The following is a 57,671-nucleotide window of genomic DNA, read 5'->3' as shown; positions in this document are numbered from 1 at the left end:
CGCCATAATGCTTAATGCCAGTCAGTTAGGCGCAGACTCCTGTGTGGGCTTGCCCGCGATAGCGGCGCGTCAGTCACTGATTCTTCAACTGAACCACCGCTTTCGCAGGCAAGCCAGCTCCCACACTTGATCTTCGTTGCTCTGAGCAGTGCGTTCACTTAACTGACCGGCATTAGCCTTTTATATTTAGAAAGCCCAGCGAGCACCCAGTGTGAACTCGCTGGAGACCAGGTTAGCCTTCATCTTCTCATCCTGCAGGCCACGGGCATTCGGGAAGTTGTTCCAGCCGCTTTCGGTATCGCCCATATCGATGTAGCGATAGCCTAGGTCCAGAGCCAGGCGATCTGTAACGTCGTAGGCAACACCCGCACCGACCGACCAGGCCAGGTTGGTCTGGGTCGAGGCGCCATACTGGCGCGACTCATTGCCCTGCCAGCCCTTGGACTCAAGACGGGCAAGACCCAGCCCGGCAGAACCATAAATCGATACCTTCTCGGTAATACGGAAGTCGCGATAGGCATTGAGCATCACGCGTTGGGAGTCGATGTGGTGCTCATTGAGACTGGTCGGGAAGGTGGTCGAGCCACTGGTGAATGTATCGCTTTGCGGCAAGCTCAACTCGCCCTCCAGGCGCCAGCCATTGCCGAAGCGGTAACCCACGCCAATGGACCCTGTCATGTCTTTCTGGCTGTCGTCGCCAGACACGAACGAACCAATACCAGGGCGGGCGCTGGAATCCATATTGCGCGCTTTGCGTTCGGCACTGATCACCCGGGCGACGCCGTAGTAACCCTGCTCGTCGGCCGGGGCGGCAACTGCCTGGGACGGGTGGACGGCAGAACCGACCAGCAGCAGTACAGGAAGGGTCTTGAACATTTGCATTTTCTTTTTCTCTTACGGTTTAAATAAAAGCATCACGCTTGGGTTAAGTGGCGCATCCAACGCCTGTGTAATTGCCTCTCCATTATTGAAAAGATTTCCTGTCGGACGGCGCAGGCCCGAACGGGGCGCGCAACCACGGCAGCGCTTTCAGGCAAGCCCACTGGGATGGCGGATCGATGAGGCCCATCAACAGGCTCAGCGAGCCGGCGTCCGGCTGGAACGACGGCGCCGGGCTGTCATAGAACAGCACATGTCGGATATGCGGACGGGCGCTGCAGAACTGCTGGATATCTGTGCCATACGGCACCGCCAGGGCCTTGTTGACGATCAACAGGTCGAATGGCTGATGCGGGTCGCTGGTGAGCAACACCAGTTCATCGAAGCTGCTGATCGGCGCGATGCGGTAATAGCCAAGGCGGTTGAGCAACTTTTCGATGTGCAGCAAGGGCTCATGCCGAACATCGGCGATCAGGATGCGCAGGGCTTTGTTGGTCATACGCGTCGACTCCGCTGGTGCTCGCCGTCAAGCCAGCGCAACAGGTCGCCGCCGCTCATGGGCTTGGCATACCAATAACCCTGCCCTTGGGTGCAGCCCATGTTCAGCAAGGATTGGCGCTGCTCATCGGTTTCGATGCCTTCTGCCACCACCGTCATCCCCAGCGTTTCACCCAGCGCCAGGGTGCTGCTGATCACTGCATGGCTGCGCGGTTCTTGCGCCAATGCCCGGATAAATCCCGCGTCCAGCTTGATCTCGTTGAAGGGCAGTTGGGACAAGCGCTGAAGTGAAGAAAAGCCGGTGCCGAAATCGTCGATCGACAATCGGCAACCCATCATCTGCAGACGAAACAGACACTCCAGACTGGTTTCCGGTGCTTGCAGCAGGCCGCTCTCGGTCAACTCGAAGGTCAGGCTCGAACCGCGCGCGCCGTACTCACCGAGCAGGCTGGCGATCTGCGCAGCGAGGGTGCCATTGGCCAACTGCACGGCGTGAAGGTTGAAGGCAAAATTAAGGTCGTGCCCCTGCGCCCGCAATTGCTGTTGCAGTGCCAGCCCTTCGTGCAACTGCTGGCACAGCAATTCATCGAGTAAGCCGCACTGCTCCAGGACCGGCAAAAAACAAGGTGGAGGCAGTATTTTCCCCGACCGATGCCGCCAACGCGCCAGCACTTCGACGCCGTTGATTTCCCCGGTTTCCAGGATAAATTTCGGTTGAAAGAAAGCACACAGCTCATGAGCCGCCAGTGCCTGGCGTACCTCGGCCTCATCGGGCAGTACCTCCAGCGGCTCTGGCGGTGCTCCAGTACGCGGCAGACTGCAATGCTTTTTTAGCAAGCGCTCCAAGGCGTCTTCATCCAGCGGCTTGCCAATATCGCCAAGCAACTCCAGGTCCAACAAGGAGATGATCTGCCGCACCGTGCGACGCAGTTCCTCGGACAGCGAACTGCTGATGATCACCGAACCCACCAGCCCCGCATGGCCGACCGCCTGCAAAAACTCCAGGCCATCCATGCCGTCCATGCGCAGGTCGCACAGTGCGATATCGACCGGGCCGACCTTGTTCAGCACCGCCAGGGCCTCTACGCCGTCCGCCGCCTGAAACACCGCTGTACAGCCCAGCTGCTGCAACATGCTGACGGCAATGGTGCGCTGGAAAGAATGATCTTCAAGAACGATGACGCGCAACGAAGAAACAGGCATGTGGACTCTCCATGAGAAGTGCTGAGGCTCATCTTGCTTTAGCGGCTGGGCAAACAACCGAGATAACCGCCTCAGTTTTTGTATGAAATTTCCCAAGGATTGCCCCGTAAGGAAAAACGTGGAACTAAAAAAGCCGGGTAAAAAAAACCCAGCAAACGCTGGGCAAAGGGAGGGAACATCGGTATTACAACAAAGCGTTTATCCCGCTCAGTAGGTTCTTATCTGGAACGACAGGTTGGCTTCCAGCGTCTTGGCATCGCGAGTACGCAGTTCGGCGACCGGTACCACGGGCTGGATGTTCACCTGCAATGACAGCACCGACCCCGTGGCCGGCACGCCACCGCTGACCGGAATGACCATGTCCCCCGGCGCCGCGTTGACCACCGGGCTGGAGGCCGTCGGTGCCGCACCGGGCGACTTGACCAGGGCCAGGTCGACGCTGCGCCCATCGAGCAAGGCGTTGCTCAAGGCCACGTGGGTCTGGCCCTGCTTGGCGAACTTGAAGTCCGCACCCAATTGCTCGCCGCGCAGCACCAGCAGCAACTTCGACGGTTGCGGGCAACTGGCGTTGAGGCTGATGACGCGGCTGCCCAGATTGTGCTGGTTACCCGCATTCAGGGCGGCGTTGGAACTGGGCGGAATGACCTGCCCGAAATCCATCTGCGACTCGCTCAGGTTGATCTGGCACTCATCGGCCAGCGCCTGCCCGCTCATCGCGGCGACACCGATCAGCAGTACGCTGAGGGAGAGCGCTTTGAGGCTGAACATTGAAGTTTTCATAAGGGTTCCTCGCCCCACACGGGGATCGATCATCAACCGGCCGCGCACGTGGCGTTGGCGGTTTCGAAATAGACGTTCAGGTCCTGCTCTGGCGGGAGGCTGAAATGAATCACGCAGGAAGTGCTTTCGGTGGTGTGAATGTTCAGGCCTTCGCTCAACTGCCCGTTGGTCAAGAACACCTTGCCATCATCCACCACGGTGGTGACGAAGTTGTCCTTGGCGTCGAACACGGCCAGCCCCTTGCTCAGCGGCTTGCCATCCGCACCGGTTACCCTCAGCAAGGCACGGCGCGACTTGACCACCGAGAAGTCGAGTTTGTGCACCGAACCACGGCCGGCCGACACCGACTTGAAACCGTTCTGGATATCGACGTTGCGCGGCAGGCTCTTGGTCTCGATTTCTACCCGGGTGTTCTGGTAGGCATTGAGCTGCGGGATCACTGCATTGCCCCACGGATCGGTCCATACCGGGCCGCTCGGGGTGGTCAATTTGACGCCGCCGACGTCGCCGACCTTGGCCACGCCGAACGTATCGGTCAAGGCATAGGGCGACAGCGTCACGCCGTTTTCATGCACGGCCATGCCGCCACGCAACTGGCCGCTGTAGCTGGTGTTGTCGGTACCGTTACGCGCATAACCGAGGTTGACCTGAGCATAACGCGGCATCAGGTTGACGTTGCCGGAGAAGTCTTGTTCCTTGCGCTCGGTGTTGCGCTCGGCGCTCAAGCGATAGGTCGCGAAATCATTGCTGTTGTCGTCAAAAGTGGTGCCAAAACGCGTGCTGCCGTCACGTTTGTTGGCATAGGCCCGCACATTGCGTTTGCCGCCCAGGGGCACGCTGACCGTGAGGTACATCGCGTTGCCATCGTCGCTGGAGGAGCGCCGCCCACGATAAAACTCATCCTCCTTGCGATTGCCGCCCAGGGAGCGCTCGACGTTCAGGCTGACCGTTGCGTGCTTGAGGGTTTTCGTCCAGGAAGCATTCAGGTGTCGCGTGTTGCGCCCGTCGAAGCTGGTGCCGGTCGAGTAGCTGGTGGTCAAGGCACCCAGCACCTCATCGTTCCAGCCCAGAGAAAAACCGTACTGACTTTGGGTCAAGCCCTCGATATAGCCGGGAGTCCGCTCACGGGTGGTGTCGAGCAGTTCGCGATAGCCCTTGGTCTGCTGGGTGACGTTGACGCCGGCGCTGATCTTCGAGGTCAGGCTGGTGCTCAGCGAAACGCTCGCCTTGGTGCCGCTCTTACCCTCTTCGCCGGCATTGGAAAAGCTGTTCTGCACGCTCATTGAGGTGCTGGGGCTCAGGCTCGAATCCAGGGTCCAGGCCGCGGCCCGATAGTCGTTGTCGCTGAGCATCAGCCCCGTCGACACTTTGTTATTGGGGTTCAACAGCCAGCCACCCGAGCCAGTCACCACCATCGGCGACTGCATGTCACGGGTGTCGAAGGTACGCACCTTACCGGCAGCCACCGAGTAACCCGGCTCGCTGAGCGACACCTGGGCCAGGGAGGCGGCGGGAATGGTAAAGCTGCGCTGCGAACCATCCGATTCGATCACCCGTACATCTAGGTCTGTGCGCCCATTCAACAGCTGGACGTTTGCCAGGCTGAAAGGCCCGGCAGGCACCAGGCTGGTGTGGATCAGCGCACCGGCCTGGCGCACTTCCACCCGCGCCGCACTCTGGGCAATACCTTCCACCGTGGCGCCGCCTTGGCTGCGACCTTGCAACGCCGCTTCCGGGATAACCTGCACACCGGTGATCGCCGCACCCTGGAACACCGAGTTGCTGATATTGATCTGCCCCGCCTGCAGCGTCGATTTCAACGGCACGAAAGTCTTCTGTGCGTAGGTGTAGAGCGACTGGAAGTTACTCACCTCATTCTGCATCGAGTACGCCTGGCGGCTGCGGACAATCCAGTCACCGGCGTTGAAACCCAGCTCGGTATTGGCCCCGTAGTAGCTGCTCGTTCCGCCGGAGAACTGGTTGTTCTGCCCCAGCACTTCATAGTTGAACAGCCCGGCGCTGCCGCCGCCCTGGTAGATGCCCAGGTCTTCGCTGACCGGGCGCAGAGCGTCGCTGCTGACCAGCAAGGCCACTTCTTCGCGGTTCGGGCGCAGTTGCACTTCGGTTTGTGGGTAGGCCGCGGCGAAGTCGTAGCAGTCGTTGCCGGCCTGCGCTTCGCCCTTGCCCAGCCGGTACTTGTCCCCGGGAACCCGCAGGTTGGCCTGGTCCAGAAATGTCCGGTCGAAACACAACGAACCCTCGGTATCGAACCGCGCTTCAACGCTGCCGCGAGGACTGCCGTTGACGTGCAGGCCAACCCGACGGCGCCCCTCGGAGAACCGTGGCGCGTGGCTGAAGTATTCCGCCACTTTCGGGTCAAGGCCACGGCTTTTCAGCATGCCCATGTCGAACGACGCCAGGGCGGGTGCATCCTTGAGTGCCGCAGGCGATTGGGCCCTGGCTTCCTGTGTGCCGCAAGCGATCAGGCCGGCGATCACCGCCAGCAACGGCTTGACCCGCAAGGCTGGCATTGGCGCAGGGGTGTTACACGCACTCCCTGGACGGGAATGCGCCATCGTTGGTCGCAAAATCATGGGCATACCACTCAAGAGGTCGGGACGGGATTACTGGGTCTTCAGTGGTGCATCGAAAGGCTGGGTAGCGAAGCCATAGGTCGTCACCGGGTAGATCCGCACCTTGGCGTCAGCCCCCACGGAAGAGCCGGCGGGTAATTCAAACTGTTGAGTCTGCCCCGGTAGGATGTAGGTACCCGGCAGCGACAGCTTGAGATTGGCCGGCATCACACTGAAGCCCTGGTTGAGGCGCACCACGTAACGGCTGTCGTTCTTCACCGTCAGGTTGCGGCCATTGAGGCTCCACTCCAGCAAGGTCCAGGGATCGGTCTTGGCGGGTAAATCTGCCGGGCTGATCAGCACCGGCAGGTCCTGACGTACCGTCACACCGATTTTCGCCTTGGTTGTGGGGTCGGATTGCGGAATGCCCTCGAAAGCCACGCGCTTGAGGCGTTGCGTGGTGATCGGCTTCTCGGACTGAACAATAAATCGGACCAGCTGTTTCTCGCCCGCCTCAACCCGAGCCACCGGCGGCGTCACGACGATGAAGCTCTCCTGATCTTCCGGCAGGTTTTCCAATGAGGTGTACAGCAAGGCGGTCTTGCTATCGGTATTGGTGACATTGATGGTGCCCTCACCTTCGCCGACATTAATTAGAACCACAGACGTCTCAGGCACCATGCCGGCCGCGCGGCAAATATCACTGACTATAACTAACGAAATCACGACCAACGCGCACAGACCAAACTTATATGAACTTTTCACAGAAAAACCTCGCAAAGTTAAAATCACTCACTTGATAACGGCCAGCTCGCCTGACAAAAAAAACCGACCCACCGACACTTAAAGAGTTAAGAACACTAATTAAAACAGGTAAAACCTTAACAAAAACACAAGCCTTTAAATCATAACCACTAAAAACTATTGATCCACACAGACTTGATAAGAGGTTAAAGCACTGACAACCTCAGACACTTTTCCGCGCACTTACATTTAAAACTGCGCCTACCTACGCAGGCACAACACTACCCATGCGAGTTACAAATAACGAACCGTCATCGTCGCCAAACCATCCAGAGCAATAGACTTACTTAGGTCCAAGGTGCTCGTAGGGGCGATACTGGGCGCCACCTCAAAAGTGCCCGCATAGACTGTAAATTCCGCCGGATCCGGATTACCTGGCATAGCATATGCCTGAATACGGGCACTACTATTAGTCTGCAAGCCAACAGTGACAGCGACCCATGGTCCATTAGTATCCCGTTGGAGTAGATCCACCGCCGCTCCGTCACCGGTGGCACCGCTGCCGGGTCGTTGCGTAATGGTATAGCGCCCAATACTGGCGCTACCTTGCATACCCAGTCCAAAGGCACTAGGACCGCCACCCACCGCGCTGGAGGTTCGACTATCTTGCCAGGACGTACCAATCGCAATAGGGGCGTCACAAGTAATGGAATAATTTATGCTTCGAACGGGAAGCAAAGTTCTTGTTGCAGAATTTAACGCCGTAGTAGGAATAAGGCCATAATCGATGACGCCACCACCCGCAAACGTTGGAGTGCATGCAGTTGGGGCAATGGTAGCGATCACCTGCAAGTCAGCCGTATCCACAGCAAACACAGGGGTAGCGCTCAACACCAACAACGAACCCAATGCTAATTTTCTAGAAAAACCCATAAGTAACACCTGTAAAAACCAAATTCAAAGAACGGTTATTTAGGCCAAAACTGACTGAGCTGAACTTTCCATTCTTTACCTACAACAAGCTACAGAGTTTTTACATTTGCCCGGAGAGAACGCGACATCGCACCGCCCCAAAACACTAAAAAACAGTGCGAAGCGCGAAACATCCAATTCAAATGTAAAAATCAAACATCACGATCGCAAGGCGCGACCTTGATACACTCGATAAGTATTACGGGTAGCGCACCGTCATAGTAGAAAGACCATCGAGCGTGATCGTCTCACTCAAGTTTAGAGTATCGGTGGGGGCGATTGTTGCGGTGACGGCAAGGGTACCAGTAACAGTGGTATATGTCCCTGGTGTATCTGGAGACGCTGCGCTGCCGTATGAATAAGTGCGCAGACCATCGTGGTAGACATCTCCAGTAACAGTCGCAGCCCAAGGTCGGGTCGGGTTGTTTTGCTGGAGAATCACAACTGCGTTCCCGTCTCCTGTCGCTGACCCAACAACATGTGCAACAGTATATCGCCCAATGGTGGCAGCACCTTGCATGCCAAGACCGAAGCTTGCCGGGCCTGGTATAAAAGCAGTACCGGCCCGACTGTCAGTGAATGCAGTAGAAATGCTGATAGGTGCATCACATGTGATGTTATAGTCAATCGTCTTTTTCGCAAGAGGCGTAGCTGTTGCCGCATTCAGCGATGACGTGGAAATCAGGCCATAGTCGACAGTGCCACCACCAGCAAAAGTTGGCGTACACGCCGCTGGCGCAATAGTACCAATCACCCGCAAATCAGCCGAGTCAACAGCAAACACACTGGTAGTACACAATGCCAACAAAGAACCCAACAAGACTTTTTTAGAAAAGCTCATAAACCACCTCTAGTAGACCAAATCCAAAGAAAGGTTATTAGGACCAAGGTTGACGTTGTTTACCTTGTACCCGTTCACCTGTGACTAGGATAAGGAGGTGGTATGGCTCGAAACAGTTATCGCGGCCCAAGACCGTGTAGGGAATTTCCTACAGCTTCAGACCCGCCCATGCATGACCGCAGCACGGCACGTACGCTGGGCGAGTGAAGCCTCTGCCTTTCAAGCGTTTAGCACATACTCCTGCATAGAGGTCGCCAGCTTCGACATTTCCAGCCTCAACCCAGCGACCGCCTGTTCCACCACCTGGGCATCGTCCTTCGCCTCACACACCGCTTCCACTTGTTCGCACGCTGCGATCAGCTTTCTGGCTTTGACGATACGTGCGCCCCCCTTGACCTTGTGCGCCAGGTTCGAAATCTCTTGCCAGTCCAGGGTGGAGAAGTCTTCGGGCAAGCGCTCCATGTCTTCCTGGTTGCTGACGGCCAGGTCATTCAACAAATCGAGCAACGCGGCCTGATCACCGCGCACCAGTTTTTCCAGGGCGGCAAAGTCGATGCCATCGGTCTGCGCCGAAGGCCCCTCTTGCGCCGGAGACTCCGTGTCTGCGACCTCGCACCCATCCAGGCGCTGCTTGAGTGATTCCAGGCTGATGGGTTTGAACAGGCAGTCGTCCATGCCCGCGTCCAGGCAACGGGCCTTTTCATCCGGTTGGGCGTTAGCGGTAAAGCCGATGATCAGGCTGCGCGGCAATTCACGATCGGCCTCCTCGGCGCGGATGGCGCGGGCCAAGGCATAGCCGTTCATGACCGGCATGTTGCAGTCGGTGATGACCACATCGAAGCGCTGCTTGCGCCAGGCGCGCAGGCCATGGGCACCGTCATGCGCCTCGACCAGCGTGTGCCCCAGGTAGCCGAGCTGCTTGGACAACAGCAGACGGTTGGCCGGGTAGTCATCGACCACCAGTATTGTCAGCGACCGCGATGGGGACTCTTCAACGGTGGAAGGCGCTTGCTCAGGCAGCGGCTCAAGCACAGGGACCTGCAGCACCACTTCGACCTGAGTGCCCTGCCCCAGCACGCTGTTCAAGCGCAGTTGCCCACCCATCATTTCGCAGAGCGTACGACTGATGGCCAACCCCAGCCCAGAACCACTGCGGCCAGACTGGTTATTGTTGCTGGCCTGGGTGAAGGGGCTGAACAGGCGCTGCTGGTCTTCGGCGCTGATGCCCTGGCCGCTGTCTTCCACCACCAGGCGGATCGACATCGGCTCGCCGGGGGGAGCGGCCAATACCTCGAGGTGCACACGTACCTGGCCTTCGCTGGTGAACTTGATCGCGTTACTGACCAGGTTGGAGATGACCTGCTTGAAACGCAACGGGTCAATCGCCACATCGCAATCGGACTGGGCATCGAGCTCCAGCTCCAATTTAAGCTGTTTCTGCTCCGCCAAGCCTTCGAAGATCCGCGCCACCGACCTGACCAGCTCCATGAGGTTGGCGCGGCCGGGGGTGAGTGACAGCTTGCCGGATTCGATCCTGGCGATATCGAGGATGTCGCCAATCAGGTCCAGCAAGCCATGGGCGGCGCCCGATGCGACTTCAATCGCGAAGCGGTCGAGCACACCCTGGTCGGATTTTTTCAGGGCCAGTTCGAGCATGCCGATCACCGCGTTCAGCGGCGTGCGGATTTCATGGCTCATGGTCGCCAGGAAGGTGGTCTTGGCCCGGTTGGCTTCCTGGACCATGCCCAGCAACTGTTCGCGCTCACTGATATCGATCCAGCCGGCGATCATGCCGCTGATCACCCCTTCGCTGTCCCTGTACGGCAGCATCCAATGATAGATCGTCAACCGGCGCCCATCCGGCAGCACCATTACACGGTCCTGTGTCTTGGACACACCATCACGCACCACCTGCAGGTACTCGGCGTGAAAGCTGGCCGCTTCGGCGCTGTCGAAAAATACGTTGTCCGTGATGCGCTTGCCCTGCACGTCCTCATTGCTCAACTCCAGCACATCGAGATAACTGGTGTTGCAGATCACCATGCGCCCTTCGAGGTCGCGCACATAAATAGGATGGGGCGTGCCGTCGATCAACGCCCGCTTGAACTCCAGCTGGTTGTTGAGTGCCCGCTCGGCCACTTCGCGGCGATGGATCAAGCGGCGCAGGTAAGCGATCCAGGCAATCGCCACTAACAGCAAGACACCGGCGACCAAGAAGCCCTGGATGATCGTGCCCCGATTACGCAGCCAGAAAGTGTCATCGACCACCACTTCACTGCGCCAGCGACTGGTGATCTCGCCCATCTCCTCCGGCGAAATGCTCAGCAGCGCCTTATCCAGGATGGAATACAGCTCCAGGTCGCCACGGTTGGTGACGAACGCAAACCGGGCGGGCTCGACGCCCACGGTGCTGGTGACCTGCAGACGGTCCCGGTACTGACGCGAAATCATATAGCGGGCGCTGAGCAATGAATTGGCGCCGGCATCGACCTCACCGTTGGCAACCATCGCCATGACCTGGGCGGCGTTGTCGGCATACACAATCTGCACCCGCGCAAAGCGGCTGGTGATGTAGTCGGTGAGGAACATGCCGCGAATGATCGCCAGGCGCTTGCCGGCCATGTCGCCCAGGGTCGTCGGGCTGTTCGGCCCGACGCGGCTGATCAGCACATAAGGCGTGGAAAGATACGGCCTTGTGAAGCGCATCTGCCTTTCCCGTTCGGAGCTCGGGGTCAAGGCAGCCAGCAGGTCGACCTGCCCGGCATGCAGGGTGTCGATCTGCCGGGCCATGGAGGTGCCGCGCACTACGTCGAACTTCAGACCTGTACGCAGGCTGATCTTGGCCAGCACGTCGGCACTGACGCCGCGAAGCGCGCCTTTTTTATCGAAGAAAGACAGCGGCAGGAAGTTTTCCATCGCCGCCACGGTGACGCGAGGATGCTCCTCCAGCCAGCGTTGTTCCTTGGGCGTGAGGTGCAAGCTGCCCAGCCCCGGGATGTTCATCTCGGAGGCCCTCCAGCGTCGCAGGATCGCCATACGTTCTTCAATGGGAATCACCGCGATGGCGGCATTGGTAATGCCCAGCAGCCGGGTGTTGGCGGCGGAAAAGGCAAAGGCAAAACGACTGCCTTCGAGCCGTGAAAAGTCGGTGAGTTTGACGTTATTCAGGTAGTCCATGCTGATCAGGTAATTGGCACCGATCGCATCGCCCAGGTAAGCGTCCGCCTTGCCGAAGGCAACCGCACCAATGGCACTCAAGGTCGAAGGATAGAGCTGCAGTTCAGCATCGGGATAGGCGCGACTGACCGTCTGCGGCGGCAGGTAGTGATACAACATGGCGAGCTTTTTTCCCGCCATATCCGGGCTAAACGAAGCCCCGGCATCGCTGCGGGTGACGATCATCGGCTGATCTTCGGCATAAGCGCTCGACATCACCAGTTCCGGATCCGACGCTTCAAAACCGTTGGCGGTGCCCAACAGATCGATCTCGCCCTCTTTCAGCGCACGGATCACATCGGCTCTGGAGGCATATCGGCGCACGTGTATCTGAACATGCAGCAACTGAGCCAGCATCCCCGCATAGTCAGCGGTCAGGCCCTCGTAGTTACGGCCATTGCCGATCAGGTCAAAGGGCGGGTAATCCGGTGCCGACACCCCAAGGTATAAAGTGCCTTTTTTGCGCAACCAGCTCCAGTCCGCCTCCGCCAGTTCGACCTGATGCTCGCCCAGCGTAGAGCGCCCAAGCAATGGCAGGGATTCCACCTCGGGCTGCTCAACGGAAAGGGCCTGCTGCATCCCTCCGAAAACCAGCAACACCAGTGGAAACAGGCACAGGCACAACCGTAGAGAATATTTCATCAGGCCAGGTTATTTCGTTTAGCCAGATCCGACAGGTGCACCAAGGACCTCAAGTTGAGTTTCTCAACGATTCGAGCTTTATACGTACTGATGGTCTTGTTGCTGAGAAACATGTGTTCACCGATCTGCTTGTTACTCAAGCCCCTGGCAAGCAGTTGCAGGATTGAGAGTTCTCTATCGGAAAGGCTCTCTATCAGCTTGTGCTCCGAGGCATCGACGTCCTTTCTGCGCACCGAATTCATGGTCAGGTCGGGAAAGAAGGTATAGCCGGACTTGATGGCGTTGACGGCCTTCACTAACTCCTCCATGTCATCCTGCTTCGAAACGAAGCCGGCCGCCCCCGCTCGCATGCAACGCATGGCATAAAACTCTGCAGACAGCGACGTCAACACCAGGACCTTAACTGGCAGCTTGAGCTCCGAAATGCGATTCAGGGCACTCAGGCCATCCACCCCCGGCATGGTGATATCCAGCACCACGAGGTTCGGCTGATGCTCGCGAGTCAGCTGGATCGCATCGGCGCCGTTGCCGGCTTCCGCCACAATCTGGTAGAGCTCTTGCTTCAAAAGCATTCTTACGGCTGAACGAATGAACGGGTGATCGTCCACAATCATGGCTTTGAGCATAAGAGCCTCTAAGAAAAAATAACGACACCAAGGGCGGAAAAAATAACGGCGCTATACCAAAAACGCCCAGTAACAATCTATGTCATGCCCTCTAGCATATTCGAAGCTTTGCAAGCTTGCCTGCGATTTGTTTTTGCGGGTTCGAATGCTCGTTAAATGCCCTCCTGTCCAGCAACGACAGGTACTTGCAGCCACGTTAGAAGCTCATGGGATGACATTGGCTTGGCGTAGTAGAAACCCTGGCCCTGCTCACACCCCATCTTGATCAACGCATCGCATTCGCGCTGCCTGCTGACCCCTTCGATCACCAGCGCCATGTTCAGCGCGCGAGCCAACGCCACGGTGCTGGCGATCACCGCTTTGCTGCGCGGCTCATGGATGCTGCGGACAAACTCACCGTCCAGCTTGATTTCGGTGAAGGGCAACTGGCAAAGCAGTTTCAGCGAGGAAAAGCCGACGGCAAAGTCATCGACCGACAGCCCGCAGCCCATCACGCGCAAACGCAGCAAACCTTCCTGGATCCTGGGCTGAATCTCGAGCAGGCCATTCTCTGCAAGTTCGAAGGTGAGGTTCGACGCGCATATGCCATAACGCTTCATTGCCTGACGAATATGGTCGATCAGCCCCATCTCTCGTAACTGCGAAGCATGCAGGTTGAACGACATCTCCAGGACCCGGTCATCGCGCTGCAATACGCTCAGCAGGCTCAGGCCCTGTTCCAGTAACTGCGTGAACATCACGTCAATCAAGTCATACGCCAATACGGCCGCCAGGAAATCCTTGGGCAGCAGCAAGCCTTTAGTCGGGTGCTGCCAGCGCGCCAGGACTTCGACCCCGGTCACCTGACCGCTGGCCAGCATAAACTTGGGCTGGAAGAATGCGCGAAATTCCCCCAGGGCCAGGCCGCGGCGAATGTCGCCTTCGTTCGGCAGCGTCGTCGCAGGCGACGGTATCGCGGCGGTGGCCAGGCAGTCGCGCTGGTAACGCTGCAGGATCTTCTGCAACGCTTCGGCGCGGATCGGGGTACTGAGGGTACCGAGCAGTTCAAGACCGGAAAACGAGGCCATCTGTTCGATTGCGCGACGCAGCTGCGGTTGGAAATCGCAGTAGAGGATTACCGACCGGACCATCAGAAGCTGGCCGGCGCAGTTAAGGAAATCCAGGCAGTCCATGCCCTTGTGCGCCAGGTCGCACAAGGCCACATCCACCGCGCCCTGCCTTTGCATCAACGCCAGCGCCTGCTCGCCGGTGCTCGCTTGCACAATATTGAAAATACCCAATTGCTGTAGCGCGGCGACCACCGCGTTGCGCTGAACGGAGTGCTTTTCTAAAACCAGAATACGCAGTGAGATCATTTTTCGTTTGCTACTTCGGCGAGCCAGGAAAAGCATTTTGAAAGATGACGGCTCAATGATGATCAGGGTTGGGGAGCAGATACTTGTAGGAAATTTCCCAAGCACAGCCGCAGCCCCAATCTGTAGGAGCGAGCTTGCTCGCGAAAAACTCAAGAGCGCCGCGTGGTTCCAGGGGCCCCGCGTTATCGTTAACGATCTTCGCGAGCAAGCTCGCTCCTACAAAGGGCCATGGATGCGGCCGGCCCAGGAACTAAAACATATCTTTAAATTTGAATAACTGCACATCGGCGTTCAGACCCAGTTTGCGTAAGGCTGACTGTTTTTGCCCGCTGATCGTTTTACGGCTACGGTTATATTTAAGGGCAATGTCTGAAATACTCTGCCCGCCCAGGTAGCAGCGAATCACTTCCACTTCACGCGGTGATAACGCACGAAACAGCACTTCCGCCTCTGCGCCTTCAGGTCGAATGGGAATAAAAGGCCGCATGCTTTTTTCTGCAACGGAAAACTTGTCCAGCTCATGCTGCATGTCGGCGGTTAAAAACAGTTTGTCCGTGGCTACATAACGAATAGCCTCGATCAACTCTTCCAGCTCTTTGCTTTTCCCAATAAACCCTTTCGCCCCGGCCTTGATTACTAACTTGACCACCGCAGCGCTTTCAACGGAGGAATACACCAGGATTTTCACCTTGGGGTAGTTCAGGATGATGTGTTTGACCAGCTGCAGCCCATCCGAATTATTATCTTTGCCCTCGAGCAAGTAGTCGAGTACAAGAACATCAACTTTCCCACTGGCCAGGTGCGGAGTAATTTCATCACGGTCTTTACAGCTAGCGGTCAGCACCATATCCGGCTCGTGTGCCAGGCTGTACTGGATAGCTTTACGAATCAACGGATGATCGTCAACCACTGCCACGCGAAGTTTGGTGGGCACATTCGAAATCATAACGGTTTCCTCATTGACAACATCCATCTTTTCAGATCCGAACAGCTGTGTCAGTTTTCACTTGAGCGGTTATTCAACCAGCTAATCAATGTACCAGAACTCGCATAACTTCGAATGATAGCAGCGTAACCATCAAAGCGACTGCTGACCTCACTGACTCTATTGTTATAGTAGTCTGACTCCGAACTTAGCACGTCAAGTAAACTCCGTTTGCCAAGATGATACCACTGATCAAAAAAGTCCACCCGAATACGGTCTGTCTCCGCGGTCAAGCTGTGATAAAGGTCCGCGCGCTCGAGCAATGAACTGGCGTCTTGATTGGCAGCCCTGATCCGTTGTTCCAAATCGCGCTGCTGATCTTCCACCAAATAACGACTCGCCTCGGCTCGCGCCAGTGCGGCACGCTCCGCAGCCCGGGTGGAACCACCGCGGAACAACCCCCAACTGACCTGAATACCGGTTTCATAAGCCTGCCTGCGTCCCAACTCATCCTGACCGGTGTTCTTGCTGACGACCCAACTGAACGTCGGTAAACCCGACGCGCGGACAACGGCCGCCTCAGACTCTGCGGCCTGCGTATCGGCCCGCGCTTTCAGAACAGTCGGATGCGACTCCACCTTACTCAGCTGGCTCTGCGGGTCGGGGAGGCGCAAACGCCACTGGGTGGCGGGTGGCAACGTGATCGAAGACTCTCCCAATAAACGCTGAAGCACAATCTCCGTATCACGTGCTTTAGCCACGGCGGCATCAAGCTGGGACTCGGCGGACAGCAATCGTCCTTTTGCCTGAGTCAGCTCACTCTTGCGTCCCTGATCCACGGCCACGATGCCTTGCAGCATCTTCGTCAGTTCGTTCATACGCGCGACGTAATCCTGGCTGACGGCAATGACCAAGCGTTGTTTACTCAGTTCGGTGAGCGCACTGCTCACGTCCCATGCGGTGGATTCCGACTCCGCGCTGATCATCAGCGTAGCGGCTTCGGCCTGAGCCTCACGCGTCTTGATGGTGTGGCTGGTCTGGCCAAAATCATACAGCGTGGTGGCCAGGTTGAGGTTCAGGGAAACAGCATCCTCATTCTCCCGGCGACTGCCACTGCCGAAGTTGAGATTTTTACTGTTGCTGCTGACATTGAGCTGCGGCCAGCGCTGCCCTTTCGCTTCATCGATACTGCTTTGGGCGGCGTCCGCTTGCGACCGGCTGCTGTTGATTTTTGGATTGATCTGCAGGGCCTGCATGACCGCTTGGGAAAACAAGGTTCTGACCTCGCTTTCGGAAAGCGAATTTTCCAGTTCGGCACGCGACAGTTTCCTTTGCGCCGGCAAGGTAGTTTTCGAGCGCAAGCTCAGCGCAGAAACGCCCATGGGTTGTGGAACAGCACTGTCAGCGGCGGGCGTCACCAAAGGCGCTTGCACAACGGGAGTCGCAGGCTCAGGTAGAGCGGGTGGCTGAGGAGGCGGAGGCAACGGCTTTTCAGCGGGCCGAGCAACAGGCTGGCTCGCAATCACCGTCGGCGGCACCACCTCAACATCCTTGATGAACGACTTGCTCGGCAGAACGTCCGGCGCTGGGGCGACTGGCGCTTGAGCCACCGGACTCGAGGCGACCGGCGCTGGAGCCATCGGTGCCGGGACGACCGGTTCTGGAGCCACCGGAGCCGGGACGACCGGCGCTTGAGCCACCGGTGCCGGGGCGACCGGCGCTGGAGCCACCGGAGCTGGGGCCACCGCCACTGGAACGACCGGCGCAGGCTTCTCCACCGCACCATGTCGTAACGCGGTAAACATCAGTAGTTCATCATCTTCCGACGCAAGTGACGTGTTATTGCCCAAGCCATACAGCGCCAGCGCGACGGCCAAACTCAGCAAACGGACGGGAAACCGTGAGGTTTTTTCTCTAGACATTATCAACGCTCGCGAAAGGCTTCACGAGCCTTGAAAACGGGCTTGAGCAGGTAGTCAAGAATGGTCTTTTCACCTGTTTTGATTTCAACGTTCGCGACCATGCCAGGGATGATCGGCAGTGCCTTGCCGCCCGCCTCAAGGCTGCTTTTGTCGGTCAGGATCATCACGCGGTAATAGATAGCGTCGGGGCGACCGGCCGCGGCTTTCTGATCGTCTTTCAAGGTATCCGGACTGATCGTCTCGATCTGCCCGGTAAGGCCGCCGTAGATGGCATAGTCATACGCGGTGATTTTCACCGTCGCTTTTAATCCGGGGTGTAAAAAAGCCACGTCGGAGGGGCGGATCTGCGCTTCAACCAGCAGTTGATCCTCCAGCGGGATAATCTCCAGAATGCGCTCACCCGGCTGGATAACGCCGCCAATCGTGCTGACGCGTATATTCTTCACCGTGCCACGCAGCGGCGCGGTGATGGTGGTGCGCTCCACCACGTCCGCACGCCCTACCAGGCTCTCCGTCGTCTGGGCCAGTTCCAGCTCCAGCTTGGTCAGCTCGGTATTGGCCTCTGACTGGAAGCGATTTTTGCGGTCGGCTATCTGGGAAAGCAGATCGTTAGCCTGGCGTCGCATACGCAGCAGTTCGACTTCCGACATCAATCCCCGGCCAGCCAATGGCTCCGCCAGAGCAATTTCTCGCATCGACAGTTCATAGCTTTTTTGCAAGGCACCCACACTTGCATCCTGGGATTTTTTACGTGATCGGTAGGCACTGGTTTCCAGTTCCACTTCGCGCGGAACGGAAAGCACTTCGTTGTCGAATTCCAGCGGAATATCGAACGCCTCTGCGCGTAAACGCGCGATGGTGGCCTTCAGGCCGATGGCTTTACGTCGCACTTCCTGAAAACTGGACTGAGCGCGAGTGGGGTCCATCTGCAGCAACGGTTGCCCACGCTCGACAATGTCCCCTTCGTGCACCTTCATACTGGCGAGGATGCCGCCCTCCAGGCTTTGGATCACCTGTTCGCGGCCTTTGGAAATCACCTTGGCTTCGCCACGGGTAATCTCCTCCACGCGGGCAAAGTGTGCCCAGATCAACCCACCACCCAACACCAGCATGACCATGTAAAGCACCAGCATGGAGCCGGGCGTGGTTTGTGCGAGCAGCGACTCGTGGATATCGCTCATGAAGGCCGAGTCGTTGCGCGAAATTTCCTGTTTTTTAGCTTTAAATAACATCATGACCTCAGACCGAAGCCGGCTGGCTTTCGGGTGCCGTTGATGAATGCCCGGCAGGTGTCATCGCCGCATCCACGGGCTTGACTCGGCTTACCGCAGGCGTCGCAGACTTTTGCTTGAGTTTCTCCAGCACCGTGTCTTTCGGCCCGTCCAATACGACCTGGCCTTCCTCGACGACAATGATTCTGTCGACCAGCGCCAACATCGATGGGCGATGCGTGACAACGATGAGCGTCTGTTGCTGGATGGCCAGCTTCAACTGACTGATGAAATGCTGTTCTGTCTGGGCGTCCATCGCACTGGTTGGCTCATCCATCAGTAACAGCGTGGGGTTCGCAATTAAGGTGCGTGCCAGGGCAATCAGTTGTCGCTGGCCTCCGGACAAGCTGTCACCGCTCTCACCAACGGGCAGGTTGATCCCCGCCGGGTGTCGTGCGGCTACCTGGTCCAGGCCGGTGAGCTTGAGCACACGCAGCAGTTCACGCGCGGTGGCATCCTGGCAACCGATCATCACGTTCTCACGCAACGTACCGTGGAACAGACGGGCGGACTGGCCAACGAAACCCACACTGCGATGCCAGTCCGCAGGGTCGATCTGACTCACATCCAGGTCGTCGGCAAACATCTGGCCCTTGACCGGTTGGTACAGGCGAGCAATCAGCCTCAGCAAGGTGGATTTGCCACTGCCGATGCGCCCGATGATCGCCACACGCTCCCCGGCCTGGATACTCAGGTTGATACCTTTGAGGACTTCCGGGTTCGGTTGCATCGGTGGGGCGGGATAAGAGAAGTTAACGCCCTGTAGTTTGATATTCCCGCTGATTTCCGGGTGCGCCAGATAGCTGCAGGTCTTATCGCGATCCACCGGCATATCCATCAGTTTGTTCAGCGCATCAAGGGCGGCCTTGGCCTGCTGAAAACGAATGGCCAACCCGACCACCTGGCTCAGCGGCGCGGTGCAACGACCGGCGAGCATGACCGTACCAATCAGCGCGCCCATGGTCAGCGTACCGGCGTCGATCAGATAAACACCGGTGACAATGAGCGCCACGGTCTGAAACTGTTGCAAGAAGGTCGCAACCCCGGTCGCAATCGCCGAGTATTGCCTGGAGCGCATGCCTGACGCCGATTGCATCGCACTGAACCGCTGCCAGCGGCGCTGCATCCAGGCTTCGCCGTTGGTGGATTTCAGCGTTTCCATGCCTTCAATGGACTCGATCAGCACGCCTTGTTTGAGCGAGGCTTCTCGCAGGTTTTCCTTCATGACTCGCGCAAGCGGCCACTGGATACCGACACTGACCAGAATGATCAGCGGGATCATCAGCGCCGGTATCCAGGCCAGTGGCCCACCAATCGCAAAAATGACCACCAGAAAGAGCAGCACGAAAGGTAGGTCGGTAATCACCGCCAGCGTGGCGGAGGCGATGAAATCACGCACGGATTCGAATTCGCGGATCTGGTTGGCAAAACTGCCCGAGGAAGCGGGCTTGTGCTCCATACGGACTGCCAGGGCCTGGCGAAATAAAATACTGCCCAATACCAGGTCGGCTTTTTTCCCGGCGACGTCGATCAAATGCGCGCGGATGTAACGGGTAACCGCTTCGAACACCATGGCCAACGTCACACCGATGGCCAAGGACCACAGCGTCACGAATGCCTGGTTGGGGATCACGCGGTCATACACGTTCATCGTGAAGAAAATGCTGGCCAACGCCAGCAGGTTGATCAGCACCGCCGCAATCGCTGCACTGCGGTAGTAACGCCGATAGCGCCACAGCGTGCTGAACAACCAGTGCCCCTTGGGCTGAGGCAGCGGGTCGTTATCGCTGGTTTCCACCTTCGCCAAGGGTTTGACCAGAATCGCGTAGCCGGCGTAATAGCTCATCAGTTCTGCGTGAGGCACTTCGACCGGTTGGTCGCTCACTTCCGGCAGGATGATCTGATACGCCAGGTCTCTTTTACCGTCCGCATTAACGAATGCGCGGCGCGACAGCACGATACAGCCCGCAGAACCGTCACGGATGAGAATGATCGGCATCACTTGCTCAGGCAGCTCTTGCAGCCCACGCTCGACCAGGCCACCGGTCAACCCGGCGTTTTCCAAGGCCTTGAGCGCCAGGGAGGGCGTCAGTGAGCCGGCACGCGGCAGGCCGGCCAGCAAGCCCTGGTCGGTTTTCCCCAAGCCATAGTGGTGGCAGACCCAGGAAACACTGCGCAGCAAACTGTCGTCGAGGCGGGTAAAAGGTTTTACCTCCACGGCCTCCTCCCCTACCTTCGGATCGGCTTCATTTCGCATCTGCTGTTCTCCGTGCAATCAACGTAGGTTGAACAGCGCCTACACAAAAAAGGCATCGCTGCATGAGTCGGAAAATTCTGACACTGGTAGGTAAAAGTGCAGGACAAGACATTTCTTAAATGTGCTGTTTGCTCGGCGCAAAACGCCGTTTTATTGGGATAAACCATTGGTTTTCGAGAGGCGGGGCGCAGATCCCCTGTGGGAGCGGGCTTGCCCGCGAAGGCGGCGCGTCAGTCACTAATTCTTTAACTGAACCACCGCTTTCGCAGGCAAGCCAGCTCCCACACTGGTCATGCGTCGCCCACAGAATCAGCGCCTGGCACAGATCCCTTGTGGGAGTGGGCTTGCCCGCGAAGGCGGCGCGTCAGTCACTAATTCTTTAACTGAACCACCGCTTTCGCAGGCAAGCCAGCTCCCACACTGGTCATGCGTCGCCCACAGAATCAGCGCCTGGCGCAGATCCCCTGTGGGAGCGGGCTTGCCCGCGAAGGCGGCGCGTCAGTCGCTGATTCTTCAACTGAACCACCGCTTTCGCAGGCAAGCCAGCTCCCACATTGGTCATGGATTGCCCACAAAATCAGCGCCTGGCGCAGATCCCCTGTGGGAGCGGGCTTGCTCGCGAAGGCGGCGCGTCAGTCACTGATTCTTCAACTGAACCACCGCTTTCGCAGGCAAGCCAGCTCCCACATTGGTCATGGATTGCCCACAAAATCAGCACCTGGCGCAGCTCCCACAGGGGACCTTCGTGGTTTTGAGCATTGCGCTCGCTTAACTGAACGGCATTAGGGCTAAGGGGCGCTGGACGAGCCGGCGTTTAAAGGGAGGGATATGAACGACGAAAATCGATTAATTGCAGGTTTTTTCTTAGGAAAAAAAACGGGACGGATAATTCCGTCCCGAAAATTTCACATCACAACAAGGTGTGAGCGATCAAGCCATGCTGGCTAATACTCACTCACCCACGGCACTGGTGCCCTCGACACGCACACTCACGCGACGGTTTGGGGCATAGCAGGCAATCTGTTCGGCTTTGCTGCCATAGCAGTCAGTAACCACCGGCTCGGCCATGCCGGCACTGTTGGCGGTAATGTCGCGCGCCGCAATACCGGCCTGAATCATCAGCAAGCGCACGGTTTCTGCACGGCGCTGACCGAGCAGCATGTTGGTGCTCTCGGCACCAATCTGGTCGGTATGCCCCGTCACTTGCACGCTGTGGATGGTGCTGTTTTCGCCACGAATTTTTCGTACCAGATCGGTGATCGCCCGGTGCCCTTCAGCGGTGATGTTACTGCGATCGGCTTTACCGAAACGGAACAACACATCGCCCGAAAGCGTGTAGTCCTTGGGTTTCTCCGCCACGTACTGGCAGGCTTCAACCACAGAGGCGCGCGACAACATATGTGCCTGTGCCTTCATGCCGCGCAGGGCTTTTTCCGCATCCGCACGCTTCAGCAGTTGTGGCTTGCCATCCATGCCACTGCTCACTTTCATGAAGTAGGTTTGCCCACCTTTCAAGTCGCTGCGCCAAGGCTGGTCATGTTTGCCTTGGTAAAGCGGAGCGTCTTTGACGAAAGCCCCCAGGCTGTGATTGCCGGGCACGACACAGAAAGTGGTGAAGCCATTAGGCAACAGCGCCGACTGGAACTCGCCATCGATATACACGTTGGCGCTGCCTGCGGCCTGATCAGCCTCGCGATAAAGCACCACCTGCGCCTGGCTCGGGCCCACGCCTGCAACGGGCATGTACCCCTGGCCAAATACCTCTGCAGCCTGAGCGGAAAACATGACACAAGCGCCGCCAATCAACGCGGTCAAGGTGCAAGTTTTGAACATATTCATAACTTCTCCACGGCCTCACAACGAGGCCGCTCTTCAAAAGGTGTGAGTAGAAAAATCAAATAAACCCGGTGAAATGACGCCGCCCATACCCAGCGACGACGTCAGTAAAACCTGGGGTCAAGTAAGATTGGTTGTCACACCCTCCTGAACCAGCAGTTCAACACTTGAAGTGCTGTGCTGGAACACATCGTAGCGAACGCCGGCCACTTCTACGGCTTGTGTCGCTTTCGCCCATTCAGTCGGATCGGTACCGTTGAGTTGATCGTCAAGATTGACGACATCACCTTCCTCGCCCTGGATCATCATCTGCTTCATCCCGTCCTCGATGAAGGCATTCATTTCACCAAGAGAGAGTACGTCATCCAGCGTGATGTTCAGGACATCCGGGGTCCCGTTGGCCATATCCACGGTGGTCACGGGCTCGTTGTTGCCAAGGATGTAACTCAGATCAATAGGTTGCTCTGCGTTTGTCAGGGTCAACGTATGAGTATCATGATCCAGCGTTGCCGCTGCATGTTCATCTGCCGCCGTCTCTTTTGAACTTTCAACCTCTTCAACACTTTCAGTGCTGCTAATAGCCGCAGTAGTCACTACGGTTTGTGCGCCCCAGACGAGGTTATCAATCATCAAACCACTGTTGTCATTGGTATCAAGCGAGATATTCCCGATCAGCCTACCCGTCGGCGCGGTAAACGTGAACGAGGTTCCACCGGTAGTGCCTGAGTACAGTTGGGCACCGGCGGTATCAAGTATGATGATACTGGCAACCTGACCTGCCTGCCCCGAGCCGCCATACCCAGAGATATTAAAGGTAATATCTGTTGTTCCGCCTACGTTGAACACCATCGGGCCTGGACTAACTGTTCCCCCCCCGCTATCTGGGCCAAAGTGTAAACCGTTGCTCCAATCGGCAGGGCCTCCTACCTGACTGTAAACGATCCTTGCAGTGTCATTTCCCGGTGCACTAATGATGTTCAAACCTGAGGCATAAGACATAGGTTTTCCAGTAACAGCGCCTTCAAAATTCTCTGTCCCGGAAGTCGTAGGTGCAACGATTGTCAACGTACGCGTTGTTGCGCCACTCGTATTATCCGCCGCGTCTGTCGCCGTCACGCTAAAGCTATGGTTACCCAGCGCCAGACCCGCTGGCGGTGTCCATGTCCAAGTACCGCCGGTAGCCGTGACGCTGTAGACAGCCCCGTTGTCCACGGTAATACGCACCACGCTGCCTGCTTCGGCGGTACCGTTCAAGGTTGGCGTGGTGTCGTCAGTATTACCGCCATTGGCAATATTCCCGGTAGCGTTGCCCACGTTATCCATCACGGTGGTGATCACTGGCGCGGTTGGCGCCGTGGTGTCGATGATCACCGCTCGGTTAGCGGAATAGCCCGAGACGTTTTCGGCCGCATCCGTGGCCGTCGCACGGAAGGTGTAGGTCGTGCCGTTGGTCAGCGCTGTTCGGTGGGTATACTCCCAGGTGCCAGCAGGGGTCGCCTGGACGCTACCCAACAGGGTCGTGCCGTTATAAACCTTCACGATGCTGTTCGCTTCGGCCGTCCCCCTCAGCGTTGGTGTGGTGTCATCCGTGCTACCGCCGTTGGCGATGTCACCGGTGGCGGTGCCCGCGTTATCCATCACGGCGGTGATCACTGGCGCGGTCGGTGCCGCAGTGTCGATGACGATCGAACGTTCAGCGGAGTAGCCCGACGTGTTTTCCGCCTCATCTGTAGCGGTCGCTTTAAACGTATAGTTGGTGAAGTTCAGCGTCGGAGTGGTATAGCTCCAGGTGCCGGCAGGGGTCGCCTGGGTGCTGCCCAACAGGGTCGTGCCGTTATAAATGTGCACGATGCTGTTCGCTTCGGCCGTACCGTTCAACGTTGGCGTCCTGTCGTCCGTTATACCACCATCGACGATATTGCCGAGGGCGGTACCCTCGTTATCCATCACGGTGCTGATCACGGGTGCAGCCGGCGCCACAGTGTCGATGACGATCGAACGTTCAGCGGAGTAGCCCGACGTATTTTCCGCCGCATCTGTAGCGGTCGCTTTAAACGTATAGTTGGTGAAGTTCAGCGTCGGAGTGGTATAGCTCCAGGTGCCGGCAGGGGTCGCCTGGGTGCTGCCCAACAGGGTCGTGCCGTTATAAATGTGCACGATGCTGTTCGCTTCGGCCGTACCGTTCAACGTTGGCGTCCTGTCGTCCGTTCTACCGCCATCGACGATGTTGCCGGTGGCGGTACCCGCGTTATCCATCACGGTGGTGATCACGGGTGCAGCCGGTGCGGCAGTGTCGATTACTATCGAACGTTCAGCGGAGTAGCCCGACGTGTTTTCCGCCGCATCTGTAGCGGTCGCTCTAAACGTATAGTTGGTGAAGTTGAGCGTCGGAGTGGTATAGCTCCATCCGCCAGCAGCGGTCGCCTGGACGCTGCCCAACAGGGTCGCGCCGTTATAAATGTGCACGATGCTGTTCGGTTCAGCCGTACCGTTCAACGTTGGCGTCCTGTCGTCCGTTCTACCGCCGTTGGCGATGTCACCCCTGAGGGTGCCCGCGTCATCCATCACGGTGGTGATCACCGGCGCGGCCGGCGCCGTGGCGTCGATGGTCACCGCTCGGTCGGCTGAGTAAACCGAGACGTTATCGGCCTCATCCGTGGAGGTCGCACGGAAGGTGTAGGTCGTGCCGTCGGTCAGCGCTGTTGGGTGGGTATACTCCCAGGTGCCAGCAGGGGTCGCCAGGGTGCTGCCCAACAGGGTCGCGCCGTTATAAACGTGCACGATGCTGTTCGCTTCGGCCGTACCTTGCAACGTTGGCGTGGTGTCATCCGTTATACCGCCGTTGGCGATATCACCCATGGCGGTGCCCGCGTTATCCATCACGCTGGTGATCACTGGCGCGGTCGGCGCCGCGGTGTCGATGATGATCAGGTACGGGTCGGACCTTACGGAAGGGTTGCCCGCCAGGTCGGACACGATCAGTGTGAAGTTATGGCCGCCGTCGTTCAGACGGGTGTCCGGCGTGAAGCGCCAGCCGCCATTGGCATCCACAATGGCCGTGCCGATAGGTAGACCGTTGTCGATAATGGTCACGGTTTCGCCCGGCTGCAGGCCACTGCCTTCCAGGGTCGGCGTGTTGTCGTCGGTACGTCCGCCGTTCCATACGTTGCCCTGGGTTGGCCCTACGTCGTCCCAGACGTTACCAATACCATTGCCACCGGTACCGCCTGTACCCGGTTTGTCCGGTGCGGTGGTGTCAATGTCTAGGGTGAAATCGGCCGTCGGCGGGCTCGCGGCACCCGAGAGGTTGGTCGCTACGGCGGTGAAGTGGTGGCTGCCTTCCAGCAACTCGGTCGTCGGGGTGAAGCTCCAGTTGCCTTGGGCCGTGGTGCGCACAGTGCCCAACGACGTGCCATTATCAAACACTTCGACCACGCTGTTCGGGCTGGCGCGACCGACCAACGTCGGCGTAGTGTCGTCCGTTACGTCGCCGCTGCCCAGGTTGTCGGTCAGGCTGCCTTCATTATCCTCGGCGTAATCCAGGCTGATGACGACCGCAGAGGTGTCTACGATGAAATCAACCGGGGCGCTTGGGTCGGAGCGGTTGCCCGCCGGGTCTTCAATCACCACCACCACACTGTGCGGACCGTCCGGCAGCGGATTCGTCGGCGTGAAGCTCCACTGGCCGTCATTTTCGACCACGGTAGAACCGATCACCTTACCGTTATCCTCAATGATCACCACATCGCCAGGAGTACCGGAGCCTTCAATGGCTGGGGTCCTGTCGTCGGTCGTGCCGTTCTGAGGGATCAGGCCGACGGTCGGGCCGACGTTATCGTTGGCGGTCACATCATCCGCGGCGTCAGGGCGCGTGGTGTCGATGTCCAGACGGAAATCACCGGTGCGGCTTGGGTTGCCAGAAGCATCAATCACCACAGCCACGAAGTTGTGGGTACCGTCCGGCAGTTTGACGAGAGGCGTCCAGCTCCAATCGCCGGTAGCGTTAGCCGTTACGCTGCCGGCGATCGTGCCATCGACAGTCAGGAAGACCAGTTGGTTCGGCTGAGCGGTACCGCGCAGTTCAGGCATGGCATCGTTGGTCAGGTCGCCACCGTGCAACATACCGGTATGACCGTCGACATCATCCCAGGCGCCCGTGATGGACGGAGCTGTGGCGTTGCCGCCTGCCAGCACGTCGAAACCGAACGAGTTGGACGGCAGGCTGAGGTTGTCGGAAAGATCGCGCGCATTGGCGGTCAGGTTGTGCGGACCGTTGAGCAGCGGCGGTACTGGCGTGAACGACCAGTTGCCGGCGCTATCGACAGGCGCACTGCCGATGACCACGCCGTTATCGGAAATAATGACGGTGCTGCCGGCTTCGGCGGTGCCGCTGATTTGCGGCTGTGCATCGTCAGTAAGACCACCTGCGGTGATCGGGCCGGTCTGAGCGCCCTGGTCGTCGACGACACTGTCGATGGTCGGTGCATTCGGCCGCTGGGTGTCGATGATGACCAGGTACGGGTCGGACTCCACGGAAGGGTTGCCCGAAAGGTCGGTCACGATCAGCGTGAAGTTATGGTCGCCGTCGTTCAGACGGGTGTCCGGCGTGAAGCGCCAGCCGCCATTGGCATCCACAATGGCCGTGCCGATAGGCTGACCGTTGTCGATAATGGTCACGGTCTCGCCCGGCTGCAGGCCGCTGCCTTCCAGGGTCGGCGTGTTGTCGTCGGTATGTCCGCCGTTCGCTACGTTGCCTTGGGTTGGCCCTACGTCGTCCCAGACGTTACCAATACCATTGCCACCGGTACCGCCTGTACCCGGTTTGTCCGGTGCGGTGGTGTCAATCTCCAGGTTGAAATCGGCCGTCGGTGTACTCACGGCGCCCGCAGTGTTGGTGGCCACGGCGCGGAACGAGTGACTGCCTTCCGGCAACGCGGTCGTCGGGGTGAAGCTCCAGTCGCCTTGGGCAGTAGTGCGCACCGAACCCAGCGACACGCCATTATCAAACACTTCGATCACGCTGTTCGGGCTGGCACGACCGACCAACGTCGGCGTGGTGTCATCCGTCGCGGCGCCACTGCCCAGGTTGCCGGTCAGGCTGCCTTCATTATCAACGGCGTAATCCAGGCTGATGACGACCGCAGAGGTGTCTACGATGAAATCAACCGGTGCACTTGGGTCAGAGCGGTTGCCCGCCGGGTCTTCAATCACCACCACCACACTGTGCGGACCGTCCGGCATCGGAGTTGTCGGCGTGAAGCTCCACTGGCCGTCATTTTCGACCACGGTAGAACCGATCACCTTACCGTTATCCTCAATGATCACCACATCGCCAGGAGTACCGGAGCCTTCAATGGCTGGGGTCCTGTCGTCGGTCGTGCCGTTCTGAGGGATCAGGCCGACGGTCGGGCCGACGTTATCGTTGGCGGTCACATCATCCGCGGCGTCAGGGCGCGTGGTGTCGATGTCCAGACGGAAATCACCGGTGCGGCTCGGATTGCCAGTCGCATCGATCACCGAGGCCACGAAGTTGTGGGTACCGTCCGGCAGTTTGACGAGAGGCGTCCAGCTCCAATCGCCGGTAGCGTTAGCCGTTACGCTGCCGGCGATCACGCCATCGACAGTCAGGAAGACCAGTTGGTTCGGCTGAGCGGTACCGCGCAGTTCAGGCATGGCATCGTTGGTCAGGTCGCCACCGTGCAACATACCGGTATGACCGTCGACATCGTCCCAGGCGCCCGTGATGGACGGAGCTGTGGCGTTGCCGCCTGCCAGCACGTCGAAACCGAACGGGTTGGACGGCAAGCTGATATTGCCGGAGACATCCTGTGCGTTGGCGGTCAGGTTGTGCGGACCGTTGAGCAGCGGCGGTACTGGCGTGAACGACCAGTTGCCGGCGCTATCGACAGGCGCACTGCCGATGACCACGCCGTTATCGGAAATAATCACGGTGCTGCCGGCTTCGGCGGTACCGCTGATTTGCGGTTGCGCGTCGTCAGTAAGACCACCGGCGGTGATCGGGCCGGTCTGAGCGCCCTGGTCGTCGATAACGCTGTCGATGGTCGGCGCATTTGGCCGCTGGGTGTCGATGATGATCAGGTACGGGTCGGACTCCACGGAGGGATTACCCGCTTGGTCCCGCACGATCAGCGTGAGGTTATGGTCGCCGTCGGGCATCGGAGTGCTCGGCGTGAAGCTCCAGCCGCCATTGGTGTCCACAAGGGCCGAACCGATAGGTTGACCGTTGTCGATAATGGTCACGATGTCGCCCGGCGTCAGACCGCTGCCTTCCAGGGTCGGCATGGTGTCGTCAGTGTATCCACCGCGCCCTACGTTGCCTTGGATGGGTCCAATATCATCCCAAACGTTACCAATACCATCGCCACCGGTACCGCCTGTACCCGGTTTGTCCGGTGCGGTGGTGTCAACGATCACCGTAAAGCCATCACCCGGTTCACTGATGTTGCCGCCTGTATCACGCTCGATAGGCGTAAGGACGTGCTCCCCCTCAGCGAGCGGGACGTCCGGAGTGAACTCCCAGCGGCCGTTATCGCCGACAACAGTCGAGCCAATGATGTCATCGCCATCTTTTACGATGATGACGTTACCTGGCGTACCGGTCCCGATTAAGGTCGGAGTATCGTCGTCCGTGGTGTCGCCACTTTTAATAGGGCCCTGAATGTCGCCCTTGTCGTCGATGCCGCCCTCGACAGAGGGGGCGGGAGGCCGGGCGATTGCAATACCTACGTCGTCGTTCCCTGAGTCGCGATTGTCCAGCATGCGGCCCAAACCGATTGCTGCGCCCAGCGCGGCCAATGCACCCAGTGCCAGCAAGGCCGGAGAGAATGCCGTCCCGGCCGCCACCAGCTCGCCGATGCCGGAGAAAATGCCTGCACCCAACGCAACCGCCGAGCTTTCGCCGTCCATCAGGAAGGCAGCATCGTCACGGTCTTCGCCGCTGGTCGCGATATATTCGTGCCACTCGCCGTCTTCGCCTTTACCTACCAAGGTTCCGGGCTGGTCGTAGAAACCTTCAATAATCAGCTGCGGCTGATCGTCGCCCTCAAGGAAAACCTGCAGGTCTTTGCCGACGCGCTTAAGCGTGACGTTTTCCGGGGCTACACCGTTTTCACCCTCGGAAAGGATGTATTTACCATTCGCAATAGCTTTGACTTTAGCGACTTTGCCTTGGGACAGAACTTGCGCCTGGACAATCGTATTTTCATCGACAACGGCCGCATTTACTGGAACTACACTCATCATAATTACCTTAATACGAGTAGTACTCTTCACGTCCGCCGGTCCGGCGACGCAGTTGAGACCTCCGTGAGAAAAAGACACACGTCAGCCTAGTATTGGAATTGTGGCCGCGGACAGGGCAAAACCCACTAGAGACATGTCTCAAAAACCGCAGGGCAGATCGCAAGGGGGCTGTAAGGTAGACCGGGTAATGGCGCGCACTTGAAAGGGCCGCGCACGGGCTTATCGTTTCGAGACCTCAGACAAGACAAGACCCGTCTCAAATAGTGTCTGAATGGATGACTTTCGCGGTGACTCGCTTGATGCTGAACTTTAACGTGCGCTATAAATACCAGCCTGTTCATTCGTCACTGAAACTTCAGGCGAAGCACCTTTATACAACACGCTATCAAAGTATCTGCCCGTGTCTTTTCAGGTATGAAAGGGCATGATAACTGCACTTGCTGATGGCATGCCTGGCTTCACCCTGGGTACGGCGAGCTGCATACAATCGAACTAGCGAGTCAACAAAAATGGAAAAGAAAGTAGTACTGATTGATCGCCACCCCCTGGTTTATATCGGGCTGGAAAAAGTACTCAAAGAGCATGGCTATCACCTGATTAACGGCTATAGCAAAGGTGAAGACATTTACACCGTCATTTTACAGAACCAGCCTTCCTTCATCATAATCGACACGACCCAGTCACTGATCTGTGGCGCAGAATTCCTCCACGTTGCCAGCACACTGAATATCAAAGACAAAATCATTGTTTTCTCTGAATACGACAACGTGCATTATCAGAGGGAATGCCTGGCGTCGGGCATCAGCGCCTACATCCCCAAGCATCTAGACTCTCTCGAAATCATAAGCGCCATGGCTTCAATGGAACGTGGGGAGAAGTATTATCCCGCGCTAGGAAGGGCGCAGATATCCATTCAGATTGACGATTTCGACAGGTTCATAAAAGACAGCCTCACCGAACGCGAACAATTGATCCTCAAAAAACTCTCGGCAGGCTATTCCAACAAAGAAATTTCTGACCAGCTGCACTTAAGTAGCAAAACGGTAAGCACCCATAAGAAAAGCTTGTTTAAAAAGCTCTGCACAGACAATCTTGTTCAAGCCGTGGACATCGCCAGGCTCCACGCATTACCCTAATTCGATTTTCGCAATAGCTCTTCAACGGCATTATCCTATGCCGCACGAACTCAGCCCCCTTATTTCAGGCAGCCTATTCAACCGCATGCTGCGGCGAACCTATTCTTTTTATTATTACGCGCGACAACCATCGCCGAGTCTTGGCAACGCAGATAACGTTCGGAAGGGAGAGTACTGTTTTTTGGTGTACTGGATCGTTAAATCTTCAGGGCGCAGGGCACGCCCTAAAGTCTAAACATTTATCGAGCTTGACGAACCACTAGCTGCGACAGGCGGGTTTTGACGCGGAAGCAGAACTCACGAATCTGGAATTGATAACCCGGCATCACCATATCGTTGATATCCGGGCTAATTGAGTCTTTAACCTGCATATATTTATTGGTCTTGCTGGCAATGACCTGGAATTCCGCCTCGTACTTGTCATAAGACGCTTTGTTGTAAAGCTTCATGGTATCCAGCTCTCTGCGGCATTGTTGGACGCGCAGCTGGTTTGAGTTTGTCGCTGGCTCTGATTGGGCGGCCGTTTGGGTGTCAGCACTGGCAGTTGCAGCGGGTCGCACTGGCGGGCTTGGCGGCGTCACAGGTACGGGCGCGCGCGGTGCTTGCTGGACGACCGCAGGCGGCGGTGTCACCGGTTTTTCTGGAGCCTTAGTAGCGCATCCCGAGAGAGCAAGCCCTGCCAATACAACCATGCCGGAAATTTTATTCATCGGTTTCACCAAAGAGTCATTATGGTTGCCTGAGTTGTTACGTACTGGGTAACGGTAATAACTCATTCAATGATCGAGTGTAAAAGATTCTAGCCTCAAGACGCGCAGTCTCTCACGGTGAGTGCGTAGGCGAGGGATACTAGTAAAAAAACAACGAGCTGACGAGAAAAAGCTGTCAGAAACCCCATACATTTTCCGGGTCATCCTGGATGAGGTGCGCCAGGAAGAGGCAGCACCACTCGCATCGTTCCCGCTTTGAACTCATCGACAAGAAAGAACGGCACGCCGAGAAACCACTGACCATCCTTTACCGTAGCGTAATACCGGAACGTCATACCTTGGCGGACCAGATCCACCGGCTGTCGCTCTCCCTCCGGCAACCCGCAAGGGCCGCTAAGGCTGGAATAAGAGGTATTGCTGCCGACATGGAACGCTGCATGCTGCCACCGAATTGGCTTGTGTTGCGGCCAGCGCCGCGCCTGATGAAAACCAAATATATTGTCGTGACTTAACAGGCTTTCCCTGATCGTCGGCCACAGGACGTGACGGAGAAAGGACTGGTCGGTGAAACGCTCGCTACCCTGATACTGCTGGATAAATGCCCGCATCATCCCTTCCACAGGCGGGAAATATCCGTTCACACCGCCCCACAGCCCCGCCAGCAATAACTCCGTATGGGTGAAATAGTCGCGCATATGGTGGAAGTGAAAGGGCGAATCCAGCCACTCCTCCACCGCCGCGGCTTCGCGCTCGGAAAGAAGGGAATCGGCATCTCGAACGATGAAACGCTCGACGCTGGGGTCATCCATGACCAGAAAGCGCCAAAGGGTCGGTAATATCTGTTTTTCAGCGCTCATGTCGACCAGGATCATTCCCGCGCGCTGCAGACGCGTCTGTACGTGAGTCGGGACGCTGTTATCCAGATAAACCCTGCATGTCCAGGCGGGATACAGCTCACGAGCCAGCGAGGCATTCTCGATCAACGTTTCGCAATAACGTGGCTGATCACCGTAAAGACTGAAGGCAATAACGTTCTTTTCAGGATGGCTGGCATCAAACGGTTTCAGCGGCGTCTGTGGTTTCTGCCATTTCTTGCAATGCTTCAGGGATTCGTCAGCAGAGGTCAGTGACTCATACCCGTAACGACGCAACTCATCTGTTTTACCTAACCAGCCACACACCTCGGTCAGGCCGTCAAGCCAGGTCGCCGAAGCGTTGGCACGTTGCGGGGACTGATAGATTTGCTGGTAGATGGCATACGACTCTGCATGCCGGCCCTCACGCAACAGACACAAGGCATAGTCGCTGAGCACTGACATATTTCCCGGCATCATCTTCAATGCTTTTTCACAGCAAAGGCGAGCGACGGAATAGTCCTGTTGAGCCATCGCGTGACGGAATTGAGCGGCAAATGTGCTCAATTGGGTCTGCGGAGTAATCTTGCGAGACAGAGATGAACGAGCTGGCGGCTGAGACTGGCGCACGGAGTGGCCTCGTGACTAAAACATTTGCACTATGGTAAGCCAGCATCAGACTTTTCCCACTTGCGAAACGTCTCAAAAACCCTGGGTATGTCGGCTCAGCCGCCTCGGAGGATCGGCGAAGAGCGTATTCAATGAAGGTTACTTTTCCTTTGAGTAAGTCACTGCGTCATCCGCGGCGTCGCGATCCTGCCACTTGTTACGCTGATTTCGCTCCCAAGCATGTACCAGCGGGCCTACGGTTAATTAGACATCGCTGCTGGGTCCACACCCTTCGCATCAGCAAAATTCATTTTGCTGATGCGGTAAGTCGCTGTCGCAGTGGCCAGGACCTTGCCTGCCTCATTGCTCAATTGGCCTGAGGTGAAACAGATTTCACCTTTCAGATGTTCTATTCGGCCGGAGCCAAAAATACGCCCAGGCAAGGCCGGGTTGATATAGCTGTTTTTTGACTCGATGGTAACCGCTATTTGGTCAAGTTCAAGGCAGGCGTAAAGTGCCAAAACAGAAAAATCCCTCGCAAGGCTGTGAATCGAAACGCTCCTCGGACATTTCGTAGCAATAGCTGGCGGTCATATACTGTTGAGCAAGCTCCAGACCGCTGGGAGAGTAGAATTTGATATACGCAAAAATGGATGGAGACTGCTGGATTTATTTATAAACCTAGAAACCGCAAGTTCCCTAGGCTAGCAAAGAAAAGACATTCACCAGAAATCCAACTTAACAAATCGAAATAAGAAAAAAGTATTTGTCCTGCTTATGATTCTATCAAAAGCCACTCCAATTATCGCATGCGCGTTTTGACCCCAACTTAGAAGCAATGTCAATAACACTTGAAGCAAAAAAGTATATCGACTGCCCTTGCGACAACTTGAGAATCATCTAATGTGACCAGTCATGAAATTGTAGTTACGGATCACTATGGAGTTGTATCGGAGCTTTCATGGAAGAGACACTTATCCTTGTCAATGAGAACGACTGCCAGACTGGCTCTGCAGAAAAACTTTATATCCATCAGCAAGGGCTTTTGCACCGGGCGTTCTCGATTTTCATCTTCGATCAACAAGGTCGCTTGCTGCTACAGCAACGGGCCTTGGGCAAGTATCACTCGCAGGGTTTGTGGACCAATACCTGCTGTGGTCATCCGCGGTGCGGCGAAGACACTGCGGCAGCGGCAAAACGCCGCCTGTACGAGGAAATGGGGCTTGAATGCGAACTTCAGAGCGTGTTCCAACTGCTCTACCATGAACAGGTTTCCAACCAATTGATCGAACATGAATACGATCATGTGTTCGCCGGCATTTGTCAGCAGGACCCCATCGCCAACCCCGAAGAAGCACATGCCTGGCAATGGCTGAGCCTGACGCAAGTATCCCGATGCATCAGCCAGGCTCCGCAAACCTTCAGTATCTGGTTTCGCCGGATCTTCGAACATCACGACGTCGCAGGTTTGCGCAGTTGGCAAGCGCAGGCGCGAAACGCGCTGTTCGACTCATGGCGCCATGATGCGGTCGAGCGTACCGAGCGCATGCTCGAACAGCAGCTACCTACCTCAGAAATCTCACCATCGACCCTGCACCAGGCCATGCGTTACGCCGTGCTGGGTGGTGGCAAACGCATGCGCCCGCTGTTGTGCCAGGCCGCGGGATTTGCGGCCGGAGCCAACCCGGTGGCTCTGGATATGGTCGGGGCCGCGCTGGAAATGATGCACATCTACTCGCTGGTCCATGATGACCTGCCTGCCATGGACGACGACGAGCTGCGTCATGGCCGCGCCACGGTGCATGTTCAGTTCGATCAGGCCACGGCGATTCTGGTTGGCGACGCCTTGCAGTCCCAGGCGTTCATCACCTTATGCCGTGTACCGATAACGGCCGAGCGCCAGGCCTTGCTGATGGGCGAGCTGGCTATGGCGGTGGGTTCGCTGGGCATGGCTGGCGGGCAGATGATTGACATGGATAGTGTCGGTCAGAAACTGGACATTGCCCAACTCGAGCAGATGCACCGGATGAAGACAGGCGCCTTGATCCGAGCTGCAGTGCGCATGGGCGTCCTGTGCGCCGAGGATGCATCCTTCGATCTCGACCTCCTGGATGGTTACTGCGCAGCGATCGGCCTGGCGTACCAAGTGGTCGATGACATTCTCGATGCCACGATAGACACCGCGACCCTGGGTAAGACCGCCGGCAAGGACGCTCAGGACCATAAACCTAACTATGTTTCGATCCTTGGCCTGGAACAGTCCAGAAAACTGGCACAGCAGTTGGGCACGCAGGCGTACGAGGCATTGCAAGCGTTACCCGGCAGAACCGACCGTTTGCATGGACTGGTGGACCTGGTGATCAACCGATTGCATTGAAGCCTCAGCGAATCCGCCGCAACCCATTCAAGGGAAGGAACCGCCCATGTTCGAATTACTCGAGACCATCGACAGCCCCGTTGAGTTGCGGGCACTGGATGCCAGAGCCCTGGGCCCACTGGCGGACGAACTGCGAGCGTTTATTCTGCACAGCGTCTCGAAAACCGGCGGGCACCTGTCGGCAAACCTTGGCACCGTGGAACTGAGCATCGCCCTGCATTATGTATTCGACACGCCCAATGATCGGATCGTCTGGGATGTGGGCCACCAGGCTTACGCCCACAAGATCCTCACAGGGCGCCGCGAAGCCATGGCCAACATCCGTCAACAGGGAGGCATCTCCGGTTTTCCAAGGCGTAGCGAATCGCCGTATGACACTTTCGGCACCGCACACTCCAGCACCTCCATTTCGGCTGCATTGGGCATGGCCCTGGCAGCTCGCAATCAGTCGCAACAGCGCCATTGCATCGCAGTGATCGGTGATGGCGCCATCACTGGCGGCATGGCCTATGAAGCCATGAACAACACCGGAACATTCGAAGACCTGCCATTGCTGGTGATCCTCAACGACAACGACATGTCGATTTCACCCCCTGTCGGTGCCTTGCGCCGCTACTTCGGCACGTTGACAGCCAACCACTGTGCGATAACGGCCAAGGAGAACATAAAAGCTTTGTTGGGCAATGGCTCCACTGCCCGCGCACTGGCCCATCGACTCGAGGCACAGGTCAAAGGACTAGCGGGCGATGCGACCTTGTTCGAAGCCTTTGGCTTCAACTACACCGGCCCCATCGATGGACACAACCTCGAAGAGTTGCTCACCGCGTTGTCTGCGTTAAAAAAACTGCGTGGGCCACAACTGCTGCATATCGTCACGGAAAAAGGCCACGGCTACACGCCAGCGGCGGCTGATCCGGTGCTGTATCACGGGCCGGGAAAATTCGACCCAGCACAGGGTATCGATCCGCCGGTGGCCGGTAAATCGACCTACACACAGGTGTTCGGTGATTGGTTATGCGATGAGGCTGCGATGGATTGCCGGGTGGTGGCAATCACCCCGGCCATGCGCGAAGGGTCGGGCCTGACGGAATTCGAACGGCGCTTCCCTGACCAATACTTCGATGTCGGCATTGCTGAACAGCACGCCTTGACCTTCGCCGCAGGCTTGGCCGCCGACGGCTTGAAGCCGGTGGTCGCAATCTATTCGACTTTCCTGCAACGGGCTTATGACCAGTTCATTCACGATATCGCGATCCAGAACCTGCCCGTGGTATTTGCCATCGATCGGGCCGGCATCGTTGGTGCCGATGGCGCCACCCACACGGGCGCCTTCGACATCGCCTACCTGCGCTGCATACCGAACCTGACCGTCATGGCCCCGGCAGATGAAGACGAGTGTCGGCAGATGTTGCACACGGCACTGTTACTGGAAGGCCCGAGCGCTGTGCGTTACCCACGGGGCAGCGGCCGCGGTGTCGCGGCGTCCTCGGCACTCAGGAACTTGCCGGTGGGGCGAGGTGAAGTCCGCAGGGCCTCGACGCAATCGGTCGGTTGTCGCATCGCACTCCTGGCGTTCGGCTCGATGGTCGTGCCCGCCCTTGAAGCCGCCGAAGCGTTCGACGCTACGGTCGCCAACATGCGTTTCATCAAACCCCTCGACGGTGCCCTCATCGAGCAATTGGCACGCGACCATGACCTGCTGGTGACCGTCGAGGAAGGTTGCGTCATGGGTGGCGTCGGCTCGGCGTGCCTGGAACACCTGGCGACGCTCGGTCACTCACCGCCCGTGCTGCAACTGGGGTTCAGTGATCATTTCATCGAGCATGGCGCACCCGACAAGATCCTGTCGTTGTGCGGGCTCGATGCGCCCGGGATCGCCCGCTCCATAGAAGCCTTCCTGGCGCTGCATGGCTTGGAGTCTTTCAACAATCGCAACGCGCCGGATGCCGTCGCAATGCGGGCAACAGCCTGAAGTGAAACTCACAAGGAGAAACGTGATGAACATACCCACCCGGCAGCCTGTCATCGCCGATGAAACCCATCTTCCCTTTCAGATCATTCAAGGATCCAGCGTCGACAGCTATCAGGAAAAGGTCGTATATACCTATGGCGACAGTCCGGAAGATTGGCGCAAGGCCATAGGCAATTACATTCTTTTCCAGTTCGGTGTCTACGACGACCCGCGTTCAACCCCGCCGATCAGCCTCGACGAATCGGGTATCCGTTATTTCGAGCGACAACTGAAACTGGCCGGACTGGAAGACCCGAACCGCGCGCCCATCAAGCGTATCCTCGATATCGGTTGCGGCTGGGGTTATATCCTCAAGTACCTGGCCGAACGGTTTCCTGAGTGCCAACGCCTGGACGGGGTCAATGTCAGTCGGCGCCAGCTCGATTACTGCGCTAAGTTTCATGCCGAGCAAGGCCTTTCCGAGCGCATCAACTTGTACCTGTGCAATGCAAAGGACGTCGAGTTACTGCCCGACTACGACGAGCCTTATGACTTGGTGATCATCCGCGGGGTCATCTCGCACTTCCCCGATGAGCTTTACGAAAACACCATGCGCTCACTTTTACCTCGTGTGCGTAAAGGCGGTGTCGTGATCATCTCGGACAATCTCTACAACACCCCTCCCCAGGATTACAAACCCGATACCCCAGACGATGTCGATCGCCTGGCCTGTAAACACCGCAAGACGCCTGAATACTTTCGCGGCGTGTTGGTCAAGAGCGGTTTCAAGATCCATGACATGTGCGTACTGCCCTCCAATATCGATGTCGTTCGCTGGTTGATGGATTCCAAGGCCAACGTTGAAAACGAGGAATTGTTCCCTCATGGCGTGACCGGGGCACTGGAAGAGTTGCGAGTCTTGGCGGAGAACTGGTCGGTGGCGCTGATTAAAAACAAGGTGTCGACCTATAGCGTGATTGTGAAGCGATAAACCCCTGCACTCGCCTTCTCGCCGCCGGCATCACTCCAGGCAGGGTCACTTCCAGATACAAAGGAGCAGTCATGAAACTTAAAACTCCTGATAGCGCGACAGACGAGGTAACGCGCTATCCAAACGGATGGTTTGCCGCAAGTTATAGTCGCGAACTCAAGACCGAAGCGGTATTGACGGTTCCCTTCATGGGCCAGGAATTGGTGCTGTATCGAACCCGCTCAGGAACCGTTCATGCGGTTAATCCTTATTGCCCCCATCTAGGTGCGCATCTTGGACATGGCGGCAAAGTCGAAAACGAGGACCTTGTATGTCCCTTTCACGGCTTCACCTATGGACCCAGCGGAAATTGCATCAGGACCGGAAGTTGCCACCCGCCGCCCCATGCAAGATTAACCAGCTGGCCTGTAGATGAGAAAGATGGAGTGATCTATGTGTGGCATCACCACGAAGGTCGTCCTCCCTCTTGGAATGTGCCGTCGCTCGACCTGGAAGGCTACAGCCCCTTGAGAGGCAGTACGTTTGAAATACCGGGCGACTCGCAAGACATGGCGGAAAACAGCGCTGACGCTATCCATTTCGCATGGGTACATCGAGTTAAAAACGCATCCATAACCCAGCAAATAGATGGGCATAAGATGATCAACATCATGGAAGGATGCGTAAATAAACTATCCGTTAAAATGCGCGTCTCCTGCCACGGTATGGGATTTGCGGCGGGAGACACGGAACTTTTCAGCCTTGGCTTACGAATTATTACCCAATCACTTGCCACGCAAACGACGCCGCATCAATGGACGCTCCGTCTGGCCAACGCAATACACATCAAACGACTCGATATTTTACCCGCCGTGGTTCGCAACGGAATACAGGCGGTGCTCGGCCTATTAATGCAGCGCTGGTTCATGAAAGAGGTGAAAAATGACTTTGCAATCTGGTTCTACAGGAGTCATCCCGAGCATCCAAAACTTATCGCTGAAGAAAGAAACATGGTGGCCTTTAGGCGCTGGATGGCTCAATTTTATCCTCTGCGCATTAAAACAATTACGCACAGCATGGAGACCGTCCCTAAGACAAACAATCCAATCACCACCGATGCAACACAATAGTTTGGGATTCCTTGCGAAGTAAAGTCCAGAGAGACAACGGGCTAACTTCTTCGAGTTACCACGTGATCGAAAACAGGAAAGTCAAGGAGCAGATCATGGACGTATCTTCGATCAGGCAGGACGAGGTTGTTAAAATTCCTGCCCTGCAAATCATTGACAATAAGCGCAGTGCAACAGGCATAACACAAGACCCATTGCCCTATCCCAATGGATGGTTCGCCGCCTGTTTTAGTGACGAGTTGACGCCAGGCAAGGTAAAACGGGTTCCCTTCATGGGCCAGGAATTGGTGCTTTATCGTACCTCTTCAGGTCTGGCCCGAGCGATTGACCCTTATTGCCCGCATTTAGGCGCCCACTTGGGCTATGGCGGCAAGGTTGTTGGCGAGGATCTCGTCTGTCCGTTTCATGGCCTCACTTTCAACCCGCAAGGGCACTGCATCAAGACGGGAAATGGCAAGAAGCCCCCCGCCGCTGCGTTGACACAGCGCTATTTCAAAGAAGTCGATAACGTACTTTTTGTCTGGCGACACGAAGACAATCTGCCGCCTTACTGGGAGCTCCCCGAGCTGGACTGTGCTGGCTTCTCTCGGGGCTGTCACGAGACCTTCGAATTACAGGGCTTGTCCCAAGACATGACCGAGAATAGCGCTGACCCCAACCATTTTTCATATCTGCATGGGCTAAAAGAAGTCACCACACAGCAGGAAGAGGAGAAGCACCGAATCATCTACACCATGCGTGCAAAAGTCTTCGGCCAAGTCGTGACCATGAAAATGACGTGCTACGGCATTGGCTATGCGGTGGGGGAGGCTTACTTCGAACGCCTGGGTCTACTGGCCAGAACACAGGCTCTGGGTACCCAGACGGCGCCACTGAACTGGACATTCCGCATGATCGACACCATCCGGTTTGAAAGGGTAAAAGCCCTGCCGCAGTCGCTACGTCATATCGCCTATGCACTGCCCTTGTTTTATATCCATCGCTGGTTCGTGAAAACAGTAAAGGAAGACTTCGACGTGTGGAGCAATCGGCGTTTCATGAGTGCTCCCAAACTTGTATGCGACGAATCCAACATGGCGATTTATCGCCGGTGGAGCACACAATTCTATCCAAGGACAAAGTCATGAGCCTAAAACTTCCCTCCCTTCTCCAACCGTTCACATTTGCGATTCATCCAAGTTTCGCGGTGGACGCTCCGGACTCTTATCTGGATTCGGATGCTTACGACAAGCACCCCTTTGAACAAGCCACCCGTGCTTATGCCGATCACTTCGAACTTTATCCAAACGATGAACAACGCACACGTCAGGCCAATATTCATTGCAGTTGGTTAGGTTCGATGATGTACCCCGTCGGGAGTGAGGAACTGCTGCAGGTGGGTATCGATTTTTGTATGTGGGCTTTTGCTTATGACGACGAATATTGCGATGAAGGGCCTATTTCCAGCGATCCGGGCAAATTCATCCAGGCCTCGGCCGAAATATGGCGTCAGTTCGAATCGCCAGAATACAAGCTTTCGCAAGACCGTTATGCCCTGGCGGCCCGTGACCTGCGTATTCGCCTTGATAAGTTTGCCAAGCCGGAGCAAACCGCGCGCTTTGTCGAATCCATGCGTATCTACATGATGGCTGAAATGTGGAAAGCCATTAATCCGGTACCTTCGGTTAACGACTACATTTCCATGCGATTGACCGGCGGCGGCGCCTGGTCATTCCCTACGCTGGGGCACGTGATTGCCAACGTGGACATTTCTCAAAGAAGTTATGAGGATCGTCGGGTACGGGCACTGTTCGAAATGCTGGGGCACTTAATGGCTTGGGAAACCGAACCCCATGCCTATCTGAAGGAAATGGTACGGGGTTCGAATTACAAAGAGCACAACCTGATCCGTGTTCTGATGCGCGAACGCGACTGCACATTCGAAGCGGCCATTGATGAATATCAGGAGATGCGCCTACGTTTGCTGGGCCTATTTGTGCGGCTGAGGAAAGAAGTAGAAAAAGACGCTTCGGAGGGTGTGAAGGCCTACATCGAATCCGTCGTGCGTTACTACGTCGGTGCGACTGTCTGGTCACAAAATACTCGACGTTATAAATCAATGAGTGGCAATACAGATGACAGCGCCTTTGAAGGGGGAGCCTTGACGCAGCCACAACCCCTGGAATCTTTCCAGAATACAAAACCCATCGAGATAGATGCATTGAGATGGTTCTGGGAATACGACCCCGCGCGGCAACCTCACGCACCCCATCAAACAAGCAACGGGTGACCATGAGGAACTGCCATGAAAATCGTCCTTGCCCAACCCCGGGGCTTTTGCGCCGGCGTCATTCGCGCCGTTGAAACCGTCGAGCTGGCCCTAGAGCAATTTGGCGCACCGGTCTATGTGCGCCACGAAATCGTTCATAACCAACACGTGGTCCAGGACCTGCGGGACAAGGGAGCGTTGTTCGTCGAAGAGCTGGATGAAATACCACGAAGCGCGGTGACGATATTCAGCGCTCATGGGGTGGGCAAGGACGTTGAAGACCAGGCGCGTCACCAGGGTCTGCAAGTGCTGGACGCCACCTGCCCGCTGGTCAGTAAGGTACATAACCAGGGACGCCAGTACGCAGCCAGGGGATACCAGGTGATCCTGATTGGCGAGCCGGACCATCCTGAGGTGATCGGTACCCTGGGGCAGATTCCCGCCCCGGTCGTCGTGATACGAACCGAGGCGCAAGTCGCGGCCCTGACGTTTGCACAAGACACCTCATTGGCTTATATCACCCAAACCACTCTCAGCGTCGACGACACCCATTCGCTGGTCGAAATGCTCAAGCGGCGCTATCCGAAAATCATTGGGCCCGACACGCGGGATATTTGCTATGCCGTGCAGAATCGCCAGACCGCTGTGCGTGAACTGTGCCGAAAGGTCGATGTCGTGCTGGTCATTGGTAGCCCCAAAAGCGCCAACTCCGTGACATTGCGCGACATTGCCGAAGAGGCCGGAACACCCAGCTACCTCATCGCCGACGGCGGTTCGGTGCGCAGGGGCTGGTTCGATGATAAATCGAGCATCGGCATTACGGCCGGCGCGTCTACGCCCGAGGCCATGATCGAAGACGTACTCGATACCTTGAAAAGGATCTTTCCCCTCGAGATCGAGAACCTGCCAGGACGCGAAGAGCATGTTCACTTTCGTCTTCCCGACGGGCTGATTGCCCGTCAGTAAGGTGCGACTACTCAGGAGTCGGATACATGATCAATACCATCGTTCGGCGCACGACCCGCCAAGTTGCCATCGGCCCGGTCACCGTGGGCAGCCAGGGCCCCATTGTCGTGCAAGCCATGACCAACACCGATACCGCCGACGCGCTCGCCACGGCTCGGCAGGTCGAAAGCCTGGCTTTGGCGGGCGCAGAACTGGTTCGTATCACGGTCAACAGCCACGACGCCCCGGCCCAGGTGGCCAATATTCGAGAGCATCTGGACAAGCGCAATATCAATGTACCGCTGGTGGGAGACTTTCACTTCAACGGCCATCGCTTGCTGGCCGCCTATCCCGCATGCGCCGAGGCATTGGCCAAATACCGCATCAACCCCGGTAATGTAGGCAAGGGCGCCAAGCGTGACGAACAGTTCTGCAGCATGATCGAGGTTGCCTGCCGCTATGACAAACCGATACGGATTGGCGTCAACTGGGGCAGCCTGGACCCGGACCTGCTGGCACGGATGATGGACGTCAACGCAGCGATGGCGTCGCCGTTGGCGGCCGATGCCGTCATGCGCGAGGCATTGGTGGTGTCGGCATTGGAAAATGCCCGGCGCGCCATCGAAGTCGGCTTGCCAGCGGACCGGATTATCCTGTCGGCCAAAGTCAGCCATGTGCAGGATTTGATTGCGGTGTACCGCAACCTTGCCGGGCGTTGCGATTTTGCGCTGCACCTGGGGCTGACCGAGGCCGGCATGGGCTCCAAGGGTATCGTCGCCTCGTCCACGGCACTGGCAGTACTGTTGCAGGAAGGTATCGGCGACACGCTGCGAATCTCCCTTACTCCCGAGCCCAATGGCGACCGCACCCGCGAAGTGCAGGTGGCCCAGCAGATCTTGCAGACCATGGGCTTACGGGCCTTTACTCCGACGGTGGTGGCCTGTCCTGGTTGCGGGCGTACCACCAGCAGTTTTTTCCAGGAGCTGGCACAGCAGATCGAGAACTTCCTCCATGCCCGGTTGCCCGACTGGAAAACACAATTCCCCGGTGTCGAACAGATGCATGTCGCCGTCATGGGGTGCGTCGTCAACGGTCCGGGCGAGAGCCGACTGGCCGATATCGGCATCTCGCTTCCCGGGGCAGGCGAACACCCTTCGGCGCCGGTCTACATGGACGGTGAGCGGGTCATGACGCTCAAGGGCAGCGGCATTGCGAAAGAGTTCACCCAATTGCTCGACGCCTATGTGGCGGCCCGATACGGCGCCAATCCACAAGCCAGGTCAAGGCTGCTGGCACTGCTCGAGCCCACTGATTTGATCCTGCAAAAATCACATTAGTATCGAATGTGCTGGCCCCTTTGCAGTCTTCGCAAGCCAGCTCCCACAGTTTGATCGAGGTGTGTCAGGTAGATAAGCGTCGGTTGTCAGGCCGTCACGGGAGCAAGCTCCCTCGCCACAGGTCCAGCGTCGCCATAAAGTTGTGTAGATACCTATGCGCATCGGTGGCAACCCGCTTAGTGGCGCAAGGCGGGATGCCCGGACGCTTACCAAGCGCCAGCGTAGATTGCCAAGTGGAAAAGCACCCCCTCGTGAACGACCTGACGACAAGGACACCTTTCCAAAATCCGAATGGGGGAACACAAACAGTCAGACACAAAAAAGCCCCGTAAAAACGGGGCTTTTAAGTAAAAAATGGCGGAGAGATAGGGATTCGAACCCCTTCTTACGGCCCTGTATACCGCCTAAGGCCAGAAAATACGGAGCTTTCAACCTTTATTCATGGTGCCCTGCGGTCTATGGCGGCCCTAGATATGCCCTAATTTTGCCCTAAATCTCTTCAACACTCCCGCTGCTATGCTTAGACTTTCTCCAAAGGAGTCGGCCCCATGTCAGGTGATTACTCACTACCCGATGTATTGGAAAGGATCTATGAGAATCAGCTCGCCTTGGAGGCGGCGGTAATGGAACTGACGCTATGGGTGGAACAGAGCGCTGCGCCAAAGGTAGGCGACAATATTCGTGGAGCTTTGGAAGCTATCGGGGAAAACGCCGGCCACATTAAACAGGGCTTGGCCAAACTCAGAGGTACAAATCTCGGCTAGGCATCAGCTTCCTGAGGCGACTGCAGGATCGTCCCAGGTAATCCTTATGATGGGCAGTCTAATGCGCGCTGACGGACAGCAATCGGCCAAAAGGAGTCAGTCGGATGTTTCTACGAAGCTAGGGGCTATTCACCACTGACCTCAACGCCTCATGCTAGTGGGGCTGTCGACGGCTGCGGTGTTTTTTTATCCTTCATTCGTCACCCTTCGCCTGTCGCCAGGTCAGCGATTTTGGACGACCGCCGACCAACTCGAAAGCCCATAAAATCGCGGCGGCATCGTTTCACTAATTCTGATGAAAGCTGACTTTGACTGGAGAACCTGATGGGATCTGCTGAAGCTCACACCAAAATCACGGTGGAGAACACCCTGACGACGGGACAAATCATGCGGGGCCGATTCAGCGACTTTGATGTGCAGGGCACTTCGATTGAAGCTGATGGTGACCGACTGCTACTTGGACAAAATTTTGAAGAGGCTCTGGCCGTCTACCAGCGCATTGATGGCCCAGCTCGACCATTAAGAGAAAAAATGTCTTTCGCGCTATGGGCGCTCGGTAACGAGGCAGCCTGGGCAACCCTAGGCGATGGCGTAGATTTGACCACTGAAGACGGCATTGCCATGGAACTCCGCGCATTTGCCATGACAATTTTCAACTCCGGGGCTAGTGATAAAACGATCGTTGACCTTGTGGATAGCGTGCTGGCGCGCAAGGACGAACTTCCATTCGCCATCCAGTTGTTGTCATCGGCGATCTACGTTGCTGTGTCCATGCGTTTGAATCGCACAGAAGGGCTACCCCTTTACCCAGCAAGCTGTGCTAAGGCCGTCACCGCACTCAAGGAAATGTCCAAGCCGTACGCTGATTGCATGGAGGCGTTCGCCATGGCCCGTCAGGTAAGCATCCATCAAACCGACACTCGGTCGCTCAACGAACTGATCGAGCAAATGGATCTGACGGAGTGTCCAGTGCTCGGTTTTGTATTTACGGCAGCGGTGCTGGTTGGGAATACGGGGGTCGCTCGGGAGGTGATTTCAGTATTGTGCGCTCGGTTCGATGGGCATCCAAACCTTGCTGCTACGGTCGCCATGGCTGCGATTCAAGCGTGTGATCTGGAACTGATTGAGGAGCTGCCGGACCCACTTCGTGAAGTCGCCATGGAGCTGCCAGAGATTCAAGTGCTGGAAGCGATGAATAGCGGCAACGCCAACGCTTTGTTGGTCTCGATTACGAAGCTACAAAATGCTGAGGGCCCAAACCTCGGCTGGGATATGGTCATACATGAGCGCCTGTTAAAAATCACATGGCGGAGATGGGATACTGGTACTTGGAGAGCCCCTCACTCGCTTTTAGCTGAATGGGCGACTCGGATCGTTCCACTACTGCCGGCGGGGGACCTCCGCGACGAAATTCTTGTGGACGCTTCCTACATGGGTTGCTTCGACCTGAAACCCTTGACCCCCTATTTTTGTGAACTGTTCAATCGTAAGCCGACCTCGGCCAACTTCACGCTTATGAACGATGACCTTCCTCTTGATCAGCTTGATGACCAAGCCCTGACGCAATACATCTTTGATGAGGCCACAGCTGATTCACCGTACTGCGGTTTGCTTGATCCTGAGTTCGCACCGGACTTGGAACCTTTGTTTAAGCGGGGTATTGCAGATGCTTTGACTGCCAGGGCTGCTGACCTCACCGGTGACGCCAAGGATAGTTACATTCGTGTACTCACCGAGTGGGGGTTAGTCCGAAGGCCTGAGGGCGTAGTCGCATTCAATTTTGAAAGGCGACTGATGGGCAGTGATTTGCCAGAAGGCGTGCTTGAACACCTGGAATCAATCCGGGCTTCTGTGGTCAGTGCCAGCGGCTCACAGCTGGTTTATTTGCAGTCACAACTCGACAGGCTGTCCCTGGAGATCGGCCGGGCGACCCCAGTTGCGGCAGCAGAGGAGACGGTCGTCGCCGGCATCAATGAAATCCTGAGTCTGAGGTCCCACCGCCTCAATGAAGTGGGGCTTAAACGGATCAGTGCACTGACAAAACGATACGGGGCTCCCAGCCTACTTGTGGAGTTGCGCTCATTGGCCAAAGTTTCAAACACGACCTTGGGAACTGACGTCGTTGATGCCCTTGCACTTCATATGGTTCAGCAGCAGGGCACCCTGGCCACACGCCGTAGCTACCTCGCTGGAATTCTCCGCAAGCGATTGGTGAACCTAAAAAGCGCTTGGCTGGACCAGCAGGTCTCAAAGGGACTGAACCGAGGGATCGACATTGAGCAAATGATCGAGCTGGCCAAAGGCGTAGACACATGGGACGACTGGTTGGCAGGGCTTGAAAAGCTTAATCCCTACTGAAATGGTAACGCTGGCAAAATTACTTGATATCAGAATTCTGCAACCATGGGCGAGTAGGAACTTGCCCACCCCAGTGATTCAGAAGTCACAAAGCGAACAACATCAGCGATGCAGATTCCAAATCTTACTTGCCAACAATGAGTATCCTTAGTTGTCCTCTATCCACTAATAAAGGTGATCTTATGAACGTAGAGCTGAATCGCTATGCATCCATGGTCGAATTAATGACCCCACCCACCGACCCAAACAGCGCAAGTGAATTTTACTGGCGGCTAATTGAAATGGTGAACGATTTCCACCGGGAATTGGACGATGAGTACGAGGTGGGTGGGCAACTGGTTAGTTTCGGGAGAGAGGTAACGTTCAGCTTCACCGGTATAGGCTATTTCAATCCCTCACTCATCCGTTTTTATGGAGAAAAGGCCGATGGATCCCCGATTGAGCTAATTCAGCATGTGACGCAAATCAGTGTAATGCTGGTAAAGCAGAAACGTTCCCATCCTGAAGCTCCGAAACGCCCTATTGGCTTTGCAAGCTGGGGCGACTATGACAAAGAAGTAGCCGAGCATAAGGGCTGAATTAAATTTTAGGTAATTCAGAATAACTTCTTCAAAGCATGGCGCCACCCAGCGAATACTCAACCAGGTGGTGCCTTTGGAAAGAACGGGGACGGGATACAGATCTGTCAGTACTTCACATAGGCCCTTTTACCACCCGATGTAATGCAATAGTGCCCACCCCGAGGCCCGTAACAAAAATTTCCCCCACCGCAGCTACAGTCTGAGTCAGAGTAGCCGTTACGTGATCCGGCGCTGTTCAAGCGCGTAGACGTTCTAGGAAGTGATGTAGCTTTAATCTGATCCACCCGCTGGGCCACGAATGGATCCATGGTTTTAACATTGCGAATGATCCGACACTCAAGTACGGCCACCATTGCTGCCCCTAGCCGAGTGTCGCTCTTACCCAATTTTCTAAACGCATTAACGGCATAATCTCGCTGGTCCGCATTTATGTTATACGCATACACATATTTGCTGCGCATAGGCTCTTCAGCAGCCTGCTGGCGCATGTGGGTGAATGAAGGGGCTACGGGTTGCCCCAACGCCCTCATCCGATCAAGAACCTTTTTGGAGGCACCTTGACGCCCTACCAAATCCTCCGATATGTCAGCCCACAATACCTCTGAAATGAGTCGCGTAATTCCTGCCAACTGTTTCGGATCAAGGGATGGGAAAAAGTGCTTTTCGAGATTCGATTCCAGGCAGTACTCAGCGTAAAACGCCTCAATATCTTGGCCTGGCTCCCATGGGGAAACGCTGTCGGCATGCACATTGGCAACCGATCCAAGGGCCACAACCAAAAACACAAGCATTCGAAACATTAGACTTTCCTTGTCGTACGCCTAAGGTGCTAGTCTGAAGCTATCATAAATTCATACCGTTGAGCCCACTATGATCAAACCCAAACCTCCCTATGCGGGAAAACCAACTGCATACTTAGATCACAATATCTTGAACTACTTTTTACGCTACCCCCAAACATCCGCTTTCGAGAAGATTTTCGAAGAGCATCAAGTAGTGTACTCCGATGAAACGCTTAGAGAAATTAATAGAAGCAAGGGAGAAGAGAATAATTTTTTAAACGTACTTAAAAAATTGAACGCAATGCACTTCAAAATTTTCGTAGACGAAAACCATCAAAGCACCAATGATGCGATCATTTCAGATGCAGATCCATTTGAGCAATATGCCAGATTATGCGGCCAGCTACACATCATTAACCAAACATACACCGCAACCAATAACACCCTGAGAAAATTCTACGGGGACAAGTCTCTGCCGAGCATTGAAGAATTGGACCGACAACAAAACTCCGATTTCATGATGATTCTAGAAAATTTAACGCAAGGATTGTCGAATGCCGACACGCTAACAAACGAGCAATTAACTCAGCTCAAGAATTACATATCGAGAACCCTTCAGCACCAGAAAACACTTCAAGAGCTCTCGACAAAAATGATGTTAAACTACCAAACCGACGACAACGCCTCAATAATAAATACTTACAGAGCAAAGGTTGGCATAGGACCGCGAGAGCTCAACAACATTAAAGGTCCAAAAATAATTGAAAAAATATGGAGCCTTCACAAAGCTCTTGACGGATATAGAGGGCACAACTTTTCAATTGAAGATTTCCTAGGAATAAATTACATTCCACCAAACTTGGATGGCTGCATACCCACATCAAGCAAAATACTTTCTGCATATAACGTATTAAATGTAATTGGCTACTGTAATGACAGCGACTTAAAGCTCAGCCATCGCTTTACCTCTGCGACTAGTGATGCAAACCATGTGGCATTAGCGTCCTTCGCTGACACCCTGTATTCGTCGGACATAGGAATGATAAAAAAAGGGCATGCAATATACGAATTTTTAGACGTACAAACTAAAATCATAACTATCAACGTTATTGACAATAGAATTATGTGAAATGCTAATCAGCGATGACCCGGAGAGAGCAAAACGATCCTACTTCACGCATCTATTTGCACTCAACGCTCCAAAGCTGATCAACCTTGGTCGTATAGCTCTGGCTCATCATCTCTCGGCGCATTGCCCAGTCCGGGTCAATTGGTACACTGGCCGAACGCAGAGTTCCTCGGCCCCATCGTTCGTTAATCTGGTCTAGCACGGTCATCACGCTTGTTACCTCCGCTGGCTGAGACGTGGCGAACAAATCATCGGTGTACTCACCTGGCTGGCACAGATTGAGCAACATAACCTCGGCCTTGCTGTACTTAAAGCCAGGCCGAAATATGCGATCTAGCGCACCAACCGCAGCTTGAGTGAGCAAGCGCACATCGTCAGTGGGATACGGCATATCCACCACCACACCGTTCGCGTACTTCGCTTCCTCCGGGTTAAACATGCCAGTACGGATGCACACGCGCACCTTCTTACACAGCGATTTCTGAGCGCGGAGCTTCTCCGAGGCACGCATCATGTAGGTGGCCACCGCCTCTTTGATTGGAGGTAGCTCCGTCAGCCTCTTGCCGAACATGCGGCTGCAGCAGATCTCCTGCTTCGGCGGATCCGGCTCATCCAGCTCCAAGCAAGGCGTGCCGCTCAACTCCCTGGCCGTCTTCTCGATCACAATGCTGAACCTCTTACGAAGCGTCCATGGGTCCGCCTTAGCCAGGTCCATTGCAGACTTGATACCCATCGCATCGAGGTGAAGTTTCATCTTGCGGCCAACGCCCCACACCTCCGACACGTCCGTATTACGCAGCACCCAGTCCCGCTTAACCGGGTCGGTGATGTTGACCACACCACCGGTTTGAACCTGCAGGCGCTTCGCGGTGTGGTTTGCCAGTTTCGCCAGAGTCTTTGTGTGAGCAATACCAACACCGACTGGAATGCCGGTGCAGCGAAGCACTTGAGCGCGGATCTGCCGCCCTAAGGTATCCAGCCCACCGATGCCGGTTAAGTCGGCGAATGCCTCATCGATGCTGTACACCTCGACTGCCGGCACCATCGCCTCGATCAGGCTCATCACCCGTTCGCTCATGTCACCGTACAGCGCATAGTTGGAGGAAAACGGCACAATGCCGTGCTGCCTGAGTTTGTGCTTGATCTGGAAATACGGCTCGCCCATCTTGATAAACGGCTTTGCGTCGTAGCTGCGAGCAATGACACAGCCGTCGTTATTGCTCAGCACCACAATGGGCACCTTCGCCAGGTCCGGCCGGAACACCCGCTCGCAACTGGCATAAAAACTGTTGCAGTCGATCAGCGCAAAGGTCGGTTCTTGTTTAGACATGGCTGCGCACTGTGCTGGTAATCACGCCCCAGATTGACAGCTCATCCCCTTCAAGAACGTAACGCGCCGGGTATTTGGGGTTCTCTGATAGAAGGATCACCTCCCGGCCGCGCTTGCATAGGCGCTTGCAGACGGGCTCATTGTTCAGCAGCGCCACCACTACATGTCCGTGAGCAGGCTCAATGGCACGATCCACCACCGCGAGGTCACCTTCGAAGATACCAATCCCTTGCATGCTTTCCCCGGTGATTGCTACCAGGTACACATGCGGTGCACGGATATTCAGAACCTCATCCAATGAGATGTGCTGCTCAATATGATCCGCTGCCGGCGATGGAAAACCGGCTGGAACCTGGAACGAGCACATAGGCAGCTTTGCGCCTGCCTCAGCGATAGGACCTAGAATGGTGAAGCTCATGATACGGCCTTTTACAGATACTGTACGAATATACAGTTAACTTTGTAGGGCGCTTGCGGTCAATTTTTCTGTAGGGGATTTCGACAGGCGGAGAGGTGCGTATGTGCGGGCGATTCGTGCAGTACGAAGGGATGGCGATCTTCATTGAAGAACTGAGCCCCCAGATAGAGCTGTTCAGCGGTTACGACGCTCAGCCTATTGATCGCTACAACGTCGCGCCGTCGACCCGGGTGCAGGTGTTACACGCTGCAGAAGATGGGCTGCATATCGATGCAGTCAAATGGGGATGGGCGCCGTTCAGGGCCAAGGGCAAGCGCCCCGATCCGATCAACGCCCGCGTAGAGACGGTCACCACGGGAAAGTTCTTCAAGCAACTTTGGCCGAATGGCCGAGCCCTGGTGCCGAGTGAGGGGTGGTACGAATGGGTCAAAGACCCTGACGATCCGAAGAGAAAGCAGCCCTACTTCATTCGCCTGAAGAGTCAGAAACCCATGTTCTTTGGCGCGCTCGCCCAAGTTCATTCTGGCCTGGATCCCCACGACGGCGATGGGTTCGTGATCATCACCGCCGCCAGTGATCAGGGCATGGTGGATATACACGACCGCAAACCTTTGGTGCTAACAGCTGATCACGCTAGGGAATGGCTTGATCCGAATCTCACTCCAGCACAAGCCGAAGAAATCGCGCGCGGTTGCTGCCAACCAACTGAAGACTTTGAGTGGTACACAGTGAACAAAGCCGTCGGCAACCCTCGGAATCAAGGGGCCTCTTTGATTCTCCCATCTGATGAGAAATAGTCTGCCCCAACAGCAGCACAGTTTGAGGAAAATTTTAGCCGCTAAAATGCGGTTGGTGGTTACTTGCGTTATTGCGTTATTGCGTTAATTCGTTAATTCGTTAATTCGTTATTGCGTTAATTCGTTATTGCGTTATTGCGTTAATCCATCAATCAGCGTCCTCGTACCTTTGTACCTTTGTACCTTTGTACCTTTGCACCTAGGAGTCTTTCCGTCTTTCCGTCTTTCCGTCTTTCCGTCGAAGCTACCGCTTTGCGCAAATACGTAAATACGTAAATACGTACAGCGCTATCGATAGCCGCAGAATCGCTGACGCCAAAGGCGTGCGAATCGCCTCCAACCGAAAAACCCAATGAAAACGGGACCCGCAGAGGGTCAAGCTTAGGAAATTTGCGCAAGTTGCATAACTTCCGCAACTTGCGAACATCAGAAAAAAATCAAAATCGGGTATTGACTTAAAAGCCAGCCACATACTAGCCTTAAAAGGACTTAAGGCCCCCCAGCCTCCCACAAAACCAAAAGCAGCTGAATTTACCGCAGAGCTAGCACGTAGCCTCACTGATTTTCGAAAACGATATATCGGACCCAGAAGGGTCCAACTTCATTACAGAGAAAACATCATGAAATGGATCGCTTTAGTGATTGCGCTTACTAACGTTTTTGAAGCTCTACGTAAAGCCTGGGAGATTTTGAAGTCCTAAAAAATCTAAGATTGCTTAGGGTTATGGATGACCCCATGGCGAAAACTTAAAAAAGTGACCCCAAAGGGTTTGGTTGCCAATTCATGATGATCAATTCTCCGCTGATAGCCGTCACGCCCTGCCGCTGGTTCGCTGTGCTGTACCGAATGTCTACAGTCTCAAAATGAAAGCCTTCAAACACGCGTCGAATGTCCGGGTGATCGTTGATGCTTACCATGACCTTCCCTTTGCAGCGCCGCATGAAGTCAGCCATGCGCTCGTAATTCTCAAAGGGAAAATCCACGCCATAGCCGGCAGTCTGCCAGTAAGGCGGGTCCATGTAGTGGAAGGTATGGGCACGGTCGTAGCGCTCGGCACATTCCAGCCAGCCCAAGTTTTCCACATAGGTACCTGACAGACGCTGCCACGCTGCAGATAGATTCTCCTCAATCCGCAGCAGGTTGATCGCTGGGCCAGTGGTCGCGGTGCCAAACGTCTGCCCCGTCACCTTGCCAGCAAAGGCATGGTGCTGCAGATAGAAGAACCGAGCGGCGCGCTGGATGTCGGTGAGGGTTTCAGGGCGGGTCATCTTCTGCCACTCAAACACCTGGCGGGAACTGAGCGCCCATTTGAACTGGCGGACGAATTCTTCAAGGTGGTTCTGCACGACGCGGTACAGCGTCACCAGGTCGCCGTTGATGTCGTTGAGGACCTCAACCGGTGCTGCCTGGGGACGCATGAAGTAGAGCGCGGCGCCGCCGGCAAACACTTCAACGTAGCATTCGTGTGGCGGGAAGAGCGGGATAAGACGGTCGGCCAGGCGGCGTTTGCCGCCCATCCAAGGGATGATGGGTGTAGACATAAAAAGCAAGACCTTTGCTGTATGGATAAACAGTGCTAGGCTCGCTCCGCTTTGTGCACGAAGCAGGAGCCTTGGCTGGACTTGCAGGGACGATCTGCGGGGAAGGTGGCCGGGTGGGATGTTGACGCATCCTGCCCGACCGCTCCTTTTACTTCGGTGTAGAAACCTCTTTTGCGTAAGCCTGACAGGCTCGCAGGGCGATCAATCCTTGGTCGCCGACATCGGTGATGCCGATAATTCGTTGAGCATGCGCTGGGTCAAGTTGGGCTCTTGTGGTGCCATGAACCACGCGGCCGGTGCCGGTGGTGGTTGGCATTGCACAGCTGCCGGTGGTTTCGGTAGCGGCGAGTACGACTGACAACCGCAGATCAGCAGTAGCCAGGCGATCACGCAGGCGAGCCTGCTTGGTTTGCTCATCGGTCAGTTCCTTGTGGTGGGTTTCATCTTTGTTCTGCAGGCGTAGCTCCAGGGCCAGGCGTTTTTCCCGCTCGATGCGCTGCAGGTCAGCAGACGCTTTGGATATCTCGTTGAGGGTGTCCGCCTGCAGCCGGGCCTGGCGCTCCAACACACGGCCATAACGCCAGTCCTGCGCAGTCCAGGCCAACGCCGCGGATCCGGCGGCGACCATCAGCAATAAGCCGCCGACGACAGCGATACGAAACTGCGCGGGAATCAGGTCGAAGAGACGCATAACACCGCCCTCGCCCTACCCCACAGCTGCAGCCGATCCTCCAGGCCGTTGAGGCCGCCATTGATCCGGCGGGTGATGGTGTTGAACTGGTCCTGATCCGCGAGCGCATTCAGCCCATTCATCGACCAGAACCACGCCGCCGACTCTGCAGCCCATTGCGGCTGCTCGAGCAGCTCCGGTGTGCGCAACAATCGTTCATCGCCGAACAGCGCCAGACTGCAGCGCAGGTAGTTATCGTGACCGGTGACCTGAATCAGGCCGCGACCACGGTAGCGCTGACCATCACCGTCGGCGTCGGGAGTGTTACCGAGCTTGGCCGCCAGGGCGCCGGTGTCGTATTTGCTGAGGTACTGATCGCTGCCCAGTTCGCGTACGTATTGCAACTGACCGGATTCGTGGCCGACCTGGGCGAGGAATGCGGCCTGGCGCTTGGGTGTATTGATCTTCCTGTTGATCATCGCTGCATTTAGAGCAGATACAAAAACGCCCGCTTGGCGGCGGGCGTTGGGCATGATGCGTTGAAGTTGTTGCTCGGTGATGGGCATGGCGCCTCCTGAGTTCGTCGTTGCGGGTCTGTCGATTGCGTTAGGCGGTTACGGCACCGTCAGCACCGTGAGCGGCTTTTTCTGTTTCTTACCTTTGGCCTTGGCTTTGCCTTTTTTGCCGGCGTTGCACTCTACCGTGGTGGACCAGCCGGCCTGGGTGAACACCTGCTCCACCGAGTCCACCAGAAAATCCCCATCCAATCCGTCCTTGAAGCCCTGCGCGTTGATATGGCGCTCGGCAAACAAGTCGGTGCGCCCCACCATCTCCAGCCGAACTGCTGCAGAGGAACGGTTGAACGCATTCAGCCGTGCCTTGGCAGCCTGTTCCGCTGCAGACTTGTTGGGATGGATATGTCGGTCGGTATGTACCGGCGGCATGCCTTCCGGGGCGTCATCATTGCCCAGCTCCAGGGTTACCAGCTCGCCGCTCTTTTTGTCCTGGTAGCGTGTCTTGACCGCCTTTTGCGTGGTGCGATCAGCGAAACGAAACTGCCAGCGGCTGACATCGCTTTTCCTGATGGTGACCACGCCGAGGGTTTTGCCGCTCGCGCTCTGGCCCGCTTGACGCTGCATCACCAACAGCTTGCCGTCGGCGACCTTGGCGGTGCAGTCGTATTGCTTGGATAAGCGAGTGATAAAGTTGAAGTCGGATTCGCCGATCTGGTCGACCCGAGGCACCACAGTGGTAATGGAACAGACTGGTTGCCAGCCGTTGCGAGCGGCCACGTCGGTGACAATCTGCGCAAGGGTGACGTTTTCCCAGCTACCGGTACGGGTGGTTTTGCCGGATCCGCGCATGTCGCTGGCTTTACCGCGAATGACGATGGTGTCCGGCGGGCCGGATGCTTCGACCTCATCCACGATGTAGCGGCCCAGGCGCGTCAGGCTGTTGCCGGCGTAGCCCAGGTAGATCTCAATGCCGGCACCGCGCTTGGGCAGTGACACCGCACCATCGCGGTCATCGATACGCAGCTCAAAGTCATCCGACTCCATGCTGGGTTTATCGACGGTGCGCAGGGACAGCAGGCGGTCGTTGATCAGGGCCGTGATATCGGTCCCGTCCGCGACAATTCTAAAAGTTGGTTTCATCTCTATACCCCAGAAACGACAAAGCCCCGTCATGCGGGGCTTCGTTATGGATGGGTGCTCAGTTGATTCAAAGCACTCTTATCAATCCCACAACTGCACCGTTTCATCCGTGACGGGCGGAAGGTCGGGGAAGACAATCAACAAACCAGCCTTGAGTGGTTGCGGCTGATCGGCCAGTCCTTGGTTGTGGGCCAGCACCGCCTCCACGGTGCCATTGAGGTGCCCGTAAAGCTGGTTGCACAGGGTATCCAGCACGTCGCCGTCAGACGTTCTGCAGGTCATCGCCATATCGTACAAACTCCAGGGTAAATAATTGCTTACGCGGGATCCCTCCCTGCAGCAGCGCGCTCTGTTCTTCGTCGAGGTTCTTCAGGCACCAGGTACCCAGCACTTCCCCGTAGCCGGTGGTGAGGGTCAGAGGCATCAGCTGGGCCCCGATGCTGCGTAGGGTGTCCAGTTGCTTGAGCCCTCCCTTGAAGCCCGGAAAGATCGAGCCTTTAAGGGTCATTTTTTCCTCACCCATTCCAATGGCCTGTTGCGCCGGTCGACGGCTGAGGCGTTCTTGCGCAGCCCAGCGAAACTCCGTCTGCCGGCGTAACTCGTCGAAGGCCGCCGTATCCAGGTTGAAGTAGTAGGGTTGGGTGTTTGGCTTGAGCGGCTGGATGATCAGCAGGTGAGGAAACGGCTTCACGGCCTCAGCGAGGGGAGTCTGGGATAGCCCCAGGGCTTCAGTCGGTAGAACGTTTGCCAATGATGGACTGACCTTCCCTGCCACCTTATTGATGGCCGCGCCGGCCTTGGCGGCTTGTTCTTTGAGGACACCAAGGCGCTCGTCTATTTGTGAGGCCGCTCGCGAAGCTCGGCTGTATGTCTCAACCACCGCGCCGACCTTGGCCTGTGCTGCACCAATCCCCCGCATGACCCGTTGAAGTTTTTCACCTGCACCTGGCGGTAGGAACGGCACATTTTCAAGCTCAGCAGCTGCACCAGTGATCTCGCTGATCGCGCCGTTTACCGGTCCCATAATCCCATCAATGCTCCGCCGGCCCGCCTCGCCCGCGCTGACCAGGTATTTGAAGCCGGACTGCATTTGCTCCAGGTATTCCATGGTCCCTCCTTATGTATGGGCGTCGTCGTACAGATTGCGTCGGGCTTCCTGCTGCGCGGCGTCATTCAGTGCGCGCTGCATCAGAGGTAAAAGCTGCTGAACAAACTGCTGCGGATCCTTGGCATCACCCTCGACCGTGACCGGCATATTCAGCGAATAGCTGAACTTTTGGTCTACTCGCGCAGGCTCTGGCTTAGGTACCACAGGCGCCTGAATAACCAGGCTGGCGGGTTTGGGAGCAACAGGCGCAGCAAGTGAGCGCGTGACGTCGCCTAACTTAGGCGCCATCGGCACCATCAGCGGACCTGCCTGAGACAACATAGGAGCCTGTCGCCCAGCAATACCATTTGCCATCGTTGCCAAACTGGGCACCGCGGGACCAGGCCGCGGCGCCAACAACATCGGCGTGATCGGCGCAGAGGGTACTTTGGGTTTGTCACTGCCAAACATCGACAGCCCGGCCCACC

At 56.4% G+C, this 57,671-nt stretch carries 44 protein-coding genes and 1 pseudogene; 15 read left to right on the top strand and 30 right to left on the bottom strand.

Translation table 11 applies throughout. The annotated features are described in order from the left end of the window. Nucleotides 1-186 precede the first annotated feature (186 nt). From BUE92_RS08855 to BUE92_RS08775, 17 genes are all read right to left on the bottom strand, one after another. Nucleotides 187-876, bottom strand: coding sequence for an outer membrane protein (locus BUE92_RS08855; RefSeq protein ID WP_256673947.1), 690 nt, complete (start codon nucleotides 874-876; stop codon nucleotides 187-189). An 88-nt stretch (nucleotides 877-964) separates the two neighbouring features. Next, nucleotides 965-1,378 carry a hypothetical protein gene (locus tag BUE92_RS08850; RefSeq protein ID WP_073523175.1) on the bottom strand — a complete coding sequence of 138 codons (414 nt, stop codon included), beginning with the start codon at nucleotides 1,376-1,378 and terminating at the stop codon, nucleotides 965-967. Next, entirely contained in the window at nucleotides 1,375-2,580 is a 1,206-nt protein-coding gene (locus tag BUE92_RS08845) for an EAL domain-containing response regulator (protein WP_073523174.1), read from the bottom strand. The genes BUE92_RS08850 and BUE92_RS08845 overlap by 4 nt, the downstream gene beginning before the upstream one ends. A gap of 207 nt (nucleotides 2,581-2,787) precedes the next feature. Continuing rightward, entirely contained in the window at nucleotides 2,788-3,360 is a 573-nt protein-coding gene (locus tag BUE92_RS08840) for a hypothetical protein (RefSeq protein ID WP_143169962.1), read from the bottom strand. Between the two features lie 32 nt (nucleotides 3,361-3,392). Further along, nucleotides 3,393-5,954 (bottom strand): fimbrial biogenesis usher protein, encoded by a 2,562-nt coding sequence (locus tag BUE92_RS08835; RefSeq protein WP_178380696.1) that lies wholly within the window; start codon nucleotides 5,952-5,954, stop codon nucleotides 3,393-3,395. Nucleotides 5,955-5,984: 30 nt separating this feature from the next. Continuing rightward, nucleotides 5,985-6,659 carry a fimbria/pilus chaperone family protein gene (locus BUE92_RS08830; RefSeq protein WP_256673946.1) on the bottom strand — a complete coding sequence of 225 codons (675 nt, stop codon included), beginning with the start codon at nucleotides 6,657-6,659 and terminating at the stop codon, nucleotides 5,985-5,987. 312 nt (nucleotides 6,660-6,971) lie between these two features. Then, nucleotides 6,972-7,610 (bottom strand): DUF1120 domain-containing protein, encoded by a 639-nt coding sequence (locus BUE92_RS08825; RefSeq protein ID WP_073523170.1) that lies wholly within the window; start codon nucleotides 7,608-7,610, stop codon nucleotides 6,972-6,974. Nucleotides 7,611-7,848: 238 nt separating this feature from the next. Next, on the bottom strand, nucleotides 7,849-8,490 hold the full coding sequence (locus tag BUE92_RS08820; RefSeq protein ID WP_073523168.1) for a DUF1120 domain-containing protein: 642 nt from the start codon (nucleotides 8,488-8,490) through the stop codon (nucleotides 7,849-7,851). A gap of 219 nt (nucleotides 8,491-8,709) precedes the next feature. Further along, entirely contained in the window at nucleotides 8,710-12,348 is a 3,639-nt protein-coding gene (locus tag BUE92_RS08815) for a transporter substrate-binding domain-containing protein (RefSeq protein WP_073523166.1), read from the bottom strand. Next, nucleotides 12,348-12,974: a response regulator transcription factor gene (locus tag BUE92_RS08810; protein ID WP_073523164.1), complete on the bottom strand. Its 627-nt coding sequence runs from the start codon at nucleotides 12,972-12,974 to the stop codon at nucleotides 12,348-12,350. The genes BUE92_RS08815 and BUE92_RS08810 overlap by 1 nt, the downstream gene beginning before the upstream one ends. 152 nt (nucleotides 12,975-13,126) lie before the next feature. Next, a complete protein-coding gene (locus BUE92_RS08805) occupies nucleotides 13,127-14,329 on the bottom strand; it encodes an EAL domain-containing response regulator (RefSeq protein WP_073523162.1) in 1,203 nt (400 codons plus the stop codon). Nucleotides 14,330-14,579: 250 nt separating this feature from the next. Then, entirely contained in the window at nucleotides 14,580-15,302 is a 723-nt protein-coding gene (locus tag BUE92_RS08800) for a response regulator transcription factor (protein WP_218599079.1), read from the bottom strand. Nucleotides 15,303-15,325: 23 nt separating this feature from the next. Then, nucleotides 15,326-17,176 carry a TolC family protein gene (locus BUE92_RS08795; protein ID WP_073523160.1) on the bottom strand — a complete coding sequence of 617 codons (1,851 nt, stop codon included), beginning with the start codon at nucleotides 17,174-17,176 and terminating at the stop codon, nucleotides 15,326-15,328. Between the two features lie 2 nt (nucleotides 17,177-17,178). Further along, nucleotides 17,179-18,357 (bottom strand): HlyD family type I secretion periplasmic adaptor subunit, encoded by a 1,179-nt coding sequence (locus BUE92_RS08790; protein ID WP_256673945.1) that lies wholly within the window; start codon nucleotides 18,355-18,357, stop codon nucleotides 17,179-17,181. Nucleotides 18,358-18,415: 58 nt separating this feature from the next. After that, complete coding sequence (locus BUE92_RS08785) at nucleotides 18,416-20,704, bottom strand: type I secretion system permease/ATPase (protein WP_073523158.1); 2,289 nt, start codon at nucleotides 20,702-20,704, stop codon at nucleotides 18,416-18,418. 951 nt (nucleotides 20,705-21,655) lie between these two features. Continuing rightward, entirely contained in the window at nucleotides 21,656-22,543 is an 888-nt protein-coding gene (locus BUE92_RS08780) for an OmpA family protein (protein ID WP_073523157.1), read from the bottom strand. A 117-nt stretch (nucleotides 22,544-22,660) separates the two neighbouring features. Then, nucleotides 22,661-29,320: an Ig-like domain-containing protein gene (locus tag BUE92_RS08775; RefSeq protein WP_256673950.1), complete on the bottom strand. Its 6,660-nt coding sequence runs from the start codon at nucleotides 29,318-29,320 to the stop codon at nucleotides 22,661-22,663. 195 nt (nucleotides 29,321-29,515) lie between these two features. On the opposite strand from BUE92_RS08775, the gene BUE92_RS28825 reads away from it, so the two are divergent. Both BUE92_RS28825 and BUE92_RS08770 read left to right on the top strand, forming a co-directional pair. Next, nucleotides 29,516-29,893, top strand: coding sequence for a hypothetical protein (locus BUE92_RS28825; RefSeq protein WP_256673953.1), 378 nt, complete (start codon nucleotides 29,516-29,518; stop codon nucleotides 29,891-29,893). Nucleotides 29,894-30,312: 419 nt separating this feature from the next. After that, nucleotides 30,313-30,939, top strand: a complete 627-nt coding sequence (locus tag BUE92_RS08770) for a response regulator transcription factor (protein WP_073523155.1) — start codon at nucleotides 30,313-30,315, stop codon at nucleotides 30,937-30,939. A gap of 239 nt (nucleotides 30,940-31,178) precedes the next feature. On the opposite strand, the gene BUE92_RS28820 is transcribed toward BUE92_RS08770, so the two are convergent. From BUE92_RS28820 to BUE92_RS08755, 3 genes are all read right to left on the bottom strand, one after another. Next, complete coding sequence (locus BUE92_RS28820) at nucleotides 31,179-31,715, bottom strand: hypothetical protein (protein WP_256673944.1); 537 nt, start codon at nucleotides 31,713-31,715, stop codon at nucleotides 31,179-31,181. Between the two features lie 134 nt (nucleotides 31,716-31,849). Beyond that, nucleotides 31,850-33,133: a tetratricopeptide repeat protein gene (locus tag BUE92_RS08760; protein ID WP_073523153.1), complete on the bottom strand. Its 1,284-nt coding sequence runs from the start codon at nucleotides 33,131-33,133 to the stop codon at nucleotides 31,850-31,852. A gap of 239 nt (nucleotides 33,134-33,372) precedes the next feature. Then, on the bottom strand, nucleotides 33,373-33,633 hold the full coding sequence (locus tag BUE92_RS08755) for a PaaI family thioesterase (protein WP_073523152.1): 261 nt from the start codon (nucleotides 33,631-33,633) through the stop codon (nucleotides 33,373-33,375). Between the two features lie 440 nt (nucleotides 33,634-34,073). On the opposite strand from BUE92_RS08755, the gene idi reads away from it, so the two are divergent. From idi to BUE92_RS08700, 11 genes are all read left to right on the top strand, one after another. Then, nucleotides 34,074-35,489 carry an isopentenyl-diphosphate Delta-isomerase gene (idi, locus tag BUE92_RS08750; RefSeq protein ID WP_073523151.1) on the top strand — a complete coding sequence of 472 codons (1,416 nt, stop codon included), beginning with the start codon at nucleotides 34,074-34,076 and terminating at the stop codon, nucleotides 35,487-35,489. Nucleotides 35,490-35,535: 46 nt separating this feature from the next. Then, nucleotides 35,536-37,461, top strand: coding sequence for a 1-deoxy-D-xylulose-5-phosphate synthase (gene dxs, locus BUE92_RS08745; RefSeq protein WP_073523149.1), 1,926 nt, complete (start codon nucleotides 35,536-35,538; stop codon nucleotides 37,459-37,461). A 25-nt stretch (nucleotides 37,462-37,486) separates the two neighbouring features. Next, entirely contained in the window at nucleotides 37,487-38,431 is a 945-nt protein-coding gene (locus BUE92_RS08740) for an SAM-dependent methyltransferase (RefSeq protein ID WP_073523148.1), read from the top strand. A 71-nt stretch (nucleotides 38,432-38,502) separates the two neighbouring features. Then, nucleotides 38,503-39,540, top strand: coding sequence for a Rieske 2Fe-2S domain-containing protein (locus tag BUE92_RS08735; RefSeq protein WP_073523147.1), 1,038 nt, complete (start codon nucleotides 38,503-38,505; stop codon nucleotides 39,538-39,540). Nucleotides 39,541-39,635: 95 nt separating this feature from the next. Continuing rightward, the gene (locus tag BUE92_RS08730) at nucleotides 39,636-40,667 is read left to right on the top strand and encodes a Rieske 2Fe-2S domain-containing protein (RefSeq protein ID WP_081372175.1); all 1,032 of its coding nucleotides are present in this window, start codon (nucleotides 39,636-39,638) and stop codon (nucleotides 40,665-40,667) included. Then, a complete protein-coding gene (locus BUE92_RS08725) occupies nucleotides 40,664-41,809 on the top strand; it encodes a terpene synthase family protein (RefSeq protein ID WP_073523146.1) in 1,146 nt (381 codons plus the stop codon). Before BUE92_RS08730 ends, BUE92_RS08725 begins: the two co-directional genes overlap by 4 nt. Nucleotides 41,810-41,824: 15 nt before the next feature. Next, on the top strand, nucleotides 41,825-42,754 hold the full coding sequence (gene ispH, locus BUE92_RS08720; protein WP_073523145.1) for a 4-hydroxy-3-methylbut-2-enyl diphosphate reductase: 930 nt from the start codon (nucleotides 41,825-41,827) through the stop codon (nucleotides 42,752-42,754). 26 nt (nucleotides 42,755-42,780) lie between these two features. Continuing rightward, on the top strand, nucleotides 42,781-44,070 hold the full coding sequence (gene ispG / locus BUE92_RS08715) for a flavodoxin-dependent (E)-4-hydroxy-3-methylbut-2-enyl-diphosphate synthase (protein WP_073523144.1): 1,290 nt from the start codon (nucleotides 42,781-42,783) through the stop codon (nucleotides 44,068-44,070). A 548-nt stretch (nucleotides 44,071-44,618) separates the two neighbouring features. Then, entirely contained in the window at nucleotides 44,619-44,834 is a 216-nt protein-coding gene (locus tag BUE92_RS08710; RefSeq protein ID WP_073523142.1) for a hypothetical protein, read from the top strand. A gap of 324 nt (nucleotides 44,835-45,158) precedes the next feature. Continuing rightward, complete coding sequence (locus BUE92_RS08705; protein ID WP_073523140.1) at nucleotides 45,159-47,192, top strand: hypothetical protein; 2,034 nt, start codon at nucleotides 45,159-45,161, stop codon at nucleotides 47,190-47,192. 182 nt (nucleotides 47,193-47,374) lie between these two features. Beyond that, nucleotides 47,375-47,770, top strand: a complete 396-nt coding sequence (locus tag BUE92_RS08700) for a DUF6173 family protein (RefSeq protein ID WP_073523138.1) — start codon at nucleotides 47,375-47,377, stop codon at nucleotides 47,768-47,770. A gap of 107 nt (nucleotides 47,771-47,877) precedes the next feature. Here the strand turns inward: BUE92_RS08700 and BUE92_RS08695 are convergent, their stop codons facing one another. Beyond that, complete coding sequence (locus tag BUE92_RS08695) at nucleotides 47,878-48,573, bottom strand: hypothetical protein (protein WP_073523135.1); 696 nt, start codon at nucleotides 48,571-48,573, stop codon at nucleotides 47,878-47,880. 70 nt (nucleotides 48,574-48,643) lie between these two features. Between BUE92_RS08695 and BUE92_RS08690 the strand changes: the two genes are divergently transcribed. Next, nucleotides 48,644-49,684, top strand: a complete 1,041-nt coding sequence (locus BUE92_RS08690) for a hypothetical protein (RefSeq protein WP_073523133.1) — start codon at nucleotides 48,644-48,646, stop codon at nucleotides 49,682-49,684. Nucleotides 49,685-49,736: 52 nt separating this feature from the next. Here the strand turns inward: BUE92_RS08690 and umuC are convergent, their stop codons facing one another. Beyond that, nucleotides 49,737-51,014: a translesion error-prone DNA polymerase V subunit UmuC gene (gene umuC, locus BUE92_RS08685; RefSeq protein WP_073523131.1), complete on the bottom strand. Its 1,278-nt coding sequence runs from the start codon at nucleotides 51,012-51,014 to the stop codon at nucleotides 49,737-49,739. After that, nucleotides 51,007-51,432, bottom strand: a complete 426-nt coding sequence (locus tag BUE92_RS08680; RefSeq protein ID WP_023658794.1) for a LexA family protein — start codon at nucleotides 51,430-51,432, stop codon at nucleotides 51,007-51,009. Before BUE92_RS08680 ends, umuC begins: the two co-directional genes overlap by 8 nt. 101 nt (nucleotides 51,433-51,533) lie before the next feature. Here BUE92_RS08680 and BUE92_RS08675 point away from each other — a divergent pair, with 101 nt between their 5' ends. Then, nucleotides 51,534-52,229, top strand: a complete 696-nt coding sequence (locus BUE92_RS08675; protein ID WP_073523129.1) for an SOS response-associated peptidase family protein — start codon at nucleotides 51,534-51,536, stop codon at nucleotides 52,227-52,229. Nucleotides 52,230-52,976: 747 nt separating this feature from the next. Here BUE92_RS08675 and BUE92_RS08670 read toward each other — a convergent pair. The 7 genes and pseudogenes from BUE92_RS08670 to BUE92_RS28475 form a co-directional block, all read right to left on the bottom strand. Next, nucleotides 52,977-53,771, bottom strand: a complete 795-nt coding sequence (locus BUE92_RS08670) for a DNA adenine methylase (protein ID WP_073523128.1) — start codon at nucleotides 53,769-53,771, stop codon at nucleotides 52,977-52,979. Nucleotides 53,772-53,919: 148 nt separating this feature from the next. Next, on the bottom strand, nucleotides 53,920-54,462 hold the full coding sequence (locus tag BUE92_RS08665; protein WP_073523127.1) for a lysis system i-spanin subunit Rz: 543 nt from the start codon (nucleotides 54,460-54,462) through the stop codon (nucleotides 53,920-53,922). Beyond that, entirely contained in the window at nucleotides 54,444-55,007 is a 564-nt protein-coding gene (locus BUE92_RS08660; RefSeq protein WP_073523126.1) for a glycoside hydrolase family 19 protein, read from the bottom strand. Before BUE92_RS08660 ends, BUE92_RS08665 begins: the two co-directional genes overlap by 19 nt. 48 nt (nucleotides 55,008-55,055) lie before the next feature. Further along, complete coding sequence (locus BUE92_RS08655; RefSeq protein WP_073523125.1) at nucleotides 55,056-56,096, bottom strand: phage late control D family protein; 1,041 nt, start codon at nucleotides 56,094-56,096, stop codon at nucleotides 55,056-55,058. A gap of 81 nt (nucleotides 56,097-56,177) precedes the next feature. Then, complete coding sequence (locus BUE92_RS08650) at nucleotides 56,178-56,384, bottom strand: tail protein X (RefSeq protein ID WP_043046728.1); 207 nt, start codon at nucleotides 56,382-56,384, stop codon at nucleotides 56,178-56,180. Beyond that, nucleotides 56,359-57,204: a phage tail protein gene (locus BUE92_RS08645; RefSeq protein WP_073523122.1), complete on the bottom strand. Its 846-nt coding sequence runs from the start codon at nucleotides 57,202-57,204 to the stop codon at nucleotides 56,359-56,361. The genes BUE92_RS08650 and BUE92_RS08645 overlap by 26 nt, the downstream gene beginning before the upstream one ends. 9 nt (nucleotides 57,205-57,213) lie before the next feature. Further along, nucleotides 57,214-57,671, bottom strand: a pseudogene (locus BUE92_RS28475) (phage tail tape measure protein); the annotation flags it as partial.

Source organism: Pseudomonas fluorescens, from assembly GCF_001902145.1.
Lineage (GTDB): Bacteria > Pseudomonadota > Gammaproteobacteria > Pseudomonadales > Pseudomonadaceae > Aquipseudomonas > Aquipseudomonas fluorescens_BV.
This window is presented reverse-complemented; position numbering and strand designations above follow the sequence as displayed.

Coding starts and splice junctions, on each gene's coding strand:
- BUE92_RS08695 (WP_073523135.1), bottom strand. CDS start 48,573: ATGTTTCGAATGCTTGTGTTTTTGGTTGTGGCCCTTGGATCGGTTGCC.
- ispH (WP_073523145.1), top strand. CDS start 41,825: ATGAAAATCGTCCTTGCCCAACCCCGGGGCTTTTGCGCCGGCGTCATT.
- BUE92_RS08815 (WP_073523166.1), bottom strand. CDS start 12,348: ATGAAATATTCTCTACGGTTGTGCCTGTGCCTGTTTCCACTGGTGTTG.
- dxs (WP_073523149.1), top strand. CDS start 35,536: ATGTTCGAATTACTCGAGACCATCGACAGCCCCGTTGAGTTGCGGGCA.
- BUE92_RS08670 (WP_073523128.1), bottom strand. CDS start 53,771: ATGTCTACACCCATCATCCCTTGGATGGGCGGCAAACGCCGCCTGGCC.
- BUE92_RS08725 (WP_073523146.1), top strand. CDS start 40,664: ATGAGCCTAAAACTTCCCTCCCTTCTCCAACCGTTCACATTTGCGATT.
- BUE92_RS08660 (WP_073523126.1), bottom strand. CDS start 55,007: ATGCCCATCACCGAGCAACAACTTCAACGCATCATGCCCAACGCCCGC.
- BUE92_RS08775 (WP_256673950.1), bottom strand. CDS start 29,320: ATGCTGGACAATCGCGACTCAGGGAACGACGACGTAGGTATTGCAATC.
- BUE92_RS08850 (WP_073523175.1), bottom strand. CDS start 1,378: ATGACCAACAAAGCCCTGCGCATCCTGATCGCCGATGTTCGGCATGAG.
- BUE92_RS08735 (WP_073523147.1), top strand. CDS start 38,503: ATGAAACTTAAAACTCCTGATAGCGCGACAGACGAGGTAACGCGCTAT.
- BUE92_RS08810 (WP_073523164.1), bottom strand. CDS start 12,974: ATGCTCAAAGCCATGATTGTGGACGATCACCCGTTCATTCGTTCAGCC.
- BUE92_RS28820 (WP_256673944.1), bottom strand. CDS start 31,715: ATGAGTTATTACCGTTACCCAGTACGTAACAACTCAGGCAACCATAAT.
- BUE92_RS08805 (WP_073523162.1), bottom strand. CDS start 14,329: ATGATCTCACTGCGTATTCTGGTTTTAGAAAAGCACTCCGTTCAGCGC.
- BUE92_RS08770 (WP_073523155.1), top strand. CDS start 30,313: ATGGAAAAGAAAGTAGTACTGATTGATCGCCACCCCCTGGTTTATATC.
- umuC (WP_073523131.1), bottom strand. CDS start 51,014: ATGTCTAAACAAGAACCGACCTTTGCGCTGATCGACTGCAACAGTTTT.
- BUE92_RS08650 (WP_043046728.1), bottom strand. CDS start 56,384: ATGGCGATGACCTGCAGAACGTCTGACGGCGACGTGCTGGATACCCTG.
- BUE92_RS08700 (WP_073523138.1), top strand. CDS start 47,375: ATGAACGTAGAGCTGAATCGCTATGCATCCATGGTCGAATTAATGACC.
- BUE92_RS08785 (WP_073523158.1), bottom strand. CDS start 20,704: ATGCGAAATGAAGCCGATCCGAAGGTAGGGGAGGAGGCCGTGGAGGTA.
- BUE92_RS08705 (WP_073523140.1), top strand. CDS start 45,159: ATGGGATCTGCTGAAGCTCACACCAAAATCACGGTGGAGAACACCCTG.
- BUE92_RS08820 (WP_073523168.1), bottom strand. CDS start 8,490: ATGAGCTTTTCTAAAAAAGTCTTGTTGGGTTCTTTGTTGGCATTGTGT.
- BUE92_RS08835 (WP_178380696.1), bottom strand. CDS start 5,954: ATGATTTTGCGACCAACGATGGCGCATTCCCGTCCAGGGAGTGCGTGT.
- BUE92_RS08800 (WP_218599079.1), bottom strand. CDS start 15,302: ATGGATGTTGTCAATGAGGAAACCGTTATGATTTCGAATGTGCCCACC.
- BUE92_RS08840 (WP_143169962.1), bottom strand. CDS start 3,360: ATGAAAACTTCAATGTTCAGCCTCAAAGCGCTCTCCCTCAGCGTACTG.
- BUE92_RS08665 (WP_073523127.1), bottom strand. CDS start 54,462: ATGCGTCTCTTCGACCTGATTCCCGCGCAGTTTCGTATCGCTGTCGTC.
- BUE92_RS08740 (WP_073523148.1), top strand. CDS start 37,487: ATGAACATACCCACCCGGCAGCCTGTCATCGCCGATGAAACCCATCTT.
- BUE92_RS08690 (WP_073523133.1), top strand. CDS start 48,644: ATGATCAAACCCAAACCTCCCTATGCGGGAAAACCAACTGCATACTTA.
- BUE92_RS08730 (WP_081372175.1), top strand. CDS start 39,636: ATGGACGTATCTTCGATCAGGCAGGACGAGGTTGTTAAAATTCCTGCC.
- BUE92_RS08790 (WP_256673945.1), bottom strand. CDS start 18,357: ATGAGCGATATCCACGAGTCGCTGCTCGCACAAACCACGCCCGGCTCC.
- BUE92_RS08680 (WP_023658794.1), bottom strand. CDS start 51,432: ATGAGCTTCACCATTCTAGGTCCTATCGCTGAGGCAGGCGCAAAGCTG.
- BUE92_RS08780 (WP_073523157.1), bottom strand. CDS start 22,543: ATGAATATGTTCAAAACTTGCACCTTGACCGCGTTGATTGGCGGCGCT.
- BUE92_RS08675 (WP_073523129.1), top strand. CDS start 51,534: ATGTGCGGGCGATTCGTGCAGTACGAAGGGATGGCGATCTTCATTGAA.
- BUE92_RS08645 (WP_073523122.1), bottom strand. CDS start 57,204: ATGGAATACCTGGAGCAAATGCAGTCCGGCTTCAAATACCTGGTCAGC.
- ispG (WP_073523144.1), top strand. CDS start 42,781: ATGATCAATACCATCGTTCGGCGCACGACCCGCCAAGTTGCCATCGGC.
- BUE92_RS08855 (WP_256673947.1), bottom strand. CDS start 876: ATGTTCAAGACCCTTCCTGTACTGCTGCTGGTCGGTTCTGCCGTCCAC.
- BUE92_RS08825 (WP_073523170.1), bottom strand. CDS start 7,610: ATGGGTTTTTCTAGAAAATTAGCATTGGGTTCGTTGTTGGTGTTGAGC.
- BUE92_RS08710 (WP_073523142.1), top strand. CDS start 44,619: ATGTCAGGTGATTACTCACTACCCGATGTATTGGAAAGGATCTATGAG.
- BUE92_RS08795 (WP_073523160.1), bottom strand. CDS start 17,176: ATGTCTAGAGAAAAAACCTCACGGTTTCCCGTCCGTTTGCTGAGTTTG.
- idi (WP_073523151.1), top strand. CDS start 34,074: ATGGAAGAGACACTTATCCTTGTCAATGAGAACGACTGCCAGACTGGC.
- BUE92_RS08845 (WP_073523174.1), bottom strand. CDS start 2,580: ATGCCTGTTTCTTCGTTGCGCGTCATCGTTCTTGAAGATCATTCTTTC.
- BUE92_RS08655 (WP_073523125.1), bottom strand. CDS start 56,096: ATGAAACCAACTTTTAGAATTGTCGCGGACGGGACCGATATCACGGCC.